This is a genomic window from Halomonas sp. ISL-56 (assembly GCF_018612805.1).
Classification (GTDB): Bacteria; Pseudomonadota; Gammaproteobacteria; order Pseudomonadales; family Halomonadaceae; genus Vreelandella.
Window position 1 is genome coordinate 208042 of record NZ_JAGGRO010000005.1, and the last position, 57671, is coordinate 265712.

General features: G+C 56.0%; 49 protein-coding genes and 1 tRNA gene (1 of these 50 running past the window's edge). 16 read left to right on the forward strand and 34 right to left on the reverse strand.

Annotated features, from left to right (window positions below):
• Nucleotides 1-40 precede the first annotated feature (40 nt).
• The 7 genes from J7J49_RS04575 to J7J49_RS04605 form a co-directional block, all read right to left on the reverse strand.
• Nucleotides 41-133 (reverse strand) — tRNA-Ser (locus tag J7J49_RS04575).
• Between the two features lie 133 nt (nucleotides 134-266).
• Nucleotides 267-455, reverse strand: coding sequence for a carbon storage regulator CsrA (gene csrA / locus J7J49_RS04580; RefSeq protein ID WP_035576792.1), 189 nt, complete (start codon nucleotides 453-455; stop codon nucleotides 267-269).
• Nucleotides 456-650: 195 nt separating this feature from the next.
• Nucleotides 651-1901, reverse strand: coding sequence for an aspartate kinase (locus J7J49_RS04585; RefSeq protein ID WP_064235830.1), 1251 nt, complete (start codon nucleotides 1899-1901; stop codon nucleotides 651-653).
• A gap of 99 nt (nucleotides 1902-2000) precedes the next feature.
• Entirely contained in the window at nucleotides 2001-4610 is a 2610-nt protein-coding gene (alaS, locus tag J7J49_RS04590; protein ID WP_215090547.1) for an alanine--tRNA ligase, read from the reverse strand.
• A gap of 236 nt (nucleotides 4611-4846) precedes the next feature.
• Entirely contained in the window at nucleotides 4847-5311 is a 465-nt protein-coding gene (locus J7J49_RS04595) for a regulatory protein RecX (protein ID WP_215090549.1), read from the reverse strand.
• Between the two features lie 54 nt (nucleotides 5312-5365).
• Nucleotides 5366-6439, reverse strand: coding sequence for a recombinase RecA (gene recA / locus J7J49_RS04600; RefSeq protein WP_071695442.1), 1074 nt, complete (start codon nucleotides 6437-6439; stop codon nucleotides 5366-5368).
• A 168-nt stretch (nucleotides 6440-6607) separates the two neighbouring features.
• The gene (locus J7J49_RS04605; protein WP_215090765.1) at nucleotides 6608-7147 is read right to left on the reverse strand and encodes a CinA family protein; all 540 of its coding nucleotides are present in this window, start codon (nucleotides 7145-7147) and stop codon (nucleotides 6608-6610) included.
• A 149-nt stretch (nucleotides 7148-7296) separates the two neighbouring features.
• On the opposite strand from J7J49_RS04605, the gene mutS reads away from it, so the two are divergent.
• Nucleotides 7297-9858 (forward strand): DNA mismatch repair protein MutS, encoded by a 2562-nt coding sequence (gene mutS, locus J7J49_RS04610; RefSeq protein ID WP_215090551.1) that lies wholly within the window; start codon nucleotides 7297-7299, stop codon nucleotides 9856-9858.
• Between the two features lie 302 nt (nucleotides 9859-10160).
• The gene (gene fdxA / locus J7J49_RS04615) at nucleotides 10161-10484 is read left to right on the forward strand and encodes a ferredoxin FdxA (protein WP_007111508.1); all 324 of its coding nucleotides are present in this window, start codon (nucleotides 10161-10163) and stop codon (nucleotides 10482-10484) included.
• A 505-nt stretch (nucleotides 10485-10989) separates the two neighbouring features.
• On the opposite strand, the gene eno is transcribed toward fdxA, so the two are convergent.
• The 12 genes from eno to pilM form a co-directional block, all read right to left on the reverse strand.
• A complete protein-coding gene (gene eno / locus J7J49_RS04620) occupies nucleotides 10990-12279 on the reverse strand; it encodes a phosphopyruvate hydratase (RefSeq protein ID WP_215090553.1) in 1290 nt (429 codons plus the stop codon).
• Between the two features lie 96 nt (nucleotides 12280-12375).
• Nucleotides 12376-13251, reverse strand: coding sequence for a 3-deoxy-8-phosphooctulonate synthase (gene kdsA, locus J7J49_RS04625; protein ID WP_215090555.1), 876 nt, complete (start codon nucleotides 13249-13251; stop codon nucleotides 12376-12378).
• Between the two features lie 12 nt (nucleotides 13252-13263).
• Complete coding sequence (pyrG, locus tag J7J49_RS04630) at nucleotides 13264-14919, reverse strand: CTP synthase (protein WP_215090557.1); 1656 nt, start codon at nucleotides 14917-14919, stop codon at nucleotides 13264-13266.
• Between the two features lie 314 nt (nucleotides 14920-15233).
• Complete coding sequence (locus J7J49_RS04635) at nucleotides 15234-16652, reverse strand: glutamate synthase small subunit GltD family protein (protein ID WP_215090559.1); 1419 nt, start codon at nucleotides 16650-16652, stop codon at nucleotides 15234-15236.
• A gap of 36 nt (nucleotides 16653-16688) precedes the next feature.
• On the reverse strand, nucleotides 16689-21131 hold the full coding sequence (gene gltB / locus J7J49_RS04640; protein ID WP_215090561.1) for a glutamate synthase large subunit: 4443 nt from the start codon (nucleotides 21129-21131) through the stop codon (nucleotides 16689-16691).
• Nucleotides 21132-21649: 518 nt separating this feature from the next.
• On the reverse strand, nucleotides 21650-22756 hold the full coding sequence (aroB, locus tag J7J49_RS04645; protein ID WP_215090563.1) for a 3-dehydroquinate synthase: 1107 nt from the start codon (nucleotides 22754-22756) through the stop codon (nucleotides 21650-21652).
• Complete coding sequence (aroK, locus tag J7J49_RS04650; RefSeq protein WP_215090565.1) at nucleotides 22753-23337, reverse strand: shikimate kinase AroK; 585 nt, start codon at nucleotides 23335-23337, stop codon at nucleotides 22753-22755. Before aroK ends, aroB begins: the two co-directional genes overlap by 4 nt.
• Nucleotides 23337-25397, reverse strand: coding sequence for a type IV pilus secretin PilQ (locus tag J7J49_RS04655; RefSeq protein WP_215090567.1), 2061 nt, complete (start codon nucleotides 25395-25397; stop codon nucleotides 23337-23339). The genes aroK and J7J49_RS04655 overlap by 1 nt, the downstream gene beginning before the upstream one ends.
• A gap of 14 nt (nucleotides 25398-25411) precedes the next feature.
• Nucleotides 25412-25975 carry a pilus assembly protein PilP gene (locus tag J7J49_RS04660; protein WP_215090569.1) on the reverse strand — a complete coding sequence of 188 codons (564 nt, stop codon included), beginning with the start codon at nucleotides 25973-25975 and terminating at the stop codon, nucleotides 25412-25414.
• Nucleotides 25972-26631, reverse strand: a complete 660-nt coding sequence (locus J7J49_RS04665) for a type IV pilus inner membrane component PilO (RefSeq protein ID WP_215090571.1) — start codon at nucleotides 26629-26631, stop codon at nucleotides 25972-25974. Before J7J49_RS04665 ends, J7J49_RS04660 begins: the two co-directional genes overlap by 4 nt.
• Nucleotides 26628-27200, reverse strand: coding sequence for a PilN domain-containing protein (locus J7J49_RS04670; protein WP_215090573.1), 573 nt, complete (start codon nucleotides 27198-27200; stop codon nucleotides 26628-26630). Before J7J49_RS04670 ends, J7J49_RS04665 begins: the two co-directional genes overlap by 4 nt.
• Before the next feature lie 122 nt (nucleotides 27201-27322).
• The gene (gene pilM, locus J7J49_RS04675) at nucleotides 27323-28384 is read right to left on the reverse strand and encodes a type IV pilus assembly protein PilM (RefSeq protein WP_215090575.1); all 1062 of its coding nucleotides are present in this window, start codon (nucleotides 28382-28384) and stop codon (nucleotides 27323-27325) included.
• 203 nt (nucleotides 28385-28587) lie between these two features.
• Here pilM and J7J49_RS04680 point away from each other — a divergent pair, with 203 nt between their 5' ends.
• A complete protein-coding gene (locus tag J7J49_RS04680) occupies nucleotides 28588-31113 on the forward strand; it encodes a penicillin-binding protein 1A (RefSeq protein ID WP_215090576.1) in 2526 nt (841 codons plus the stop codon).
• A gap of 116 nt (nucleotides 31114-31229) precedes the next feature.
• On the opposite strand, the gene J7J49_RS04685 is transcribed toward J7J49_RS04680, so the two are convergent.
• From J7J49_RS04685 to J7J49_RS04705, 5 genes are all read right to left on the reverse strand, one after another.
• Complete coding sequence (locus J7J49_RS04685; protein WP_251040947.1) at nucleotides 31230-31529, reverse strand: ArsR/SmtB family transcription factor; 300 nt, start codon at nucleotides 31527-31529, stop codon at nucleotides 31230-31232.
• Between the two features lie 121 nt (nucleotides 31530-31650).
• Nucleotides 31651-32784 (reverse strand): NADH:flavin oxidoreductase, encoded by a 1134-nt coding sequence (locus J7J49_RS04690; RefSeq protein WP_215090580.1) that lies wholly within the window; start codon nucleotides 32782-32784, stop codon nucleotides 31651-31653.
• A gap of 203 nt (nucleotides 32785-32987) precedes the next feature.
• On the reverse strand, nucleotides 32988-35006 hold the full coding sequence (locus J7J49_RS04695) for a TRAP transporter permease (RefSeq protein WP_215090582.1): 2019 nt from the start codon (nucleotides 35004-35006) through the stop codon (nucleotides 32988-32990).
• A 32-nt stretch (nucleotides 35007-35038) separates the two neighbouring features.
• On the reverse strand, nucleotides 35039-35551 hold the full coding sequence (locus J7J49_RS04700) for a DUF1850 domain-containing protein (protein WP_215090584.1): 513 nt from the start codon (nucleotides 35549-35551) through the stop codon (nucleotides 35039-35041).
• A 28-nt stretch (nucleotides 35552-35579) separates the two neighbouring features.
• Entirely contained in the window at nucleotides 35580-36551 is a 972-nt protein-coding gene (locus J7J49_RS04705) for a TAXI family TRAP transporter solute-binding subunit (protein WP_215090586.1), read from the reverse strand.
• 350 nt (nucleotides 36552-36901) lie between these two features.
• Here J7J49_RS04705 and csiR point away from each other — a divergent pair, with 350 nt between their 5' ends.
• From csiR to gabT, 6 genes are all read left to right on the forward strand, one after another.
• Entirely contained in the window at nucleotides 36902-37621 is a 720-nt protein-coding gene (gene csiR / locus J7J49_RS04710) for a DNA-binding transcriptional regulator CsiR (protein WP_215090588.1), read from the forward strand.
• A gap of 124 nt (nucleotides 37622-37745) precedes the next feature.
• Nucleotides 37746-38924 (forward strand): acyl-CoA dehydrogenase, encoded by a 1179-nt coding sequence (locus J7J49_RS04715; protein WP_215090590.1) that lies wholly within the window; start codon nucleotides 37746-37748, stop codon nucleotides 38922-38924.
• Between the two features lie 69 nt (nucleotides 38925-38993).
• On the forward strand, nucleotides 38994-40208 hold the full coding sequence (locus tag J7J49_RS04720) for a CaiB/BaiF CoA transferase family protein (protein ID WP_215090592.1): 1215 nt from the start codon (nucleotides 38994-38996) through the stop codon (nucleotides 40206-40208).
• Nucleotides 40209-40472: 264 nt separating this feature from the next.
• Nucleotides 40473-41282: an EAL domain-containing protein gene (locus J7J49_RS04725; protein ID WP_215090594.1), complete on the forward strand. Its 810-nt coding sequence runs from the start codon at nucleotides 40473-40475 to the stop codon at nucleotides 41280-41282.
• On the forward strand, nucleotides 41269-42207 hold the full coding sequence (locus tag J7J49_RS04730) for a sensor domain-containing diguanylate cyclase (protein ID WP_215090596.1): 939 nt from the start codon (nucleotides 41269-41271) through the stop codon (nucleotides 42205-42207). Before J7J49_RS04725 ends, J7J49_RS04730 begins: the two co-directional genes overlap by 14 nt.
• A 132-nt stretch (nucleotides 42208-42339) precedes the next feature.
• On the forward strand, nucleotides 42340-43617 hold the full coding sequence (gabT, locus tag J7J49_RS04735; protein ID WP_215090598.1) for a 4-aminobutyrate--2-oxoglutarate transaminase: 1278 nt from the start codon (nucleotides 42340-42342) through the stop codon (nucleotides 43615-43617).
• A gap of 62 nt (nucleotides 43618-43679) precedes the next feature.
• On the opposite strand, the gene J7J49_RS04740 is transcribed toward gabT, so the two are convergent.
• The 5 genes from J7J49_RS04740 to J7J49_RS04760 form a co-directional block, all read right to left on the reverse strand.
• Nucleotides 43680-43928: a YkoF family thiamine/hydroxymethylpyrimidine-binding protein gene (locus tag J7J49_RS04740; protein ID WP_215090600.1), complete on the reverse strand. Its 249-nt coding sequence runs from the start codon at nucleotides 43926-43928 to the stop codon at nucleotides 43680-43682.
• Between the two features lie 9 nt (nucleotides 43929-43937).
• Nucleotides 43938-44765, reverse strand: coding sequence for an alpha/beta fold hydrolase (locus tag J7J49_RS04745; protein ID WP_215090602.1), 828 nt, complete (start codon nucleotides 44763-44765; stop codon nucleotides 43938-43940).
• 128 nt (nucleotides 44766-44893) lie between these two features.
• Nucleotides 44894-45739, reverse strand: coding sequence for a DNA damage-inducible protein D (gene dinD, locus J7J49_RS04750; protein ID WP_215090604.1), 846 nt, complete (start codon nucleotides 45737-45739; stop codon nucleotides 44894-44896).
• Nucleotides 45740-45855: 116 nt separating this feature from the next.
• Entirely contained in the window at nucleotides 45856-46902 is a 1047-nt protein-coding gene (gene dinB / locus J7J49_RS04755; RefSeq protein ID WP_215090606.1) for a DNA polymerase IV, read from the reverse strand.
• Between the two features lie 44 nt (nucleotides 46903-46946).
• Complete coding sequence (locus tag J7J49_RS04760) at nucleotides 46947-48410, reverse strand: protein adenylyltransferase SelO (protein ID WP_215090608.1); 1464 nt, start codon at nucleotides 48408-48410, stop codon at nucleotides 46947-46949.
• Between the two features lie 82 nt (nucleotides 48411-48492).
• Here J7J49_RS04760 and J7J49_RS04765 point away from each other — a divergent pair, with 82 nt between their 5' ends.
• Entirely contained in the window at nucleotides 48493-49104 is a 612-nt protein-coding gene (locus tag J7J49_RS04765; RefSeq protein ID WP_215090610.1) for a DNA-3-methyladenine glycosylase, read from the forward strand.
• Between the two features lie 14 nt (nucleotides 49105-49118).
• Here J7J49_RS04765 and J7J49_RS04770 read toward each other — a convergent pair whose 3' ends face one another.
• Complete coding sequence (locus J7J49_RS04770; protein ID WP_215090611.1) at nucleotides 49119-49976, reverse strand: NAD-dependent protein deacetylase; 858 nt, start codon at nucleotides 49974-49976, stop codon at nucleotides 49119-49121.
• 106 nt (nucleotides 49977-50082) lie between these two features.
• Here J7J49_RS04770 and J7J49_RS04775 point away from each other — a divergent pair, with 106 nt between their 5' ends.
• Both J7J49_RS04775 and J7J49_RS04780 read left to right on the forward strand, forming a co-directional pair.
• Nucleotides 50083-51255 carry a UbiH/UbiF/VisC/COQ6 family ubiquinone biosynthesis hydroxylase gene (locus tag J7J49_RS04775; RefSeq protein WP_215090613.1) on the forward strand — a complete coding sequence of 391 codons (1173 nt, stop codon included), beginning with the start codon at nucleotides 50083-50085 and terminating at the stop codon, nucleotides 51253-51255.
• Nucleotides 51256-51330: 75 nt separating this feature from the next.
• Nucleotides 51331-52527 carry an E22 family MetX-like putative esterase gene (locus tag J7J49_RS04780; protein WP_215090615.1) on the forward strand — a complete coding sequence of 399 codons (1197 nt, stop codon included), beginning with the start codon at nucleotides 51331-51333 and terminating at the stop codon, nucleotides 52525-52527.
• Between the two features lie 94 nt (nucleotides 52528-52621).
• Here J7J49_RS04780 and J7J49_RS04785 read toward each other — a convergent pair whose 3' ends face one another.
• Together J7J49_RS04785 and J7J49_RS04790 are read right to left on the reverse strand one after the other, a co-directional pair.
• Nucleotides 52622-53371, reverse strand: a complete 750-nt coding sequence (locus J7J49_RS04785) for a sulfite exporter TauE/SafE family protein (protein ID WP_215090618.1) — start codon at nucleotides 53369-53371, stop codon at nucleotides 52622-52624.
• A 9-nt stretch (nucleotides 53372-53380) separates the two neighbouring features.
• Nucleotides 53381-54139: an ArsR/SmtB family transcription factor gene (locus J7J49_RS04790; protein ID WP_215090621.1), complete on the reverse strand. Its 759-nt coding sequence runs from the start codon at nucleotides 54137-54139 to the stop codon at nucleotides 53381-53383.
• A 113-nt stretch (nucleotides 54140-54252) separates the two neighbouring features.
• Between J7J49_RS04790 and J7J49_RS04795 the strand changes: the two genes are divergently transcribed.
• The 3 genes from J7J49_RS04795 (at nucleotide 54253) to J7J49_RS04805 (ending at nucleotide 55768) form a co-directional block, all read left to right on the forward strand.
• On the forward strand, nucleotides 54253-54600 hold the full coding sequence (locus J7J49_RS04795; RefSeq protein ID WP_215090630.1) for an NIPSNAP family protein: 348 nt from the start codon (nucleotides 54253-54255) through the stop codon (nucleotides 54598-54600).
• Between the two features lie 17 nt (nucleotides 54601-54617).
• A complete protein-coding gene (locus J7J49_RS04800) occupies nucleotides 54618-54944 on the forward strand; it encodes an antibiotic biosynthesis monooxygenase family protein (protein ID WP_353048338.1) in 327 nt (108 codons plus the stop codon).
• Nucleotides 54945-55246: 302 nt separating this feature from the next.
• On the forward strand, nucleotides 55247-55768 hold the full coding sequence (locus J7J49_RS04805; RefSeq protein WP_215090634.1) for an NADPH-dependent FMN reductase: 522 nt from the start codon (nucleotides 55247-55249) through the stop codon (nucleotides 55766-55768).
• Between the two features lie 176 nt (nucleotides 55769-55944).
• On the opposite strand, the gene J7J49_RS04810 is transcribed toward J7J49_RS04805, so the two are convergent.
• Complete coding sequence (locus J7J49_RS04810; RefSeq protein WP_215090636.1) at nucleotides 55945-56598, reverse strand: DsbA family oxidoreductase; 654 nt, start codon at nucleotides 56596-56598, stop codon at nucleotides 55945-55947.
• A gap of 97 nt (nucleotides 56599-56695) precedes the next feature.
• On the opposite strand from J7J49_RS04810, the gene J7J49_RS04815 reads away from it, so the two are divergent.
• Entirely contained in the window at nucleotides 56696-57118 is a 423-nt protein-coding gene (locus tag J7J49_RS04815; RefSeq protein ID WP_215090638.1) for a hypothetical protein, read from the forward strand.
• 44 nt (nucleotides 57119-57162) lie between these two features.
• Here the strand turns inward: J7J49_RS04815 and J7J49_RS04820 are convergent, their stop codons facing one another.
• A protein-coding gene (locus tag J7J49_RS04820; RefSeq protein ID WP_215090640.1) for a ribonuclease Z crosses the window boundary here: on the reverse strand, nucleotides 57163-57671 show its 3' portion. The gene runs 451 nt beyond the window's last position; 509 of the gene's 960 nt are visible here — the last part of the coding sequence; the start codon falls outside the window, past its right edge; it ends in the stop codon at nucleotides 57163-57165.

The window sequence follows — 57671 nt, forward strand, 5'->3', positions numbered from 1 at the left end:
ATCCAGCTGAGCTACGGGCGCATACCTTCTAACATGCAATTGGCGGAGAGAGAGGGATTCGAACCCTCGATAGGGCTATAAACCCTATACTCCCTTAGCAGGGGAGCGCCTTCAGCCACTCGGCCACCTCTCCTCAACGGCACGGCGCGAATATTACCGATTTAGCCTTCTTGTGTCTAGTCCCCTACGGTTTTTTTTCGCACCGGCCATACCTTACCTATTAACTTACGCTTTAAGCATCGTTTCATCATGCAAGCCCGCAAGTCTTATTCCACTTCGTTTTCACTGTCTCTTTCACGCTGGATACGCTGGTAAATCTCTTCACGGTGAACTGCCACATCTTTCGGCGCATTAACGCCAATTCGTACTTGATTGCCTTTCACACCTAGAACGGTGACGGTGATTTCATCACCGATCATCAGGGTTTCGCCAACACGGCGAGTTAGGATGAGCATGGCTGATCTCCTTTTCAGACGTTTTATGCAACGGGATATGTCAGCCGGAGGCAACACCATGCCATTATGCGGCATAGTGCTGCCTGTCACCAATGACGCCGGCTCCATGACACCTTACAACCTCCCGTTGAAAGAAAGCTCACCACCACACGGCAGCAAGTACCTCTTCAGCGTAGAAGGTTTAAGGCATAAATGTTATTCAGATTCGATATCTGCCTTATCTAAACCAAAAGCTTTGTGTAATGCGTTAACGGCAAGCTCCATATGTTTCTCATCAATAACCACCGAGATTTTAATCTCAGAAGTGGAGACCATACGAATATTGACGTTTTCGTCGGCTAGCACGCGGAACATTTTCGACGCCACACCGGCATGAGAACGCATACCAACACCGACCAAAGAGACTTTAGCAATATTGTCGTCGCCGCGCAGCTCACCGCCGCCCAAATCAGGAATCACCGTCTCTTCAAGCAGCTTCTTAGTGGCCTTGTAGTCACCCTTGGCAACGGTAAAAGTAAAGTCGGTATAATCACCGGCAGGCGCCACGTTTTGCACGATCATATCAACTTCGATATTGGCATCGGCAATAGGGCCTAGGATGCGCGATGCAACACCAGGCACATCCGGGGTATTGAGCAGGGTTAATTTCGCTTCATTCTTGGTAAAGGCGATACCGGAGATCAGTGGTTCTTCCATAGCGTCCTCGTCTTTGTCTGCTTCTGCAACAATTAGGGTACCGGGGCCGTCTTCAAAGCTCGACAGCACCCGCAGGGGCACGTTGTATTTACCGGCAAACTCTACCGCGCGGATCTGCAACACTTTAGAGCCAAGACTGGCCAGCTCCAGCATTTCTTCCACGGTAATGCTGGTTAAGCGCTGAGCTTTTGAGCATACGCGGGGGTCGGTGGTATATACCCCGTCGACATCGGTGTAAATCTGGCACTCATCGGCGCCTAGCGCAGCGGCCAGGGCCACACCAGTGGTATCAGAGCCACCGCGACCTAGCGTGGTGATATTGCCGTCTTCGTCGACCCCTTGGAATCCGGCCACAACCACTACTTGTCCGGCTTCAAGGTCAGCTTTCAGGTCGTCAGTTTCGATGCGCTGGATACGCGCCTTGGTATAAGCGCTATCGGTATGAATACCTACCTGGGCGCCGGTGTGCGAAGTCGCTGGCACGCCGATTTGCTGAAGCGCCATGGCGAGCAGTGAAATAGTCACCTGCTCACCGGTCGACAGCAGCATATCCATCTCGCGCGGTGCCGGATCTTCGTTAAGCGCCTGGGCCATATCGGTAAGGCGGTTGGTTTCGCCGCTCATGGCGGAGACCACGACCACTACCTGATGGCCTTGATCGCGGAAACCCTTAACCTTTTCCGCTACGGCCTTGATACGCTCGACAGAGCCCACCGAAGTGCCGCCGAACTTCTGTACGTATAGTGCCATATGCCGTTTTTCCTATGCGTTCGGGAATGGAGGGTGAAAGTGTCGTAAGTGTTAGATAAATAATAAGGCCGATAGCAATAATGCCACCGGCCCAGGGGTTTAGCTAAGAACGTTTTCCAACCATGCTGGCACGCTCTTCAACGCATCCGGCAAGGCGTCGGGTTGACTACCTCCGGCTTGGGCCATATCGGGGCGGCCTCCACCCTTTCCGCCTACTTGAGAGGCGACATGGTTAACCAGCTCACCGGCTTTCACTCGGCCAGTCAGATCCTGGGTTACCCCAGCGATCAAACTTACCTTGCCCGCCGCTTGGTCGGCAACGCCAAGGATAATCACCCCAGAGCTTAACTTGTTCTTAAGCTGGTCAAGGACGCCGCGTAGATCTTTGCCAGACACGCCATCCAATTGCGTCGCCAACAGCTTAACCCCATTGATCTCCTGCACCTGGCTGAGCATATCGCTACCCGCAGCACTGGCTAGCTTGGCTTTGAGCTGTTCAAGCTCTTTTTCCAGGCTACGGTTGCGCTCAACCAGTGACTCTACCCGCGCTTCGACCTGCTCTGGCTTAGTCTTCAAACGTTCGCCAAGTCGCTCAAGGCGGGCTTCCTGCTCGCGGAAGTAGCTCAGCGCATTTTCACCTGTGATCGCTTCGATACGGCGCACACCGGAAGCAATGCCTACTTCGCTCATTACATGACAGCAGCCAATATCGCCGCTACGTGCCACGTGGGTACCGCCACATAACTCGATAGAGAAGTCGTCGGCACCAATGGTCAGCACGCGCACGTTGTCGGCGTATTTGGCCTCAAACAGTGCTGCTGCGCCCTTGGCCTTGGCTTGATCCAGGCTCATTTGCTCGATCTTGGTCGGCGCGTTAGCCAAAATCTGCTCATTGACCAGCCGCTCGACTTCCGCCAGTTGCTCGGCGGTCATCGGCTCGAAGTGGCTAAAATCGAAGCGCAGGCGCTCGGCGTTAACCAGCGAGCCTTTCTGCTGCACGTGATCACCCAGCACCATACGCAGCGCTTTGTGCAGCAGATGAGTGGCCGAGTGGTTACGGATGGTGGCGGTGCGCAGGCTGGCGTCTACTTCGCCGCGCACGCTGGCACCGACTCTTAGCGAGCCTTCAACCATTATGCCCTGGTGAAGATGATGCCCACTCTGTTTCTGGGTATCGGTGACCTGGAAACGGCCGCCGTCGACATACAGGTAGCCAGTATCGCCCACCTGGCCGCCCGACTCGCCGTAAAACGGCGTGCGGTCTAGTAACACGACACCCTTCTGCCCCGCTTCCAAGGCGGCCAATTCGTTGCCTTCGCTGTCGACCAGCGCCGTTACCTTGGCCTGATCTTCCAGGCGGTCATAACCGGTAAAGGCCGTCTCACCCTCCAGCTCGATGGAGGCGCTGTAGTCGGCGCCGAACTGGCTGGCTGCCCGTGCGCGTTCGCGCTGGGCCTCTAACGCCTGCTTAAAGCCCTCTTCGTCCAGGGTAACGCCACGCTCACGACAGACGTCAGCGGTGAGATCGAACGGGAAGCCGTAGGTGTCGTAAAGTTTGAACACGGTTTCACCCGGCAGTACTTTACCGTCCAACTCAGCCAAAGCCGCATTCAATAGCCCCATACCGTGATCCAGGGTGCGCGCGAACTGCTCTTCTTCTTTCAGCAGCACCCGAGCAATTTGATCGCTCGCTTCACGCAGCTCCGGATAGGCATCACCCATCTCAGCGTCCAGCGCCTCAACCAGCTTATGGAAGAACGGCTCCACCGCACCCAGCTTGTGGCCATGACGAATCGCGCGGCGAATGATCCGGCGTAGCACATAGCCACGCCCTTCGTTGGAAGGCAGCACGCCATCGGCAATCAGGAAGGCACAGGAGCGGATATGGTCGGCAATTACGCGCAGTGAGGGTGTAGCGGTATCCGGGTGACCCGTGGCTTTTGCCGCGGCCTGGAGCAGGTTTTGGAACAGGTCAATTTCGTAGTTGGAGTGCACGCCCTGCATGACAGCGGCGACCCGCTCGAGGCCCATACCGGTATCGATTGAGGGCTTGGGTAGCGGATTGAGCGTGCCGGCAGCATCGCGATCAAACTGCATAAATACCAGGTTCCAGATTTCGATATAGCGGTCGCCATCCTCTTCCGGACTGCCCGGCGGGCCACCCCAGACCTCTGGGCCGTGATCAAAGAAGATTTCCGAACTGGGGCCACAGGGGCCGGTATCGCCCATTTGCCAGAAATTATCTTCATCCAGCTTGGAGAAGCGCTCAGGATCGATACCGATCTCATCTTTCCAGATCCGTTCGGCTTCATCATCGCTGATATGCACCGTTACCCACAGCTTATCTTTAGGCAGACCCAGCGTTTCGGTCAGAAATACCCAGGCAAAGCGAATAGCGTCGCGCTTAAAGTAGTCACCAAAGCTGAAGTTACCCAGCATCTCAAAGAAAGTGTGGTGACGCGCGGTATAGCCGACATTGTCCAAGTCGTTATGCTTTCCGCCCGCACGTACGCAGCGCTGCGCAGAAGTGGCGCGCACGTAAGGGCGCGGGTCGCGGCCTAAAAACACATCTTTAAACGGCACCATGCCGGCATTGGTAAACAGCAGCGTCGGGTCGTTGCCCGGCACTAAGGAGCTGGTGGGTACAATGGTATGCCCCTGCTCTTCGAAGAAGGTGAGAAAGGCCTGTCTAATCTCTGCGCTTTTCATAGGGTATCCGTAACAAGAAAGCGTGATGTCCCAGGGCGCTGTTGCCGCTACCCTCAGGGGTCGCAAAGCAGCCATTATAGCGCAGTTGTCAAACGACTAAAGCCGCACTTAGTGGCAGAAAGGCAAACAGCTAGCAACAGAAGCGCAACAACTACGTGAACAACCAGATAGACAAGCGTATTAGAGCGCTACTAGAAATGTAAGAGGGGAGCGTTTCACAGGCTGGAGAAAACCTATTAAAGACAGGAGAGCGCGTAGCGAATTTGCTCAAAATCAAAGCCGCGGTTGGCGAGAAAGCGCTCGCGACGAGCGCGCTCTTTAGGTGTCTCGCCGGGATTATCAAAGCGGCGCGCCAGGGTTTCCCGGGCTAATTCGAACCAGTCGACCTGTTCGCCCTTCTCTACCTCTTCAAAAGCGCTCTTAAGGGTTTCCTGGTCAACACCACGCTGGCGTAACTCGCCTTTAATGCGGATAACGCCCTGCCCGCGCAGAATGCGCGAGCGGACGAAACTGGCTGCAAAGCGAGCGTCAGACTGCAGCCCTTGCTCAACCAGCGCATCAAGACACTCATCAATAGCGTCGTCGTCGAAGGCTTTTTTCTTTAGCCGCTGGGCAAGCTCGGTGCGGGAGTATTCGCGCCGAGCGAGTAAGCCAATAGCAATATCACGGGGCGTGGCATCACGCTGGGAGGTGAATGCCATCAGCTTGCTTTAGACAAAATCAGCTTAGACAGAATCCGCTTGGCTAAAATCGTCTTAAAGCAGATCGTCATCACCCGCATCCAACTCTGCCGCTGCTTCGGCAGGCGCGTCGTCCTTTTCCTTTTTAGGATCGGGCTTGGCCAGGAGCTGCTCACGAATCTGCGTTTCGATTTCGAGCATGATGTCCGGGTGCTCTTCAAGGTAGAGCGCTGAGTTCGCCTTGCCCTGGCCGATTTTCTTACCTTTATAGCTGTACCAAGCACCGGCTTTGTCGACCAGGTTGCACTGCACACCCAAATCAATGACCTCACCGGCGTGGTAGATACCCTTGCCATAAAGAATCTGGAATTCAGCCTGACGGAACGGTGGCGCCACCTTATTTTTAACCACTTTTACGCGGGTTTCGTTACCAGTGACTTCATCGCCCACTTTCACCGAGCCGGTACGACGAATGTCTAGACGCACGCTGGCGTAGAATTTCAGCGCGTTACCGCCGGTAGTGGTTTCAGGGCTACCAAACATAACGCCGATCTTCATGCGGATCTGGTTGATGAAAATCACCAGGCAGTTAGCGTTTTTGATATTACCGGTGATTTTACGCAGCGCCTGAGACATCAAACGCGCCTGCAGGCCGACGTGAGAATCACCCATTTCGCCTTCGATTTCAGCGCGCGGGGTCAACGCAGCGACCGAGTCGATAACAATCACGTCGACACCGCCAGAGCGTACCAGCATGTCGGTAATTTCCAGCGCCTGCTCGCCGGTGTCCGGCTGGGAAACCAACAGGTCATCCAGGTTAACGCCCAGCTTTTCTGCGTAGCTGGGGTCGAGAGCGTGCTCGGCATCCACGAAGGCACACACTTTGCCCTGCTTTTGCGCCTGGGCAATCACCGAAAGGGTCAGGGTGGTTTTACCCGACGACTCTGGGCCAAAGATTTCGCACACCCGGCCAAACGGCAGGCCGCCGATGCCGAGGGCGATATCCAGACCCAATGAACCGGTGGAAACCGACGGCATGACGACACGCGGCGCGTCGCCGAGACGCATAACGGTGCCCTTGCCGAACTGACGATCGATTTGGGTGAGTGCAGCGTTTAGCGCTTTAGTGCGGTTGTCATCCTGAGCCATTCAGAGATTCCTCATAACAAGCTGTATAATTAGCCAGTAGTATGCCAAAGATTGGGCCGTAAACAAATCCTTGATCGCGCTTTCTCACATCTATTTTCTTAAGCGCTTTTTTTTCATAAGGATCTTTTGCTTATTTCATAAAGCTCTTCTGCTTATTTCATCAGATTTTTACGACTGGTTTGTCTTGCTCGTCTTCTCGCGCTCATTTAGCCGTGCCACCAGCCCTACCAAGGCTTGGCGTACGGCCTGCTCGCGCACCGACGGGCGGTCACCAGGAAAGTGAAAACACTCGGCCTCCTGAGCAGCAGCATCTCCCCAGGCCAGCCAAACCGTCCCCACGGGTTTCTCAGCGCTGCCGCCATCCGGCCCGGCCACACCGCTAACGGCAACGGCCAAGCCCGCGCCACTTTCACGGCAGGCGCCCGCCACCATGGCATTAACCACCGCTTCGCTTACCGCGCCATATTCGGCCAGTGTGGCTTCAGGCACCCCTAATAAGCGCGTTTTGGCGGCATTCGCATAGGTGACATAGCCAGTCGTAAAATAAGCAGAGCTACCCGCCACCCCGGTAATGGCGCTGGCAATACCGCCCCCGGTGCATGATTCAGCAGCCGTCACTTCCACATCCAACTGCTTACAAAGCCGCCCCAGCCGCTGAGCCAATAGGGTTAAATCAAGGTTTTTCAGGCTTGTTTCGCTGGGCACTATCGTCGCTCCTTCAAGTGAGTCGTCTGTTCAGCGTAGAATACTGCGTTTAGCTTTCCCAAAGAACTGGCTTAAAGAAACCGCTCAAAGAACTGGCTCAACGAACACGCCGTAAGCCGAAATGGCTTGCGCTACGCTCAATCAGGACGCCCATGTCACAGGCTATTCCCCCCAACACGCCAATGATCACCCAGTATTTAAAGATCAAACGCGAACACCCCGAGGTATTGCTGTTTTACCGCATGGGTGATTTTTACGAACTTTTTTTCGACGATGCCAAGCGCGCCGCCGCGCTGCTGGATATTACCCTTACCCAGCGTGGCCAGTCGGGGGGTAAGCCGATCCCCATGGCGGGCGTCCCCTACCACAGCGCTGAGGGCTATCTGGCCCGTCTAGTCGCTGGCGGCGAGTCAGTGGCTATTTGCGAACAGATTGGCGACCCCGCTACCAGCAAAGGCCCCGTTGATCGTCAGGTGGTGCGTATCGTCACCCCCGGCACGCTCCACGATGAAGCGCTGCTTGATGCCCGCCGCGACAACGTCTTGGTCTCCGTCTCCCCCGGAAGAGAGAGCTGGGGCCTTGCCTGGCTTGAGCTGTCCAGTGGTCGTTTCAACGTGCTGGAAGTTGAGAGCGAAGCCGAAATGCTCGCCGAGCTCACGCGCCTCTCCCCCGCTGAGTTGCTGGTGCCCGAAAGCCTGACGCTACCCGATGCCTGGTCACAAAAACGCAGCCTGCGCCGTCAGGGCGAGTGGCTGTTTGACCTGGAAAGCGCCACCCGCAGCTTATGCGACCAGTTTGAAGTGCAGGATTTACGCGGCTTTGGCTGTGCGCACTTAACCACCGCTTTGATTGCTGCCGGGGTGCTGATTGATTACGCCCGGGACACCCAGCGCTCACGCCTACCCCACGTGACCGCCATCAGTGTTGAGAACCGCGACGACGCGGTGGTGATTGACGCCGCCAGCCGCCGTAATTTGGAAATCGATATCAATCTTGGCGGCAGTAGTGATAACACCCTGGCCAGCGTGCTGGATACCTGTACCACCGCCATGGGCTCGCGACTACTAAAGCGCTGGCTTAATCGTCCGCTGCGCCAACGTGAAATAGTCCAAAACCGCCATGCGGGCGTCGCCTTGCTCAGCCTTGATGCCGCTTATATGGCACTACGCGAGACGCTAAGCGATGTAGGCGATGTGGAGCGCATTCTGGCCCGGGTAGCGCTGTATAGCGCTCGCCCCCGGGATTTGGCTCGCCTGCGCGATGCACTGGTAACGCTGCCTGAACTGGAGCAACAGCTCAGCGAGATAGAAAGCGGCAGCGCCTTGGATAACCTGCGCCCACATATTCGCCCCTACCCGGAAATGGCCGATATGCTCAGCCGCGCGCTGGAGGAGAATCCACCGGTGGTGATTCGCGACGGCGGTGTGATTGCCGACGGTTTTGATGCCGAACTCGATGAGCACCGCGGCATGGCCGAGAACGCCGGTGACTATCTTATTCAGCTCGAAATTCGCGAACGAGAACGTACCGGTTTAGCTAATCTCAAAGTCGGCTACAACCGCGTACACGGCTATTTCATTGAACTGCCGCGCTCACAAGCGCAGCAGGCACCCGCCGACTATATCCGCCGCCAAACGCTGAAAAACGCCGAGCGGTTTATTATTCCCGAACTCAAAGAGTTTGAAGATAAGGCGTTGTCCGCCAAGTCCAGAGCGCTCACCCGTGAAAAATGGCTTTACGATCGCCTGCTTGGCGACCTTAACAATAGCCTTCACGCGCTACAAAGCACCTCGCAAGCGCTAGCCGAGCTGGATGTGCTGTGTGCCTTCGCCGAACGCGCCGAAGCCCTGAGCTGGGTGCGTCCGACGCTGAGTGAAAACACCGGCATTCAAATTGAGGCGGGACGCCACCCGGTAGTCGAGCAGGTCAGCGAAACGCCGTTTGTGCCCAACGATGTAACCCTCAACCCTGACCGGCATATGCTGATCATTACCGGCCCTAACATGGGCGGTAAATCGACCTATATGCGTCAGACGGCGCTTATCGCTCTGCTGGCCCACTGCGGTAGCTTTGTGCCCGCCGATGCCGCCGAGATCGGCCCGCTGGATCGGATCTTTACCCGTATTGGCTCATCGGATGACTTGGCGGGCGGCCGCTCTACCTTTATGGTCGAAATGACCGAAACCGCTAATATTCTCCACAACGCTACCCAGCAAAGCCTCATTCTGATGGATGAAATTGGCCGTGGCACCAGCACCTTTGACGGTTTATCGCTGGCCTGGGCGAGTGCGGAACACTTGGCGAAAGGTCGCGCGCTAACCCTGTTTGCCACCCACTACTTTGAAATGACCGCCCTGCCTGAACAGATGGAAGGGGTGGCCAATATCCACCTAACAGCGACCGAGCATGGCGATAGCATCGTGTTTATGCACCGCATTGAGGCAGGCCCGGCAAGCCAAAGTTACGGCTTACAGGTGGCGCAGCTAGCAGGCGTGCCTAACCATGTAATTAAGCGTGCCCGCGAAAAGCTGGTGAGCCTGGAGCAGCGCGATGTAGATAACACGGCGCAGGCGCCACGAACCGCCCCACAGCAAAACGATCTATTCGCCGCCGCGCCGCATCCGGTGGTCGAGGCGTTGGAAAATGTTGATATGGACGGTTTAACACCGCGGGAAGCACTTGCACTGTTGTATCAGTGGCGAGACCTGATCTAATGGTGCTGATAACTTGGCAGGCCATAAGTGAGCGTTTAGTGCCAGTGCAGGTTGGAGCGAAGCTCTTTCGACAGGGCCGTCAAAAGTAGCCGCCCACGAACGGATTCACAGCGCCCTCGCGGAAACCTGTAGTGGCATTGCTACCCACAGAGATAGCTCAGGAATCATATGGCGCTTGCCGCAGGGTAAGCGCACCTCTAGAATGTCGCTCAAACTTTTAGCTTATAAAAAACGGCTGATTTATAACCATTCACGATTGACCATGGCTGGGCGTGCCCCGGCCCTGCAAGAGGGATAGCAAGATGACGTTTGTCGTTACCGAGAACTGCATCCAGTGCAAATACACCGACTGTGTGGAAGTCTGCCCGGTCGACTGTTTCTACGAGGGCCCGAACTTCCTGGTCATTCATCCTGACGAGTGTATCGACTGCGCGCTGTGCGAGCCCGAGTGCCCCGCCGAAGCGATATTCTCCGAGGATGAGCTGCCGGATGGGCAGGAGGCCTTTATCGAGATTAACGCAGAAATGGCCGAAGTATGGCCCAATATTGCCGAGCGTAAAGATCCGCTGCCGGACGCCGAAGAGTGGGACGGCAAACCTGGTAAGCTTGAGAAATTAGAGCGCTAAGGCTAATCACTAATCAGCGTTTCTCTTTAAAACCAGCGACCGCGCTGGTTTTTTTATGGCTTGCCAAACTTGCACTGGTAAATTTCAGGCAAAAAAAAGGCGGCCCGTAGGCCGCCCGCTCCAAGCACTTCCTCTGACCACTCCCTGGATCAACCTCCTCAGATGACATCCTTGCCGGGACTTACCTCACTGTATCACCCGGCGCATCTGACCTACATCCCGCTGCATCCTGACTGAAGCGTCCTTGCCTCCCCTTGTCCTGTACCTATTGTGTCAGATCACACCAGCTTCTCAACAAAGCCAAAATGCAAAAAGGCGAGTCGCAGCGACTCGCCTTTTTTCAAAAAAACATATTAAAAACAAACGATTAAATTTAAATTAGTGAAAAAATAGGCAATTTCTTACCCAAATCGAGCGATTTTCGTCGGCATTTGTAAGATATCTCTTACAAAATCTTGAGACATCTCTTACAAGACCCGCTAAAAAATCGCTCGAAATTGACGTTTTACTGCCCCTTAATGGCTTTCAGCCCAGGATAAGTCACATCACCCAGCTCCGCTTCAATCACCAGCAAACGGTTGTACTTGGCAACCCGATCAGAGCGGCACAGCGAACCCGTTTTGATCTGCCCGGCACAGGTGCCCACGGCCAAATCGGCAATGGTGGTGTCTTCGGTTTCACCAGAGCGGTGTGAAATAACCGCGGTAAAGCCCGCATCCTGGGCCATTTTGATGGCATCCAGCGTCTCGGAAAGCGAGCCGATCTGGTTGAACTTGATCAAAATAGAGTTACCGATCTGCTCATCGATACCACGCTTGAGAATCTTGGTATTAGTGACAAAAAGGTCATCGCCCACCAGCTGTACTTTATCGCCCAGCTTATCCGTCAGCGCTTTCCAGCCCGCCCAATCCGATTCATCCATGCCGTCTTCGATGGACACGATCGGATAATCGGCGCACAGGCCTGCCAGGTAATCAGTAAAGCCCTGGGCATCGTAGCTTTTGCCTTCACCGGAAAGGTTGTACTGGCCGTCTTTATAGAACTCAGACGAAGCACAATCCAGCGCCAGGGTAACGTCTTTACCCAAGGCGTAACCTGCATCAGCAACGGCCTGCTTAATCACCGCTAGCGCATCGGCGTTCGATGCCAGGTTAGGTGCAAAGCCGCCCTCGTCGCCAACGGAGGTGGAGAGGCCTTTCGCCGAGAGCACTTTCTTCAGCGAGTGGAAAATTTCCGCGCCCATACGCAGCCCTTCGCGGAAATTAGCCGCGCCCACCGGCTGCACCATAAACTCTTGGATATCGACATTGTTATCCGCGTGCTCGCCGCCGTTGATGATGTTCATCATCGGCACCGGCATGCTGTACTGGCCCGGCTGGCCGTAGAGCTCAGCAATATGGGCATACAGAGGCACGCCTTTAGCGTTAGCGGCAGCTTTAGCGGCTGCCAGAGAAACCGCTAGAATCGCATTAGCGCCCAGGTTCGCCTTGTTCTCGGTGCCGTCCAGTGCCAGCATGGCATCGTCCAGGCCGCGCTGGTCGCGTGCATCCATCCCTATCAACGCATCACGAATCTTGCCGTTGACCGCTTCGACTGCTTTCAGCACGCCTTTACCCAGATAGCGCGACTTATCGCCGTCACGCAGCTCTAATGCTTCCCGAGAGCCGGTTGAGGCACCGCTGGGGGCACAGGCTTCGCCGACAGCACCACTGGCAAGGCGTACGTGCGCTTGCACGGTCGGGTTTCCACGCGAATCCAGCACTTCCAACGCACTGATAGCAACAATTTTGGTCATGGCAGTATCCTTCCTGTTCGTTAGATAAAATTATTAATATAGCGACCTGATTAGCCAAACACAGCGTAGCGAAACACTGATCGGCCCAAAGAGTAACTAGCGAATCGTTAGCGGCTCAAACCCTTTAACCAGCGCATCCAGCTGGACTAGCTGGGTCAAAAACGGCTCTAGCTGATCCAGTGGCAGTGCACAGGGGCCATCGCACTTGGCGTTATCAGGATCAGGATGAGCCTCTAAAAATAGCCCTGCAAGGCCGACAGCCACACCCGCGCGGGCCAATTCGGCCACCTGGGCTCTGCGTCCGTCAGCGCTGTCGGCACGCCCACCAGGGCGCTGCAGCGCATGGGTGACATCAAAAACCACCGGGTAGCCGGTTTGCTTCATATCACCGAAACCGAGCATATCAACAATCAGGTTGTTGTAACCAAAGCTTGAGCCACGCTCACAAAGCATTAGCTGGTCGTTACCTGCCTCCTGAAACTTGCTGAGGATATGGCGCATTTCATGGGGCGCCAAAAACTGCGGCTTTTTGATATTGATGACCGCACCGGTTTTGGCCATGGCAACCACCAAATCGGTTTGGCGAGCCAAAAAAGCGGGCAATTGGATAATATCGGCGACTTCAGCGGCCGCTTCCGCCTGCCAGGGCTCGTGCACATCGGTGATAATGGGTACGTTGTGGCGGGCTTTTATATCGGCCAGGATCTGCAGGCCTTTCTCAAGTCCCGGGCCCCGGTAGGAGTTGATTGAGCTGCGGTTGGCTTTATCAAAGCTAGCCTTGAAAACGTAGGGCATGCCCAGCTTCTGGGTCACCGTCACGTAAGCTTGGGCGACTTCGTCGGCAAGCTCGGCAGACTCCAGCACGTTCATGCCGCCCAGCAGCATTAGTGGCAAGGAATTGCCGGCGGTTAAGCCGGCAACGTTAATATGACGCTCTTGTGATCTATCTTGAGATCGTTCTTGAGAAGCCATGCTTTTGCCCTCTTATTCTTGCGCATTCGCCTGGGCGCGACTGCGCGCTGTCTTGTGCTCCAACGCCGCATTCACAAAGCCCGAGAAAAGCGGATGACCGTCACGCGGAGTAGACGTGAACTCCGGGTGGAACTGGCAGGCTACATACCAAGGGTGGTCAGCAAGCTCAATGACCTCAACCAGCGACTGGTCGACACTCTTGCCGGAGATAACCAAACCCGCCTCTTCAAGCTCATCAATAAACTGGTTATTGACCTCAAAACGGTGGCGATGACGCTCAACAATCTCATCCGAACCGTAGGCTTCGCGCGCCTTGGTGCCCGATGCCAAATGGCACACCTGACCACCTAAACGCATGGTGCCACCTAAATCAGACGCCGCATCACGCAGCTCGACTTTGCCTTCTGGGCTTAGCCATTCGGTGATCAAACCGACTACCGGGTGCTGGGTATCGTGGGTGAACTCGGTAGAGTTGGCATCACTCCAGCCTGCCACGTTGCGGGCAAACTCAATCACCGCTACTTGCATACCCAGGCAAATACCCAGATATGGCACGTTATTTTCGCGCGCAAACTGAGCAGCGAGAATCTTGCCTTCTACGCCACGCTCGCCAAAGCCCCCGGGCACCAATATGGCGTCTTTACCCGCAAGTCGTTCAGTGCCGTGGTGCTCAATGTCTTCAGAATCAATATAGTCGACGTTGACCTTGATGCGGCCTTGGATGCCAGCGTGAATCAGTGCTTCATTAAGCGACTTATAGGCATCCAGTAGCTCCATGTATTTACCCACCATGGCGATGCTAACGGACTTGAGCGGGTTGAGCTTAGCGTCTAGTACCTTCACCCACTCGGAGAGATCGGCTTCAGGCGCTTCAAGGCGCAGCTTATCGCAAACGATCTCGTCTAAGCCGTGCTCGTGGAGCATCAGCGGGATGCGATAAATCGTATCGGCATCCTGAAGCGGTACCACCGCACGCTCTTCTACGTTGGTGAACAGCGCAATTTTGCGCCGCTCGCTCTCTTCCAGCTCCACTTCGCTGCGGCAAATCAGAATATCCGGCTGGATACCAATCGAACGCAGCTCTTTAACGCTGTGCTGGGTCGGTTTGGTTTTGGTCTCACCCGCCGTTTTAATGTAGGGCACCAGGGTCAGGTGCATAAACAGCGCGCGGTTGGCGCCCTGCTCACTACGGATTTGGCGGATTGATTCCAGGAACGGTAGCGATTCGATATCGCCGACCGTGCCGCCAATTTCCACCAGCGCCACGTCAAAGCCTTCACCGCCCGCGTAAACGCGCTCTTTAATCTCGTCGGTGATATGCGGAATGACCTGAACGGTGCCGCCTAGGTAGTCGCCACGGCGCTCTTTACGCAGTACGTTCTCGTAGACACGACCAGTCGTAAAGTTGTTGCGCTGGGTCATTTTGGTGCGAATAAAGCGCTCGTAATGCCCGAGATCAAGGTCGGTTTCGGCGCCATCTTCGGTGACGAACACCTCACCGTGCTGGAAGGGGCTCATGGTGCCCGGATCCACATTGATGTACGGGTCGAGCTTGAGCATGGTGACCTTAAGGCCACGGGCCTCTAAAATCGCCGCCAGCGAGGCGGAGGCGATGCCCTTGCCAAGAGAGGACACAACGCCGCCGGTCACGAAGATATATCGTGTCATGGATAACCTGTCGAATCATGATCAGAAGGCACGGCAGAAAGCCACGCCAGGATGGGTCGACAGACTAGCAGATTACGACCTAAGGCTCAATTTGAACTGAGCAGCCAAAATCTACTCACTGAATCACACTTGTGCCGCCGCCCCAGCGATAGGTCTCCGCGAGGGCGCTGTGAACCCCTCCCTGGGCGATACTTTTGTCATCTGACCGCCATGGACGGCGGAAATGCCGGAATTGTATGGAACGTTATTCCGGCCATGACAAAAGACCCTGGCTACGACCTATCCCTGGCGCTGTTCTATGCGTCAGACACGCGCTATACGCCCAGGTAATCCAGAATACCTTCCGCGGCCTGACGACCTTCATAAATCGCCGTAACCACCAAGTCAGAGCCGCGCACCATATCGCCGCCGGCAAAGATTTTTTCGTTGCTGGTTTGAAAGGCGTACTGGCCGTGCTCCGGCGCAGTGACCCGGTCGCGTTCGTCGACCTGAATGTTGGCGCTATCGAACCAGGGCGCGGGGCTGGCCTGGAAACCGAAGGCGATGACCACAGCGTCCGCCGCAATGATCTCTTCCGAGCCAGGGACTACTTCAGGACGCTGACGGCCGTTTTCGTCCGGCTCGCCCAAGCGCGTGCGCACAACCTTCACGCCCTCAACCTTGCCTTCACCCACGACCGCGACCGGCTGACGGTTGAACAAGAACTCAACACCCTCTTCACGGGCATTAGCGACTTCACGGCGCGACCCCGGCATATTGCCTTCATCACGACGGTAGGCACAGGTGACGCTGGTGGCGTTTTGACGAATCGAGGTACGGTTACAATCCATCGCCGTATCACCACCGCCCAGCACGACCACGCGCTTGCCTTCCATGGAGATATAGTCGCTAGGGTCTTTTTCAAAGCCCAGGCAACGGTTGACGTTGGCAATCAGAAAGTCGAGGGCCTTGTACACGCCGGGCAGGTCTTCACCGGGGAAGCCGCCTTCCATGTACTTATAAGTCCCCATACCCAGGAAGACCGCGTCGTACTCCTGCATCAGGGTCTCAAATTCGATATCGGTGCCGATTTCGGTGTTAAGACGGAACTCTACGCCCATCTCTTCAAATACCGCCCGACGGCGTTCCATCACGCTCTTTTCCAGCTTGAACTCGGGAATACCGAAAGTCAGCAGGCCGCCAATTTCTGGGTACTTGTCGAACACCACCGGCTTAACGCCGTTACGGGCCAGGATATCCGCACAGCCCAAGCCCGCCGGGCCTGCGCCGATAATGGCAACTTTTTTGTCCGTCCAGGTAACGTGGGACATATCCGGCCGCCAGCCCATGGCAAACGCCGTATCGGTGATGTACTTCTCCACCGAGCCAATGGTCACCGCACCAAAACCGTCATTGAGCGTACAGTCGCCTTCACACAGGCGATCCTGGGGGCACACGCGGCCACACACTTCGGGCAGCGAGTTGGTTTTGTGCGACAGTTCGGCGGCTTCAATAATGTTGCCTTCCACCACTAGCTGCAGCCAGTTGGGAATATAGTTGTGTACCGGGCACTTCCACTCGCAGTAAGGGTTACCGCAATGCAGACAGCGGTGCGCCTGGCTGGCCGCGTCAGATGGCTTGAACGGCTCGTAAATTTCCGCAAACTCTTTGGCACGGGCGCGGGCGTCTTTCTTTTGTGGGTCTTTACGACCCACATCAACAAACTGAAAATCGTTATTTAAACGGTTAGCCATGATCTCTCTCCTGTCAGCGTGAGGGGCATAAGCGGGTTATTGCGGCTGACGCCGAGACTGATCCAGCAAACTTCCTAAGCTGGCCGCTTTTGGCTTCACCAGCCAGAAGTGGCGGGCATAGTCGCTGAAGTCTTCCAAAATAGCCGCCCCACGCGCAGAACCCGTCGCGGCCACATAGGCTTCAATCATTTCACGCAGATGACGACGATACGCCTCCATCGCCTCGGTGTTAACGCGATGAATTTCGACCAGCTCGTGGTTGTACTTGTCCACAAAGGTGCGCTCTTCATCCAACACATAGGCAAACCCACCGGTCATCCCCGCGCCGAAGTTCACCCCAGTTTCGCCGAGCACACAGACCAAGCCGCCAGTCATATACTCGCAGCAGTGGTCGCCCGCGCCTTCAATCACCGCGGAAGCGCCGGAGTTACGCACGGCAAAGCGTTCACCCGCGGTACCAGCGGCGAATAGCGTACCGCCGGTGGCGCCGTATAGGCAGGTGTTGCCGATAATGGCGGTTTTATGGCTCTCAAACTGGCTAACCTTGGGCGGCACAATCACGATACTGCCGCCGTTCATGCCTTTGCCGACGTAGTCATTGGCATCACCTTCCAGGTAGAGGTTCAGGCCACGGGCGTTCCACACCCCAAAGCTCTGCCCCGCCACCCCGGTAAAGCGGGCAGTGATCGGCGCCGCTTCCAGACCTTCTTCGCCATAGCGCTTGGCGATGGCGCCGGACGTTAACGCGGCCACGCTGCGGTCGCAGTTGGTGATGGTGAAATCAAACTCACCGCCTGACTGATTTTCGATAGCGTCCTTCAATGCTGCCAGCACTTCTTGGTTCTTGGCACCAGGATCGTGAGGCACGTTACGGCTGACCTTACAGAACTGCGGCGCGTCTTTAGGCACAAAATCATTGGCCAGCAGCGGCGTTAAGTCGAGCTTACGCTGGGAAGCGGTATTGCCTTCCAGCACCTCCAGCAGGTCGGTACGCCCAATCAGATCAGTCAGCTTGCGCACTCCCAGCGCCGCCATCAGCTCGCGCACTTCTTCAGCGATAAAGCGGAAGTAGTTTTTGACCATATCCACGGTGCCGCGGAAATGCTCGCCGCGCAGGAAATCATCCTGAGTGGCAACACCGGTGGCGCAGTTGTTGAGGTGGCAGATGCGCAGGTACTTACAGCCCAGCGCCACCATCGGCGCGGTACCAAAACCGAAGCTTTCAGCACCCAAAATCGCCGCTTTAACAACGTCTAAGCCGGTTTTTAGGCCGCCGTCGGTCTGCAGACGAATCTTGTCGCGCAGGCCGTTGATACGCAGCGCCTGATGCACTTCCGGCAGCCCCAACTCCCAGGGCGAACCGGCGTGCTTAATGGAGGTCAGCGGGCTGGCCGCCGTGCCGCCGTCGTAGCCAGAGACGGTAATCAAGTCAGCGTAGGCCTTGGCCACGCCGGTGGCGATCGTGCCGATACCCGGCTCGGAAACCAGCTTCACCGATACCTGGGCTTCAGGGTTGACCTGCTTAAGGTCAAAAATCAGCTGAGCCAAGTCTTCGATAGAGTAGATATCGTGGTGCGGCGGCGGTGAAATCAGCGTCACGCCAGGCACCGCGTAGCGTAGCCGGGCGATCAGTTGGTTCACTTTACCGCCGGGCAATTGGCCGCCCTCGCCGGGTTTGGCGCCCTGAGCGACTTTGATCTGCAGCACTTCCGCATTGACCAGATAATGGGGCGTCACGCCAAAACGACCGGAGGCGATCTGCTTGATCTTCGAGCTACGAATGGTTCCGTAGCGCGACGGGTCTTCACCACCTTCGCCGGAGTTGGAGCGACCGCCCGCCTCGTTCATGGCCTGGGCCAGCGCTTCGTGAGCTTCTGGCGACAGCGCACCCAGCGACATACCCGCGCTGTCAAAACGCGGTAGCAGCTCTTCAACCGGCTCTACTTCCTCCAGCGCAATTGGCGTTTCCACCGGTTTGAGCTTGAGCAAATCACGAATCGTGGCCACCGGGCGCTCGTTAACCAGTTGGGCAAACTTCTTCCACTTGGTGTAGCTGCCTTCTTGAACTGCGGCCTGAAGCGACATCACCACATCGGGGTTGTAGGCGTGATACTCATAGCCATGCACATACTTGAACATGCCGCCCTGGGAAATCCCTTTGCGGGGAATCCAAGCATCTTTAGCCAGCAGCGCCTGCTGCATCTGCAGCTCCGCGAAGCCGGTGCCTTGGATGCGTGACGCCATGCCAACAAAGCACAGTTCCATCACTTCATCCGCTAGGCCCACTGCTTCGAACAGCATCGAGCCCCGGTAGGAAGCCAGCGTCGAGATGCCCATTTTAGACAGGATCTTGAACAAGCCTTTCTGCAGGCCTTTGCGATAGTTCTCGCGGCCATCTGCCGGGTTGCCGGTCAATTCGCCGGTGCGATGCATATCCGCCATGACCTGATAGGCGAGCCACGGATACACCGCCGTAGCACCCACACCAAACAGAACCGCCATTTGGTGCGCATCCCGAGCGTAGCCGGTTTCCACCACGATATTGGCATTGGGGCGTAGCGCCAAACGGCTCAAATGGGAGTGAACCGCACCCACCGCCAAGGCGGCTTGGATGGGAATCAGCCCTTTCGCCAGCTCAGCATCGGTGAGCACCAGGATCACTTTTCCGGCGCGCACTTGGGCCTCGGCCTCTTCACACAGCGCTTTGAGCGCCTGGTGCAGGCTCTGCTGTTCGGGGTCGTAGCCCAACGACAGCGTATAACTGGCAAACGCCGGATCGTCCTGACTCACCAGCGCGGTAAATTTGCGCGGTGACAATACCGGCGTGGTCAAAATCAAACGGTGAGCGTGCTCGGGCGTGGCTTTAAAAACATTCAGCTCCGCGCCACAGCAGGTTTCCAACGACATCACGATCGCTTCACGCAGCGGATCAATCGCCGGGTTAGTGACCTGGGCGAATTTTTGGCGGAAGTAGTCAGTCAGCAGACGAGGACGGCTCGACAGAACTGCCATCGGCGTATCGTCACCCATGGAGCCAACGGCTTCCTGGCCGCTCTCAGCCAACGGACGCAGCACCTGATCACGCTCTTCAAAGCTGACCTGGAACAGCTTCTGCTGAACGTTAAGCGAGTCGGTATCCATGGTTTGGAAACGCGCCAGCTCGGTGAGCGCCGACTCCAAATAGCTGGCTTCCTGCTTTAACCAACGCTTATAGGGGTAGGCAGACTTCAGCCGCTCATCAATATCGGTGGTGTGCAGCACTTCGCCGGTTTGGGTATCCACGGCGAGCATTTGCCCAGGGCCTACGCGGCCTTTAGCGACCACGTCTTCCGGCTTATAGCCGTAGGTGCCGATTTCCGATGCCAGGGTGATATAGCCGTTCTTGGTAATCACCCAGCGCGCTGGGCGCAGGCCGTTACGGTCAAGCATACATACCGCTTGACGGCCATCGGTCATGACTACGCCCGCGGGGCCGTCCCACGGCTCCATATGCATGGAGTTGTATTCGTAGAAAGCACGCAGCTCGGCGTCCATAGTTTCGACGTTCTGCCAGGCGGGCGGCACCATCATGCGCACCGCGCGGTGCAACTCCATCCCACCGGTGAGCAGCACTTCCAGCATGTTATCCATGCTGGAGGAGTCGGAACCGGTGGTGTTGACGATCTCGTCCAGCTCGGCGATATCCGGCAGGCGCTCGTTGACGAAATTCGCCTTACGCGAGTTCGCCCAGCCACGGTTGGCTTCAATGGTGTTGATCTCACCATTATGGGCCAACAGGCGGAACGGCTGCGCCAGCGGCCAGCGCGGTGCTGTATTGGTGGAGAAACGCTGGTGGAAAACACAAATGGCGGTTTCCAGGCGCGGGTCGTTCAAGTCCTGATAGAACGCCGGTAGGTCTTCCGGCATCATCAAGCCTTTATAGGAGATGACTTCTGACGACAGCGAGGCGACGTAGAAGTCCTCTTCGTCACGCAGCGCTTGTTCGGCGCGGCGCCGGGCCATAAAGAGGTCAACATCGAAGTGTTCGCCCTGGCCTGGTTGCACAAACAGCTGACGAATGCGCGGCAGGCAGTCGAGTGCCATTGGGCCACAAACGCTCGGGTCTGTAGGCACATCGCGCCAGCCGAGTACATTAAGCCCGCGCGCTTCAAGTTCGCGGGTCAGTGTGTCACGGGCATGCGCTTCACGGGCGTCATCGTTGGGTAGAAATACCACGCCTACGGCAAAGCGGTCGCCCAGTTCGGCACCAAACACCTCTTTAGCCAGTTCCTGCATAAAGGGTGTAGGCATTTTAAGTAGCAAACCACAGCCGTCGCCGGTCTTGCCGTCGGCAGCGATACCGCCCCGGTGGGTCATGCAGGTCAAAGATTCAATGGCAGTTTTCAGCAAGTCGTGGCTAGCCTGGCCTTCCATATGGGCAATCAGGCCAAAACCACAGTTATCGCGAAACTCGCCAGGCTGGTGAAGACCTCTATTCATGGGCGTGCCTCTACTAGTCAGCGTATTTTTTTAGCAGCGTTTTTATGGTATAAAGGGCGGTTTTGCTTTTTTTATAGTGCTAATAACCTGCCCAGAATAGGGTGCTTCCCACGTTCGCTGCCGCAACAAAATGGCCGGTCAGCATAGCGATTGGTGGCTACTTTGCGCAATCTCTTGGCACCTGCAGCGTTAGAGAAACTCTTTTCAAATCCTGTATTTGCATTCTCATTCAAGAAAAAAATGCATATACTTCAAACACTTGTAATTATATGAAACGCTATTTTAACGCTTTTTATTTTCCATTAAACTTTAGTCTAAATAGGGCTCACACACCCATGCCGATAGCGCATAAGGCATACGGATTATATAGAAACACTGTTCTACTACTTGGCTGAAAATAATGCTGCGCGCATGCAAAACAGCCCTCATTAGCGAGCCTGGTTTTACCAGGCTCGCTAATGAGGGCCGGCGGGCTCTCTTAACTAGATCACGCTTAACTGGATCGCGAAAGTCGTTGCTCAGCGGCGCGGGTAGTCATCCAGCAGCTTGCGCAGGACACCTAGCGGTGTTGCATCGCTGATGCAAGCATCGCCCAAGGCGTTAAGCAGCACTAGGCGCAGCCGAGTGCCGGTATTTTTTTTATCCAACCGCATTCGAGTTAAAAAGTCATCGCTGGTCATATTCGCCGGTGCCGCCAGCGGCAGCTCGGCGCTCTCAATTACCGCCAGGGTTCGTTCCAGCGCTGCGCCGGTGATCCAGCCCAGGCGTCGGGAAAGTGTTGCCGCCATAGCCATGCCAGCGCCCACGGCTTCGCCATGTAGCCAATTGCCGTAGCCCTGATGTGCCTCAATGGCGTGACCGAAGGTGTGACCCAGGTTAAGCAACGCACGTACGCCCTGTTCAGTCTCATCTTCGGCGACAATGTCAGCCTTGATTTGGCAACTGCGCGCTATAGCTTCTGCAACCACCCCAGTCTCCACGTTGAGCAGTGCGGCCATGTTGGCTTCCAACCAGCTTAAAAACGCCTCGTCGCGAATCAGACCGTACTTAATCACTTCGGCCATACCCGCAGAGAGCTCACGGCGGGGCAAACTCTTGAGCGTGTCGATATCCACCAACACAGCTTTGGGCTGCCAGAAGGCGCCGATCATGTTTTTACCCAGCGGGTGGTTAACGCCGGTTTTACCCCCTACCGATGAATCCACCTGGGAAAGCAGCGTGGTGGGCACCTGGATAAAGGCCACACCGCGTTGATAGGAAGCAGCGGCATAACCGACCATATCGCCAATCACCCCACCGCCCAAGGCGATCAAAGTGCAGCGACGGTTAAAACCGGCCTCCAGCAGCGCGTCCCAAATACGGCTGACCTGCTCGATGGTTTTATACTGCTCGCCATCGGGCAGTACCAGCGTGCGCACATCCAAGCGAGCCGGCAGGCGGGCGCAAAGTTTTTGCAGATAGAGCGGCGCGATAGTCTCATTGGTCACTACCAACACTTGTTGTCCGGCCAAGTATGGGGTCAGTGCATCGGCCTGGCCAATCAGCCCGGAGCCAATATGAATCGGGTAGCTGCGCTCGTTTAAAGCAACATGAAGAGTGTGTTGCGCGCTGGCTGTCAACGTCATTGCGATACCTTATGGTTAAGCGTTCCAGCCTTATGAGGCGGTGATGAGGGTTCAAGTGGATCCACCAGCCGATGCACCCGACGCAGGATTTCATTGACCACCGCCCTTGGGCTGCGCCGGTCGGTGCGCACGGCAATATCGGAGGTGGCGCGATAGAGCGGGTCGCGCTGGGCAAACATATCGTTAAGCACCTGTTCGCGATTGGCGCACTGCAATAGTGGCCGGTTACGATCTTTCGCTGTCCGTTTTAGCTGCTGGTCAACGGTGGTCAACAGGTACACCACCGTGCCTCGCTCGCGCAGAGCGCGGCGATTCTCTTCGCGCAGCACCGCGCCGCCGCCAGTGGCGACCACCACCGGTGAGAGCTGGGTTAACTCATCTATCATATGAATTTCCCGCAGCCGAAAGCCCTGCTCGCCCTCGACATCAAAAATCCACGGGATATCTGCCCCGCAGCGGTCTTGGATGGCGTGGTCACTGTCGTAAAACGGACGCGAAAGCTCAGCCGCCAACAGGCGGCCAATGGTGCTTTTGCCAGCCCCCATGGGGCCTATGAGAAATAAATTGGGTAAATCCTGCATCAGCGAACCGTTAAGCCATCGTCTAGGAGTCGTGGAGTAATAAAGACTAACAACTCTACCTTCTCATTGCTCTCTTCGGTATAGCGAAACAGTCTACCGAGCAAAGGAATATCACCCAAAAGCGGTGTTTTGGCGATTTGGCGAAGCTCTTCGGTGGTCAAAATTCCGCCTAATACCACCGTTTGGCCGTTATCTACCAGCACTTGGGTCTCAATCTGATTGGTATCAATCGGCGGTTCACCGCCAAACTCCGATTCTCGGAAACTGTCATTTTTAATCACCAGATCCATGATAATACGGTTATCCGGGGTAATCTGCGGGGTGACTTCCAACGAAAGCACGGCCTCTTTGAACTCGGTATCCGGATTATCGTTGCCATCGACACTCTGGAAGGCGCGTTCTTCACCCTGGCTAATTTTGGCGGTACGTTGATTGGCAGTAATAATCCTAGGCTGCGAAATGGTCTGGCTTTTCCCTTCGCTCTCCAGTGCGCGCAGCTCCAGATCCAGCAGGATATCGCCAGATAAATAGCCAAAACTAAAGCCAGTGCCCGGGCCAGTGGCAGCGCCTAAATCCACCGCCAAGCCACCCTGCGCCCTATTAATGCCACCTGGATTGATATCGCGCCGACTGAAGGCACCGCCACTTCCCTCTTGAAAGCCGCGGGTGCTCGACATACCCCAGTTAACCCCCAACTCACGGGAAGCGGTGTCTCGGGCGATAACAATGCGCGCCTCTATTTGCACTTGGCGGACGGCCACATCCAGGCGGTTTATGGTGCGCACAATATCGCGCACTTGGTCGGCAGTATCCTGCACCAGCAGCGTGTTGGTGCGGTTATCAATGCTGACACGACCACGCTCGGTGAGAAGCCCAAAGCCATCCTCATCGCCACCGCGCAACAGCTGGGCTAAATCTTCAGCCCGGGCATACTTGATCTCGATAAATTCGGTGACCAGTGGTGAGAGCGTTTCACGCTGGTTGCGCGCCTCTAGCTCCTGGCGTTCAAAATCAGCTAGCTCACTGGCAGGCGCCACCACAATCACATTGCCCTGCTCTCTGCTCGATAACTGCTGGCTTTGCAGAATCAGCGCCAGCGCCTGATCCCAGGGCACATCGTTTAAGTTGAGCGTTACACGCCCTGTTACGCTATCACTGGCGACTAAGTTTAGCCCAGTGAATTCGGCCAACGTGGCCAATACCGAGCGCACTTCAATATCTTGAAAGTTAAGGCTCAAACGATCGCCGCTGAAGTGCTCACCTGCCGCTTCAGAGGGTTGTGACTCTTTGTTGGCGGGCTGCACTTCCACCGTCAGCGTGCGGCCACTTTGCGAGGAGATCATCGCATAAGCGCCCTGGGTAGCGATCGCCAACTGAGTATCGCCTTGGCTGGCGCGGGGCGTGATCCGCGTGATGGGGGTCGCAAAGTCGGTGACGTCGTAGACCTGGTTAAGCGAGTCTGGAATCGCCATATCGCGCAGATTCACCATCACTTGATCGGGGCCGCCTTCCCGCACGTTGGCCTCGACGCCTTCGCGATCAAAGGTGACGATCAAGCGGCCGGCGCCGTCCGGGCCGCGACGAAAATCAATATTTTCAATCTGCGGCCCTTCGTCAGTTTCAAGCCCCGCTGAAGAGACGCTGGGGAAAGAGCTAGGCGAGCGGCTGGCATCTGGAACAAAGGTAATGCGTAGACGATCCCCCAGCACACGGGACGTGAATGCCTGGGGCTCGCTGAGATTGACCACCAAACGCGTACGGCCATTGCCCTCCAGCGCGGTAATTTGCTCAATACCGTGACGATTAACGTTAATGCGCCGATCAGCAAGCCCGCTCTGGGTTGCAGCCAAATCCAGCGACACCCGGGGTGGAGAGTCCAAGCGGTAGCTGCGCAGTTCGGGAACGCTGCCGGTAAAGCGCAGATCAAGGTGGATGCCACCGTTCTCGGCGGGCTGAATGTCAATATCGGTCAGCACCGAGGCAGCCGCCAAAGAGGGCAATAGTGAAAATAGTGCGGCCACGGCCATGTAGAAAGTCATTCGCCAAGCTGTAACTGCCATGAGCTATTATCCGCTTACTCGTTATTTTCATTGATAACTAGCGACACTTGCCGCTCCTGCCACCCTTCACGAGGGGTAAACACCCGCTCGGTAACGCGTATTTCCTGGGCGCTGATCTGAGCGATACGCCCATAGTCGCTGCCCATATAGTTGCCCTTTTTCACGCTCGTCACACTACCATCTGGTGAGGCAATCAATGCCACCTGGCGTCCTCCCATACGCAGGGTACCGACCAATCGCAGCTCGTGCAGCGAGAAGCGCTCCAGCGGCTCCGGGGCGCGCTGTAGGTCAGGTGCGAGGGCGCCCTCACCACGTTCAGCGCCACCCTGAATAATTGCGTCAGGGGGCAAAAAGGGGCTACGCCCGTCGCTATATAAATAGGCCAAATCCTGGCTTGCGGGCAGTGCGATGGCCATGACCGGCGGCTGGCCGCCTGGAGATTGGCGAATATCGGCCAGTGTCTCTTCAAGCTGCACCAGGTCCGCGTCTGCACAGCCTGTGAGTAACGCCGCTGAGGTCACAAACGTGAGAACCGACGGTATCTTTACCGCCAACAGTGGTATCTGTTTAGTCCTCATGGCCTATCCGCCCCCTCAGGGAGCGGTTGGTCGCCCTCCTCCACATAGCGGTAGGTGCGCGCGAGCAACGAAAGGCGCAGCGTGTCGCCACGACCATCAACGGGCGCCAAGGTAAAATCGTGCTGGGTCACCATGCGCGGCAGCGCGGCAATATCGGCACTAAAACGCGCCAATTGGTGATAGCCGCCGCGCACCTGTATATCCAGCGGCTGCTCGATATAGTGGGACTGGGTTTGCGTTGGACGCAGCCGTATCGTTTCAATGGTCAGGTGATTATCAACAGCGGCATCGATAATGCTATCAAACAGCGAGGGAATCTCTGCATCGGTGGGCAGCATGGTACGCAAACGCCCCAGTTGACCTTCCAGAATCGCCAACTGCTCGCGCATTTCCGGCAGGAAGGCCGCTTGCGAGGCTTTACTGCGGTATTCGCTCAGCAGCCTGACTTCTTGGCGCTGGGCGGCCATCAAAGCTTCGCGCTGTTCGCACACCACTAACCACATCATGACACTTAGTGCGGCTAGCAGCGCCAGACAGCAGCTCAACACCCTTAATAAACACGGCCAGCTGCCAGCCTCTTTGACGTCTAAATCCCGCCAGTCAGCATCGCGCAGGCGCTGCCACTCGATAGCCCACTGTTCGCGGTTAAGCGTCATGGAAGCGCCTCCTCTACGCCTTGTAGAAGCGCTGCAGTGGTCTGTTCCACATCAAAACGAAACACACGGCCTAAGCCGTTTTGATCACTCTCTACTGCCGAGAGCGCAGGCACGCCTAAACTCGGCAGCGCGGTAATACGGCGCAGTTGTTCGGAAACCTGACGCTCACCGTCCGCCACCGCGGTAACGCTCACGCGGTCACCATTTTTTGCTAAGCGTTGATAAATAACACCATTCGCCACACTCGCCGCCACGTCGTTAAATAGCTGTACGGCATCCGTTCGTTCTGACTGCAACGACTGGAATACTGCGATCTGCTCGCCTAAACGCTCGGCATCGCTGGCATAACGTGAAATGCCATCGATATCGGCATGAAGACGCTCAATATGGTCGCTGATAGTGGCATTACGCTGCTGCTGGGCTGCTAACTTAAGCTGGTAGAGCTGTGATATCAGCAGACCAACCACCACGCCAAGTACCAGCATGGAAGCTACCACAAGGTAGAATTTGCGCGTTCGCCGCTCACGCTGCGCTTCCCGCCAGGGCAGCAGATTAATGTTTATGCTCATTGGTTAAATCTCACTGACTAATTCTCACTGGCTAACTCTCACTGGCTAACTCTCACTGGCTAACTCTCACTGACTAACTCTCACTGACTAACTCTCACTGATTAACTCTCACTGGCTAACGCTCATTGACTCACCCTCATAGCCAAGCCACCCGCGGTGAGCATTGCCGGGGCATCGTTGGTCAAGGTTTGGAGGTTTAAGCGTTTATTAACTTGCATACACTGGAAGGGGTTGGCAATGGTCACCGACATGCCACTATCTTCAGCAATGCGCTCGGCAAGCCCGGGAATCACGCTCGAACCACCCGCCAGTACAATGTGTTTTACCTCTTGCTGGCGTCCGGCAGTGTAGTAGAGCTGCAGGGAACGCCCCACCTGCTGCACGACGGTTTCCAGAAAAGGGTTGAGCACCTGCTCATGGTAATCATCGGGTAGCCCACCGCGCTTTTTGGCAAAGCCCGCTTCCTCCATGCTTAAGTTGTAGCGGTCGCGAATGGCAACGGTGAGCTGACGACCGCCAAACATTGTGTCGCGGGTATAGACGATATGCCCGTCACGGACGACGTGGAAGACATTCATATTGGCGCCAATATCCACCAATCCGACGCAGTCAGTGGGGTCATTCTCTACGTTTAGCTGGCGACGCAATTCCGCTAGCGAACGCTCCATGGCAAAGGATTCCACGTCCACTGCCACGGGTTCTAAGCCCGCCCGCTCCAGCGTGTCGGTGAGCTGGATCACATCCTGCTGCCGGCAGGCAACCAGCACTACCTGCTGTTGCTCATCGTCAAAGGGCGCGTGGCCTAGGCACTTAAAATCAAACGCCACTTCATTGAACGGAAACGGAATATGGCGGTCTGACTCCGCCACGATACGCTCTTCGATCTCTTCTTCACTCAACCCGATGGGGAAGCTCAGCGTTTTGGTAATCGCCGCACTGGCGGGAACGGCCACCGCCGCTTTGCGGGTAGAGGGCTTGGCATGCTCCACCGCACGGCGAAGTACACTGGCGACATCATCAATATCACGGATACGCCGTTCCACGACCACACCTTCGCGCAGGGGGCGCACGGCATAGTTTTCTACTTGGTAATTATCGTGGCACTGTTTGAGCTCAAGCAGCTTGACGGTCGCCGAGGTAATATCGACGCCGATCAACCCTTTACCGGATTTCAGAAAGCGCATATTGGGGTTCGACTCCGCCTGATTGTCGACCGTTTATCAGATGCGTTTGAGGTTACATGATTTTTAGTTTCGTCTCACGCGAAGCAACTTAGCGCATATCAACACTGGTGGCCGCCGCCTCAGGTTCCTATAATGGCTGCCAATTGCATGATACGGCCGTTTAGATGCCGATCTTTTTATTCTTCCCAGGGTGCTCTCCGTACATGACGTTTCTTCGAACCCTTATTGTGTCGCTGTTTTCCCTCATAGTGTCGTTGGTCGGTGCAAGTGCGTTAGCCGTGATTGGTGCCGCCATTTACTTCGCCCCCGGGCTGCCCGACGTTCGCCAACTGCAGGATTTCGAACTCAGCACCCCGCTGCGAATTTTCACCCAAGACGGCAAATTGATTGGCGAGTTTGGTGAAGAGCGCCGCATGGCGATCAACTTTGATGAAATTCCCCAGGATATGATCAACGCCTTGACCGCCGCCGAGGATGCCAGCTATTTCGACCATGCCGGTGTCGACCCCCGTGGTTTGGCACGGGCGATGGTTCAACTGACGATGAGTGGCGATATTCAATCCGGCGGCTCGACGATCACCATGCAGGTCGCGCGTAACTATATGCTGACGCTGGATCAGACGTTTACACGTAAAATTCGTGAAATCCTGCTGGCGCTGCAAATGGAGCAGATACTCGATAAAGAGGAAATCTTCGAGCTTTACGTGAACAAGATTTTCCTGGGCAATCGTGCCTACGGTATCGCTGCTGCCGCCGAAACCTATTATGACAAACCGCTCGCCGAGCTTAGTCTGGCGCAAACCGCCATGATTGCCGGGCTACCCAAGGCCCCCTCTGCCTTTAATCCGCTGGCTAACTCCGAGCGGTCGCTGATTCGTCGCAACTGGATTCTATTCCGTATGCGCGAGCTAGGGCATATCGACGACGCCACCTATCAAGCGGCCGTTCAGGAACCCGTCACCGCCCGTCGTCACTACACCCAAGCCGAGGTCGATGCAGCCTATGTCTCCGAGATGGCGCGCCAGTATGCGGTGGAGCGCTTTGGCGATGAGGCTTACACCGGCGGCTATCGGGTTTACACCACCATTAATAGCGAACTGCAGCCCTTTGCCCGCCAAGCGCTGGCTAATGGACTAACGGCCTACGATCTACGCCATGGCTGGCGCGGGCCGGAACAGCGTGAGATAGCTGCCAGTCTCCTCGAAGCCCAGGAGCAAACCGCGACCCAAGGCCTCGAAGAGGAGCTTTCCGAGTCACCCGAGATTCGCCAGACCGCGCGTCAAGCCGCTCAACGCAGCCAGACAGAAGTCGAAGGCATCGATGGCGACGTTAGCAACTGGGTTCAGGTGCTTGAGCGAACACCCAACTATGGCCTGCTCCAGCCCGCCATCGTGGTAGCGAGCAGTGGCCGTGAAATGCAGGTACTGACCCGCGACGACGGTCTTCAAACCATTGGCTGGGAAGGCTTGAGCTGGGCACGCCCTTACCTGAGCCCGCGTAGCCGTGGCGCCGAGCCCAGTTCGGCGGAAGCCATTGCCGTACGCGGCGATATGGTGCGCATCATTGAGAATGAAGATGGCTCGCTACGCCTCTCTCAACAGCCAGACGCAGAAGGTTCGCTGGTCGCTCAAGATCCGCAAACTGGCGCTATCCTGGCTCTCCAAGGCGGCTTCGACTTTAACGCCAGTAAGTTCAACCGTGCGGTACAAGCGCGGCGCCAGTCAGGCTCAATCTTCAAACCGTTTATTTACTTAGCAGCTCTTGAAGATGGGGAGATGAACGCCGCCAGTGTGGTTAACGATTCGCCCGTGGTACTTGACGACGGCAGCAACTCGCTGTGGCGGCCGGTCAACTCTAGCCGCGATTTCCAGGGCCCTATGCGTTTACGTCCGGCCCTCGCCCGTTCGCGCAACCTGGTCACTATCCGCGTACTCCAGACCATGGGCCTGGATTACACGATTAACTTTTTGGAAGGCTTCGGTTTCTCTCCCGCCCAGCTTCCTCGTGGCTTATCGTTAGCGCTAGGCAGCGCGAGCTTAACGCCGATGGAGATGACCAACGCCTATGCGGTTCTCGCCAATGGCGGGTTCCAGGTGTCGCCTTGGTTTATTGAGCGGGTAACCCGTAACGATGATAACGAAGTGATCGATGAAGCCACTCCTTCGGTTGCCTGCCCTAGCTGTGCCGAAGGCCAGGAGACAGTGGAAATCGATGGCCGTGAATACCCGATCGCCAAACGGGTCGCCGACCCAGCGGCTGTGTATATCCTGCGCGATATGCTGCGTGACGTTATTACCTCGGGCACCGGCCGCGGCGCATTAAGCCTTAACCGGGATGATATCGTCGGCAAGACCGGCACCACCAACAGTCAGCGTGACGCTTGGTTTGCGGGCTTTAATAGCAACCTGGTGACCACGGTCTGGGTGGGTAAGGACAGCAACGAGACCATTGCCGAGTATGGCGCCAATGCCGCGCTGCCTATCTGGATAGCGTTTATGGGGGATGCCCTGGAAGGTACGCCTAGCGCCATACCCGATCGCCCAGCGACGATTGTCACCGCTCGCGTGGATCCGGACACAGGCCAACGCTTAGCGGACGGCCAATCTGGCGGGATTACCGAGCTGTTCCATCAGGATCACTTGCCTGATTATCAGCAGCGCCGTATCAGCCGCGAGCTGGAGGAAGCCAGTGGCTCCCAGGGGTCAGGCACCGCTGAGTCGATCTTCTAACTCAGGCCTCTCGTAGCCCACCAACTAAAAGGCCCGGCGATTATGCCGGGCCTTTTGCGTTTAACCTCCCCTACCTTTTTATAACCGCTCGCCCAATTTATAATCGCGCAGCCAATTTATAATCGCGCACCTAATGCTCGCAAAAATGTTTCGCCCACTTCGCGCTCATAGCGGTAGTAAGTCCACTGGCCAACGCGTGTCGAGGTAACCAGACCTGCGCGCGAGAGCGTCGAGAGATAAAGCGAGATGGTCGGCTGAGAAAGGCCAGTTTTTTCGCAAATATGACTGACACAGATACCGCCCTGGGGCGCGGTGTCCTTCTGCGCAGGGAAATGACGCTCCGGCTCTTTCAGCCAGGATAAGATGTCGAGGCGCACTGGATTGGCCAGTGCGCTTAAAACGGTATTTATATCCATGATCACAGCCGCTCGTTAATGGCCTGATCAGTATACGCGTTCACAGGCAGGCTGCCGAGACTGCCTGCCTAGGGTGCATCAACGCCGCATGGTTTAGCTAGATTTTTAACGCACGAGGACTTCAGCTTACGAGCGTATCGAGTGCGCTTCGATCAAAGTCCGTTAATGCCTCAAGATGCCCATCGCGTACCTTGTTGGCCCACTGCGGGTCAGATAGCAGCGCGCGGCCAATGGCGATCAGATCGAAATCGCCGTTTGAACGCCACGTGGCCAGCTCTTCTACATTGACGCGGCTTTTGGAAGTGGGGTCTTCCGTTCGAGTGAAATGTCCGGTGCGGAAAGTCTTATCCAGCCCCACACTGCCGACTGCAATCACTGGTTTGCCGGTCAGTTCGCGTGTCCAAGTCGCCAGGGTTTTACTACTGCCTTCAAAGCCTGCCTTCCAGATGCGTCGCGTGCTGGCGTGAAAGATATCTACCCCTTCCTGGGCCAGTGGCTTAAGAATATCGCCCAGCGCTTCGGGGGTTTCGGCGATGATGGCGTCGTAGTCAGAGAGCTTCCACTGAGAGAAGCGGAAAATAATCGGAAAGTCGGGCCCAACCGCTTCGCGTACAGTGCGCACGATCAAGCGTGGGAAGCGCAGGCGGTTTTCAGGACTGCCTCCATAGGCATCGGTGCGTTGATTGCTTTCGGGCCATAGGAACTGATCAATCAGATAGCCATGGGCACCATGCAGTTCAATACCGTCAAAGCCAATTCGCTGTGCATCGAGCGCAGCGCGGGCAAAGGAGGCTGCCACTTCCTGGATGTCGTCTTCGGTCATCGCCTGCACCACTTCGACGCCGTCTTCCACAACGCTCATCGGGCCAAAGCCGGGCGCGCTGGCATCTGGTTCGACGCCTGGGCGACGTTCACGACCCACGTGCCACAGCTGAGGTACTATCTTGCCACCGGCGGCGTGAACGCCTTCCACCACACGCTGCCAACCTTCCAACGCCTGCGTGCCATGGAAGGCCGGCACGCCTGGGTAGCCATTGGCTCCAGGGTGATCGATATAGGTGCCTTCGGTAATAATCAGCCCCACGCCGCCCGCAGCGCGGCTTTTATAGTAGGCCGCCACGTCGTCGCCCGGGACGCCACCAGGCGAATGATTTCGCGTCATGGGTGCCATTACGATACGGTTATTCAGTGTCATAGGCCCCATTGTGAAAGATTCAAAAAGGGGGGCAGCCAGCGCCTGTGCAGATGTTGTCATGTTCGCTCCTTTATATATAGAGATATATCAATATATATAAACATAGTGATGGCATAGATGACAAGACTTAGCCGCTCGCAGTGCGTCCCGAAGTGTTAAAAGTAAAAGGCCCGGAGATCGTCTCTCCGGGCCTTCTTGTTACTGGCTATCGACTGGTTAATGGCTATCGATTGGCTACGAGCTACCGATTGGTTGCCTCATGTTTAACCACTAACGGGCGTCGAATGCACTTCACGCTTGCTGGCCAGCCAGTTCGCAACAATAGCGACAATCATGACCGCCACACCGGCAATTTCAGTCATCAGGTTGGGATAGAACACACCAAAGATCGCAGCGGTTATCGCGATGCGCGGTAGCCACGACATTTTGGTAAACAGATAGCCCTCCAGCGCCGCGGCAAAGGCACCCAGCGCCAGAATGGCGATCACCCCGTTCCAGATCACCACCGGCACTGGGCCACCAATGATGATTTCGGGATTGAAGACCATAAACAGCGGAATTAAGTAGAGACCTTTAGCAAATTTCCACGCCTGGAAACTGGTTTCCATCGGTTTACTGCCGGCAATCGCCGCCCCGGCAAAGCCTGCCAGGGCGATGGGCGGCGTCACGTTAGAGTCCTGGGAGTACCAGAACACCACCAGGTGCGCGACCAGTAGCGGCACACCAAACTCAGCGGTAAGCGCAGGACCAACAAGTACGATAAGCACGATATAGCTGGCGGTAACCGGAAGCCCCATGCCCAGCACCAGGCTTGCCAACAGCACCATCACCAGCGCCAACACCAGGTTGCCGCCGGAGAAAGCCAGCATCATGGAAGAGAACTTAAGCCCCAAACCAGTCAACCCGACCACGCCAACAATAATCCCAGCCACCGCACAGGCCATGGAAACGGCTACCGCATTGCGAGCACCTAACTCCAAGCCTTCGATTAGCTTGGCAAAGCCTGCGCGCACCACGTCTTTAACGGCCGTCGCGGTCACCGGCTGCCCCTGCCTGGGCGCCACAAAGAAGAACCACAACACATAGCGCAATACCGCCACTGCCAAGATGGTGACTACTGCGTAGTAGCCAACCCGCATGGGCGACATGCTCATCGCCAACAGCCACACCAGCACGGCCAGCGGCAGCAGGAAGTGCCAGCCATCTTTCATAACTTGGCGCATCTGCGGCAACTCGTCTTTGGGCAGGCCCTGCATACCTTGCTTAAGTGCAATGATATGGACGAACAGATAGACCGTGGCGAAATACATAATCGCCGGCAGGATGCTGACTTTGACGATATCCAGGTACGGCGTATTGGTGTACTCAGCGATCAAGAACGCCCCGGCCCCCATCAGCGGCGGCATAATCTGCCCGCCAGTCGAGGCCGCGGCTTCGATACCGCCTGCCTGCTTGGCTTTATAGCCAAGTTTTTTCATCAACGGAATGGTAAAGGCGCCGGTGGTGACTACGTTGGCAATCGCGCTGCCGGAAATCGACCCCATGCCCGCCGACGCTAATACCGCCGCCTTGGCGGGGCCGCCGCGCTGGCGACCGGTCGCCGCATAGGCCATATCGATAAAGAACTTGCCCGCCCCAGTGCACTCCAAAAAGGCGCCGAACAGCACAAAAATAAAGATATAGGTGGCCGCGACACCTAGTGGCAGGCCAAAGATGCCCTCTTGCCCCAGATAAAGCTGACCAGCAACCCGGTCAATGGAGTAGCCGCGGTGCTCCAGAATGCCTGGCATCCACTCACCCAGCCACGGCAGTTCACCCCGCGGCCCGGCAAAGGCGTAAACAATCGCCAATAGGCCGATCACGGTCATGCCAAAACCCACCGCGCGGCGGCTGGCTTCCAGTACCGTCACCGTGGCAATACAGGCAACCAGAATATCGGTGTCATTCCAGAACCCTGCACGGCTAAAAATCTCATCCAGGTTGAGCACCAAGTAACCACCGGTGAGGATGGCACCGGCAAAAAACACCAGATCAAGCCCCCAGCCCAATACACCACGCTTACGGGTGGGGCCGAAGGCTGGAAACATTAAAAATGCCAGTATCATGATCAATGCGAGGTGGATGCTGCGCTGATAAAAAAGCCCTAATGGCTGAATACCGGCGGAATAGAGTTGGAACAGGGAAAGACCCACCGCCACAATGGTGATCGACCACAGCACCATGCGGGGTTGAATCACATTACCGCCCGGCACCACGCTCGACGGTTGCTTGGATTCGCTCATGAAGTCCTCGGAAGCGTTAACTAATGTCGTTTTTATTCACGCGGAGACGCGTGAGGAGCTGTTAGCTGAATGGTCACGCGTTGCCCAGCGGCATGCTCACTTAGGCTCACCGGCGCATGCTCACCGTCTGGCCAAACCACCCGGTGATTAACAGCGGGTGAACCTACTCTTAAAACATAGCGGTTATTGGCGACAGGCTCATTAATCGCATTAATCCAGTAGCCGCCCTCACCGTCGGAGACCTGTTCACCACGGCCAAAGATGTGCCCAAGCCCAGCGGCAAAATCGGGTTGATGGCTACGCTCCAGTTGCATGACGCCCTCTGTATTACGATAGCAGTCCAACACCGTAAAGTGCTCAACAGAGTGCCGCCACTTAATACACCAGCGACCGCCAGCAGGCACCGCTTTATCCACCAGGATGTCGCCCTGCTCGGTCACTACGGCTAAGCGCATAAACGCAGACGCCGAAGCGGGGGAAGCCCCCACTTCGGCGAACGGACAGCATGCAATGAGTAGCGCCACCAGTCGTTGCTGCCACTGCATGGCAATATCCTTCAATGCACTTTAACGATTACGGACGTAGACGATCTGGGATATCAGCACCGACTTCTTCAAAGTAGCGTATTGCACCCGGGTGCAGCGGTACGGGGGTTGATTCCATGGTGAACTTCACGGTGGTGTCGTTAGCTGCCGGGTGAACCGCAATCAGTTCATCGGTGTTTTCAAACAGCAGTTGGGTTAACTGGTAAGCCAGCTCTTCGTCCATCTCAGAGTTAACGACGAGAACGTTGGGAATACCTAGGGTCTGCACGGCTTCATCCATACCGTCATACATACCGGCGGCAAGCTCGTAGGGGGCGAAGACTTCCTCTTCCGCCTGAGCATTAGCCACTTCTTCATCAGATAAGCCGATCAGGCGAATATCGCGGGTTGCGGCCAGGTTGAGAATCGAACTGGTCGGCGGCCCTACGCTCCAGAAACCGGCGTCGATGTCGCCATCACGGATAGCGTCAGCGGTTTCGTTGAAGTTCAGACGCTGAGGAGTGAAGTCGTCATAGCTGATGCCATTGGCTTCCAGCAAAGCGCGAGCATTTAGCTCGGTGCCGCTACCGGGTGCACCCACAGAGACCCGTTTGCCTGCCAAGTCAGCAATCGTTTCAATATCCGACTCTGCCAGCGTGACCAGCTGTACCGCGTTGGGGTAAACCGAGGCAAGCGCGCGGATGTTTTCAACCTGACGACCTTCAAAGTCATCGGTGCCGTTGTAGGCTTGATAGACCGTATCGGCCAGTGCCAGGGCAAGATCCGCATCGCCGCGCATGATCAGGCCCATGTTTTCAACCGAGGCACCGGTGACTTCGGCGGTCGCCTGGGCGCCTTCGATATGATTGTTGATCATTTCGGCGAAACCACCACCGATTGGATAGTAAACGCCGCCCGTACCACCGGTGGCGATTGAGAGTTGTTGGGCGCTTGCTGGCAGCGCGACTGCGAGTAGTGATGCGGCAGCGGCTGTGGTGTATAGAGAGCGTAGAGTTCGCATGAGCGTTTCCTCCGTCCTGCTTGGACTTATAGGTATGGTTGACGATAAAGGAAGTGTTGAATCCTCCAGCTTCTGCTCGCCATCAACTGGCAACCAGAAGCGGTGGAAGAGAAGTTAGCACGGCTAATGCGTTAGATGCTAATAGGGCGTTATCAGCGCATCAGCCCCTTTGCGCGTTCAACAATGGCTGCATGACAGGTAAGGCCGAGCTAACCTCCTAGGCGGTATAAAATAACGAAACACCGCATAAATGTCTTACTCTATGCCAAATTGTTAATATTTACTGGTAATGACCGTTAATTTTCCCCACCCCACCTTTGTCATTGATTCAGGATAGGAGCCACACTCCGATGGAGCCCGGTTTTAAGCAGGAAAATAGTAGCGAGAAAGACGCACCGCGCCAGAACCTGGCCATCAGCGCTTACCGCCAGCTCAAGCATGACATTATTCGTGGCCGCTACGCCCCTGAACAGAAGCTGTTAATGAGCCACCTGAAAGAGCAGTACGGCGCCAGCACCGGGCCGCTGCGGGAGGCGCTCTCACAGCTGGTCGCTGACCGCCTGGTCATCGCCATTAGCCAGCGGGGTTACCGGGTAGCGCCAATGTCGCTGGCCGAACTTAACGATATTTATGACGCCCGGGCTCAGCTTGAAGGGTTGATTCTGCGCCTCGCCATAGAGCGCGGCGACGATGACTGGGAAGCCACGGTGCTGGCCACCGCCCATCGGTTAGCCAAAGTGACCGACGTCAACACCCCCGACGACCTGCTCGACCTCTGGGATCAGCGCCATAAAGCCTTTCATACCGCCATTGCCAGTGGCTGCAACTCCCCTCACCTGCTGCAAATGCGCAACACCCTGTTTGATCAGGTGGAGCGCTACCGCCACCTGTGGCTGCAGGAAACCGTGATGTCGCCCCAGGCGTTGGAGCTCAAGCGCCAGGAGCACGCTGCGTTAGTCGATGTCATTCTGGCGCGCGACACCGCCGAAGCCGACAGCTTAATGCGCGACCATCTGATGACCCCGGTGCCGATTATTACCCGCGTGTTGAAAGAGCGCGGTATCAATTAAGCGTTGCGGCGGGTAGATTAAATTCTGCGTTTTAAAAAAATGTAGATATTTTATAAAAACGGCGATACATTGACTGCACGCTACTTTGCCTCTATTCCTGCCCACGAACCTAGGAAACCACGCCATGACGCATTTCAACTGGGACGACCCGCTCCTTCTGGAACAACAGCTCACCGATGAAGAGCGCCAGATTCGCGATGCCGCCTACGACTACTGTCAGGAAAAACTTCAGCCCCGCGTGCTGACCGCCTTCCGTGAAGAGCGTTTTGACCGCGAGATCATGACTGAAATGGGTGAGCTTGGCCTACTGGGTGCCACCGTATCCCCCGAGTACGGCGGCGCAGGCGTTAACCACGTTGCTTACGGTTTGATTGCCCGCGAAGTAGAGCGCGTTGACTCCGGCTATCGTTCCGCCATGAGCGTGCAGTCTTCGCTGGTGATGTACCCCATCGAGACCTACGGCTCTGAAGAGCAGAAGCAGAAGTTCCTGCCCAAGCTTGCCAGCGGCGAGATGGTTGGCTGTTTTGGCTTGACCGAACCCGACCACGGCTCTGACCCCGGCAACATGATTACCCGGGCGGAAAAGGTCGACGGCGGCTACCGCCTGACCGGCGCCAAGATGTGGATCACCAACAGTCCAATTGCTGATATTGCGGTGGTATGGGCAAAGTCAGCGGCTCACGACAACCAAATCAAAGGCTTCATCGTCGAGCGCGGCACCGAAGGCTTCACCACCCCAAAAATCGAAGGCAAAGTTTCGCTGCGTGCCTCCATTACCGGTGAGATCGTGCTGGACAACGCCTTCGTCCCCGAAGAGAACCTGCTGCCCAACGTCAGTGGCTTGAAAGGCCCGTTCGGCTGCTTAAACAAAGCACGCTACGGCATCGCCTGGGGCGTGATGGGCACTGCAGAGTTCTGCTGGCACGCAGCACGCCAATACACGCTGGATCGCAAGCAGTTTGGCCGCCCGCTGGCGGCCAACCAGCTGATCCAGAAAAAACTTGCTGATATGCAGACCGAGATCACCCTGGGCTTACAGGCAGCGTTGCAGGTAGGTCGCCTAATGGATAGCGGCAACTGGGCCCCGGAAATGGTCTCGCTGATCAAGCGCAACAACTGCGGCAAAGCGCTGGATATCGCTCGTCAGTCCCGCGACATGCACGGTGGCAACGGCGTTTCCGACGAGTACGGCGTCATTCGCCATATGGTCAACCTGGAGTCGGTGAATACCTACGAGGGCACCCACGATGTGCATGCGTTGATTCTAGGTCGCGCGCAGACGGGCATTCAGGCGTTCTTTTAATAACTGACTTTTAATAACTAGTTTTAACCACTGCGCTTTGATCACTTACCACTTATTAAGGAAGCCTCTATGAGTGAGCTAACCAAACCACTGGCCGGGATTAAAGTACTCGATATCTCCCGGGTGCTGGCCGGGCCATGGTGTGGTCAGATGCTCGCGGATATGGGTGCGGATGTGATTAAGGTCGAGCGCCCCGGTAGCGGCGATGATACTCGCCACTGGGGCCCTCCTTGGCTGGCGGGTAGCGAAGAGTCGGCTTACTACCTGTGCGCTAACCGCGGCAAACGTTCGGTCACCGTCGATATGGCCAAGCCCGAAGGCCAAGCGGTGATTAAACAGCTCGTCGCCCAGTCCGACGTGCTGATCGAAAACTTCAAGGTCGGTGGCCTGAAGCGCTACGGCCTGGATTACGCCAGTTTGAAGGCGTTAAACCCCAAGCTGATTTACTGCTCAATCACCGGCTTTGGCCAGGAGAGCCCCTACGCCCACCGCGCCGGTTACGACTTTATGATCCAGGCCATGGGCGGGATCATGAGCCTGACCGGGAAGCCCGATGACGAACCTGGCGGCGGGCCGGTAAAGAGCGGCGTGGCGTTCACCGACATTTTCACCGGTTTGTATGCGGCCAATGCCGTACTGGCGGCACTATACCAGCGTCGTGATAGCGGCGTGGGCTGTCATATTGATATGGCACTAATGGATGTCCAGGTGGGCGTGCTCGCCAATCAGGCGCTCAACTACCTCACCTCCGGCAATGTGCCCCAGCGGCTGGGTAACGCCCACCCCAATATCGTGCCTTATCAGGCGTTTGCTACCCAGGATGGCCATATGATTATGGCTGTCGGCAACGACGAGCAGTTCAAACGCTTTTGCGCGGTGCTTTCGCTACCGGCGTTGGCGGAAGATCCTCGCTTTGCCACCAACGGCGCAAGAGTTAACAACCGCGCTCTGCTCGTACCGCAGTTGGAAGCGGCGTTGGCCCAGCGCAGCACGGATGAGTGGCTAGCCGCCTTTGAAGCGGTGGGCGTGCCCTGTGGGCCAATCAATACGCTGGATCGGGTGTTTGAAGACCCTCATGTGAAAGCCCGCGGACTCAAGCAGACACTGCCCCACGACCAAGCGGGCCACGTCGATCTTGTCGCCAACCCCATCCGTTTTAACGGCGCCCAAATAAGTGCCACCACGGCGCCTCCCCACTTAGGCCAGCATACTGAAAGCGTACTAGAAGAGCTCGGCATTACCCTCGAACAGCGCAGAGCACTGCGCAATGCCGGGATCATCTAGCAGCGCCAAGGATTACGTTTCCCCTCCTTAGCGCCTCACCCGGTGCTTTTTTTATGCCGTTAAGTGCCAGCCAGGGTTGCGAGTCAGCAGGCGAAGGGCAATTGGCTAGTGCTTCACAATGAATAGCTGTACAACACCTATACAAAACATACATAAGCATCTAAACTAATTACCGTTGAATGCTTCGATCTAGGCTTTAGGCATTATGCTTTCTAATGTTATGGCATTAACAGCAACACACGACCACCATGCCCAGGAGCTGCTATGAGCCAGTGCGCACGCGTTAATGGCAGTTGTAAGCGCTGTGAAGGCGACTTACCTTTTGAATTCACGATGGCCTTTCAGCCTATCGTGGATTTATCGCTGGCTCGCGTCGTCACCTACGAAGCGTTGGTACGCGGAGCACAAGGCGAATCCGCGTGGAGCGTTATTTCACAAGTCACGGATGATTTGCTTTACCGCTTTGACCAAGCCTGCCGGGTGAAAGCAATAGAGATGGCCAGCGCACTGGATATGCCAACCGACCTCTCGATCAATTTCTTGCCCAACGCCGTTTATGAACCGGAAGCGTGTATCCAGGCAACGTTAGACGTTTCCAGGCGCGTGGGTTGGCCCACCGATCGGCTAATTTTTGAGATCACCGAAACCGAGCGCGTCCGCGACCGGCAGCACCTGTGCAATATCATTGATGCATACCGCTCCATGGGCTTTAAAACGGCGCTTGACGACTTTGGCAATGGCTACGCTAATTTGGACTTACTCACCGATTTAACGCCGGACAAGCTCAAAATCGACCGTGAGCTCGTGATGAACTGCGATAGCGATTGTCGCCGCCAAGCGCTGTTAAACGCGATTATATTACTAGCGCAAGAACTGGGTACGACGCTGATTGCCGAAGGCGTAGAAACCCGTGCCGAAGCTCTATGGCTGGCCCGCGCCGGGATTGTTCGCCAGCAGGGTTTCTATTTTGCCAAACCCGCCATTAACTCCTTGGGCGCCGACATCACTGCTCTATTATTGGGCTTAAAAAGTGAAGCAGAAAGTAGTTCAGGAGCGGCGAATGAAAGAGATTAGCCCGGATAAGCTCTATCAGCTTTTTAACCGCTCAAAGCGCAATACCGAAAACGTTATCAAAGCGGCACCGATCGGGATCTGTATCACTACCCCTTCAGGCCACTTTGAAATGGTTAATCCCGCCTACTGTGAGTTTTATGGCTACCGGCCCGAAGAGCTTTTAGGGCAGCACTTTACCCAAGTTGTCCCCGAAGAGAACCGGGCGATCTTATCGGCCCTGCATGACGAATTCATGCGGGGCAGCGAGAACCAGGAACTGCGCCAAGAGTGGGATGTTGTCGTTAAAAGCGGCGAAATGCGCACCGTTATCGCCGAAGCTGCACGCATTGAAGCTGACGATGGCGAACCGCGCAAAGTCACTTTTGTTATCGACATTACCCAGCGCAAGCGGCTTGAAGAGCGGCTGAAGCAGGCCAACGAACGCCTGGATCATCTTGCCCACCACGATGAGCTAACCGAGCTGCTCAATCGCCGTGCGGGTTTGCAGCGCTTAGAGGAAGAGATCAAGCGCTGCGAGCGCTATGGCACCCCCTTCAGCATCGCCATGTATGACCTGGATAACTTCAAAGCGATTAACGACACCTATGGGCACAACTCGGGCGATAGCGTTCTAAAGCAGATCACCACCTTAGTGAGTGGCGTACTGCGCGACACCGATTTACACATCCGCTTGGGCGGTGAAGAATTTTTGATCATTATGCCGGGCGTGTACGCCGAAGAGGCCTATCAAGGTATGGAGCGTGTGCGCAAAAGCGTCGCACAACAAACCTTTAGCGAGCATCAATTAACAGTGACGCTGTCATCGGGGGTCGCCAGCTACGCTGAAGCTTCAGGAACACGGCTACTTGATCGTGCCGACAAAGCGATGTACCAAGCTAAACAGACGGGGCGTAACCGTGTTGTCATTGCCTCGTCATCCATGTAATCAAAGCTAATAAGCACTATGCTGGTCAGTACCGTGCTGATAAGTACCGTGCTGACAAGTGCTGTGCTGATAAGTACCGTACTGACAAGTACTATGCTAAAAGATCAATCCTCACCAATTAGGAAGTAAGCCATGAGCAGCAATGCCGAACTGAACGAGCTGAAACATAAATACGTCGCTGCCGGCGCCGCTAGCCCCGCAACGGCATTCGCCGACCACGCTGAAAACGCTGAAATCTGGGACGCGGACGGCAACCGCTTTATCGACTTCGCGGGCGGCATTGGCGTACTCAACGTAGGTCACCGTCACCCCAAAGTAGTCGCCGCGGTCAAAGCCCAGCTTGATAAGCTGATGCACACCTGCCAAACGGTCATGCCTTATGAAGGCTACGTGAAGGTCGCGGAAAAGCTCAGCCACATCGTTCCGGTTCGTGGCCATGCCAAAGTCATGCTGGCCAACTCCGGTGCGGAAGCGCTGGAAAACGCGGTCAAGATCGCCCGCGCCGCCACTGGCCGTTCAAACGTTATCTGTTTCGACGGCGGCTACCACGGCCGTACCTTCTTCACTATGGCCATGAACGGCAAGGTGGCGCCTTACCAAAGCGACTTCGGCCCCATGCCAGGCACTGTCTTCCGTGCGCCCTACCCGGTGCCTTACCACGGCGTTAGCGAAGACGAGGCCATTCGCGGCCTGAAAATGACCCTGAAAACCGATGCCAACCCGAAAGATACCGCGGCCATCGTGCTCGAGCCGGTACTGGGTGAAGGCGGTTTCTACCCAGCCTCTACCAGCTTCCTGACCAAGATCCGCGAGATCTGCGATGAGCACGGCATCCTGATGATCATCGATGAAGTGCAGTCGGGCTTTGGCCGCACCGGCAAAATGTTTGCCATCGAGCACAGCGGCGTTGAGCCGGACATTATGACCATGGCCAAGAGTATGGCCGACGGCATGCCGATCTCTGCCATTGTGGGCACCGACAAGGTAATGGACGCTTCAGGCCCTAACTCCCTAGGTGGCACCTACACCGGCAGCCCCACCGCCTGTGCGGCAGCGTTGGCGGTCATGGACGTATTTGAAGAAGAGAACATCCTGGAGAAGAGCCAGGCCCTGGGCGACAAGCTGGCCAAGCGCTTTAATGTGTGGGCCGACAAGTTTGATTGCATCGACCACGTGCGCAACATGGGTGCCATGGCAGCATTTGAGCTGGTGTCGAACAAGGCCGACCATACACCTAACCCTGAACTGGCCGCTGCGCTATGCAAGAAAGCCCGCGAAGAGGGCTTGATCCTGCTTTCTTGCGGTATGTACGGCAACACCATCCGCTTCTTGATGCCCGTCACTATTCAAGACGACGTGCTCAATGAAGGCCTGGATATTATTGAGTCCTGCCTGGATTCATTGGTGTAAGCGCCAAGCTAACTGACGTTAGTGTATAAACAAACACCGCCCAAATCGGGCGGTGTTTTTGTTTAACGAGGCCGTCGGTCGCCTTCCAGAAAGTTGGCCGTAAATACCGCTTTGCCGTGGGTCTCAAGCGACCACTTCATCACCTCGCTCAATGCCGCCATCACGGCATCGAACTCGCCAAATACCTGGGTGCTCATGCGATTCGGGTGTACCTCCAGCCCCGTCGCCTCAAGCCGTTTTACCACTTCTTTGACCACCGGCTTAAAGTCATCGGCCAGTGGGTAGTAGCTAAGCTGTACGGAAAGATACATAACGCCTCCTTACGCTGTGTTTGATGGCCTGCTGGCTGCGGATAAGCGCTGCCAAGCAGCCATAATAGCGGCACGGGTCTCATCCGGATGCTCCATGGGGAACATATGGGTGCCCGGAACCTCGCTCACCGTTAATCCTCTACGCTTCAAGCGTTTGATACGTGAAGCGGTCATCAGGTGGGACTCCCTGCCTGCCACCAGTTCAAGCGGTACGCCCAGCCGCTGGGGCAAGCGTGAAAGGTGATCGGGCAAATGGCGGAAAATTTCCACTTCGATACTTGGATCAAAGGTCAACTCCGCGCTGCCGTCATCCAATAAGCGCGTCCCCGCTTCAATGTAGTCGTTGAGCGCCTCCGGGGTAAAGCGACGAAACAGCCCCCGCCGCCCCAGCGAAGTCGCCATTGCCTCCCGGCTCGGCCACATTGTGCGCCGCCCCAAGGTTTTACCCGCTGGGGTGACGCGATCAACAAAGCCAAATCGCTTGGCGGCTTTCATCGCCCAGGCGTCAGTGCCCAGCATCAGCGGGGGATCGAGCATGATCACCCCACAGAAGCGCTCCGGCTGCTTATCAGCGGCCATGGCCATCAAGGCACCGCCCAGCGAATGTCCTACCCCCAGCAGCGGCGTATCGCTCTCGGGCAGATAGCTCAGCAGTTCATCCACCAGGTTGCCCCAATTGTGATTAACCGGATAATCAGGATGGTGACCCAGGCGATCCACAGGGTGCAGGTCAAAGGTTTCAGCCAGTGGGTTCAGCAGGCTGCGATAGCTTAACCCTGGAAAACCATTGGCATGGGCAAACACTAAACGGGGACGTGAAGCGGCATCGGCAGACATAGCGAGACTCGTGGGTGACCAAGCGGTAAATGAGCGATTCAAACTATCATACGTCTGTTTTAACGTGCGATTGAGTGAGCGTCAATGCGGCTATAGAGTGACGCTACTAAAATCCCTGTTCGTTTTGTTTACTGCTCCTCTAGCCCATCCGGATTTTTAATCGCCTTCTTTTCGGCTGATGTTAGACGACGCTCTACCTTTTTCACATCTTCAGCGGGTGGTAGGCTTTCTGGGCGAATACCACGATCCAGCAGCGTCTGGCGCACAGCTTGGTTATTGGTGACATGCTCTTGCGAAATCTGTGGCTCGCGACTCATCGCCTGTTCACGGGCGTTATGAATAGTGATTTCGGTGGCAAAGTCTTTTGCTTTAAGAATGATAGTGGGGGCAAAATCCGCCAGCGGACGATTCTCTGGCACATTCCAGTGTGCTTTCATCGCCTTCGTCCCTTTGCTGAACAGTGCCGCATCGCCTTTGCTACGGATCAGCGCAAAATTCTGATTACCACCAGTCTGTTCAAAAATAACATTCGAAAGCTCTTTTTCGGTAGCAGATAGCTTCTTACGCGCTGAAACCCTCTCTGCTTCTAGCAGGCGCTGCTCAATCATCTCGGCCTTGCGGGTTTGCATGGCAAAGTAGGTTTGCGCGAAAGCAATCTCCTGTTTTCTGGGATCACCGTTCTGGGCAATGAGATAGCAGGCGTAACGTGTCAACATAATATCACTGATCTCACGCTGACTTCCCGACCCAAGCTCTACCATTTTGTTGACATCAACAAAATGGTTGCTGACTTCGTGCCCAGAAATCTCGCAGGCTGTTTTTGCTTTTGTAATAACATGCAAAAAATTACGCCACTCGCCATAGCCTAGCAACTGTTGAAGATCACGTGCCAGCCAGAACTCCACGCCGTTTTCAGTCTGTTGGGCGTGACCTTCGAAGGTTTCTGTCATGGTGTGAATCATTTCATTGTTCATTGCCTCACCTCCCCCTTCTCATATCCTCATTGAAAATCATAAGATCAATAGTAGCGCCAGCAATGGCTTTCAACATGCCCGCCAGTCAGCGATGACGGTTAACTATCAGTGAATCATTAAAACAGCGACAGCTGATGTTCTTGACTGTTCTCCGCCAGACGGTAGCCCACCCCCAGCAGGCGCACGGGGCGTTCGCCCCTGGCCCAGCCAACATTCAGCAGGGTTTCAAACTGTTCGAGGTTGGGGGCGGGGTCGGCGTGTTCCACAGTCGTTTGCGTGAAGTCGTTAAATTTCACTTTTACGATCAACCCACGTACCGCCAGCGGCGGGTCAAGCCGTGCGTAGCGGCGCTCTAAATCTTCGATTAGCGCGGGGAGCTCTTGGCGGCAGGCGTCGAGGTTGGGTAAATCCTGGGCATAGGTCTGCTCGGTGCTAATCGATTTGCGCTCGCGGTGAGTTTTTACCGGGCGCTCGTCGCGTCCCCAGCTTAGCTCATGCAGCCGCCGTCCAAAGCGGCCAAAGTGTTCGACCAAGTCCGTCAGCGTGCGGGAGCGCAGATCGGCGCAGGTGTGGATATCCAGCCCCGCCAGTTTTTCAGCCGTGCGCGGGCCAACGCCATGGATTTTCTTTACCGGCAGTTGCTGCACAAAGCTATCGACTTTGTCCGGTGTGATGACGCACAGGCCGTCGGGCTTATTCCAGTCGCTGGCGATTTTGGCCAGAAACTTATTGGGCGCCACCCCCGCTGAAACGGTAATGCCTACTTCACGACTCACCCGCTCACGAATCGCTTCAGCCATTAACGTGGCACTGCCGTGATGCAGGGTGACGTCCGAGACATCCAGAAACGCTTCATCCAACGACAGCGGCTCGATCAGCTCGGTGACCTCGCGATATATCGCAAACACCTGGCGGGCAACCGTTTTATATTTGGCCATATCGCCGCGAATAACGGTGAGATGCGGGCAGCGCTTGAGCGCCTGGCCCATGGGCATAGCCGAGTGAATGCCAAACTCGCGGGCGGGATAATTACAGGTAGCGACCACCCCGCGCTGCTCGACACTGCCGCCAATGGCAATGGGGATATCCCGCAGCGCAGGGTTATCGCGCATCTCCACCGCGGCGTAAAAACAGTCACAGTCGCAGTGAATAATTTTGCGCACCGGCTACCCACCAAACTGTAAAAAAACACAGTCTAGCATAGGCGTTACGTTCCGCAGAAGGTTCTCAATACCTGTTGGTTTTCTGTGGCAGGCGCCGCTAAACGACGTGCTTCGACGGACTCATCGAATGGCTGGGTGATGACCGCTAACAAGGTATGGAACGGCACAAAATCCCCCTCGTAAGCGGCATCAATGACTTCCTGAACCCGGTGGTTGCGGGGAATAATTACCGGGTTGGCATGACGCATGGCGGTAAAGCGCTCGCCGTCTTGACTGGCCACCTGCACGGCCTGCCACTTATCCAGCCACGCGATTAGCTCATTGGGCTGCGTGGTCAGCGCCAGCAGCGCCTCACGGCTCTCATCATACGGCGAGGCAGCGTATTGGGTGAGCGCATCAAAGGTAGCCGTCATATCCATCCGCCCCTGATGCATATGGCTTTCCAGCGCTTCCATCAGCGACATTGCCTGATCGCTATCTGCTGCAAGGCCGAGTTTATCGGCATGCAGGCGGCGCTGTTCGGCGCTGAACAATGGCTCAAAGTGACGAATGGCATCGGTGGCCTGCTCCACCAACGCATCGCCCTCTTCCTTCATTAACGGCAGCAGCGTTTCAGCAAAGCGCGCCAGGTTCCACTGAGCTATCGCCGGTTGGTTGTCAAACGCATAGCGGCGGCCCTGATCAATGGAGCTATACACCTTCTGTGGATCAAACTGCTCCATAAAGGCGCAGGGGCCGTAATCGATGGTTTCACCGGCGATGCTGCAGTTATCGGTATTCATCACGCCGTGGATAAAGCCAATGCTCATCCAGCGGGCAATCAGCACCGCTTGGCGAGCCACGACCGCTTCCAACAGGGCTAAATAAGGATCTTCGGCGTTGGCGGCCTCTGGGTAGTGGCGCTCAATCACATGATCCGCCAGCGCTTTTAACACTGTTTCATCGCGGCGCGCGGCGGCGAATTGGAACGTACCTACGCGAATATGGCTGCTGGCCACGCGGGTAAACACTGCGCCGGGTTCGGGCAGTTGGCGCACCACCCGTTCGCCGCTAGTCACCGCTGCCAACGCGCGGGTAGTGGGAATTCCCATCGCTGCCATAAACTCACTAACCAAATATTCACGCAGCACCGGCCCGAGTGGCGAACGGCCATCGCCACCGCGGGAAAACGGCGTGCGACCGCTGCCTTTTAGCTGTACGTCGCGGCGTATACCCTGCTGGTCGATCACTTCACCCAGCAGCAGCGCCCGGCCGTCGCCCAACTGCGGCACAAAGTTGCCGAACTGATGACCTGCGTAACCCAGTGCGCCCGGCTTAGCATGCGGAATGGGCTGATTGCCGCTGAACCATTGTGCAAGCGTTGCTGAGTCAAGAATCTCTTTTGCGCCCAGCGCTTCAGCAAGCGAGGCATTAAAAGCAATCAGCTCAGGCTGGGCCACGGGCGTTGCTTGGGTAGCGACCCAAAGGGGCTCCGGCAGTGTGGAGTAGAGATGTTCAAATTGCAGCACGATAGGCTCCGCTTTTAGTGGCAATGACTATCTAATACCCTAGCATTCTACTCAACTAAACGCCGAGGCGATGTTACCAAACATGCCAAATGTTAAAGACAGCATGCTACCTCCCCTCTCACGAGATTTTTATAATCGCGACACCCTTGAGGTAGCTAGAGACATGCTCGGCTGCTGGTTGGTGCGCGAACATAACGGCGAGCAGATGGCGGCAAGGATTGTTGAGACAGAGGCCTATTGCGGCGCTGAAGACTCCGCTTGCCATGCCCACCGCCGCCGCTCTCCGCGAACAGAAGCAATGTTCGGGCCTGCGGGCCACGCCTATGTCTATCTCGTTTACGGCATGCACTGGCTATTGAACGTAGTCACCGAGCCAGAGGATTCGCCCTGCGCGGTGCTGATTCGTGCGGTTGAGCCCACCGCCAACGAAGCCGCCATGCGTGCCACCCGTCAAGCCGCGGGTAAACAACTCAGCAATGGCCCCGGCAAGCTCACGCGTGCTTTAACCATTGATAAAGCGCTGTATGGCCATGATATGACCCAGGCCGACAAGCTGTGGATTAGCGCAGCAACGCACGACGCCAAGATCGCCCGTGGCCCACGCGTGGGTATCGATTACGCCCAGCCAGAGCACCGCGACGCGCCATGGCGACTCTGGCTAGAAGATAATCCGTGGGTATCCAAAGCCCGCTAGCGCGGGAGAATTGGCTAAGCGCCCTTTAAGCTACGAACAGCCTGCTCAAGTACCGGCGTTAGCGGCGCCCGCCACTGGTGGGTCAATAGCGCATCCGCCCGAGTCACGCCGAGTGACAGCGACGCCAGCGGGATTCCCCGGTCATGGGCGGCGCGGCAAAAACGATAGCCGGAAAACACCATCAAAGAAGTACCCACTGCCAGCACTGCATTCGATTCGGCCAGCGCCACCTGGGCGGCTAGTCGACGTTCGGCGGGCACCACATCGCCGTAAAACACCACGTCGGGCTTTAAGATACCGCCGCAGCGCGGGCAGTCGAAAATGCGGAAGCTGCTGAAGTCAGTCTCTAAATCGGCATCGCCATCCGGGGCGTGACCGGCCTGTAAACCAGCAAAGGTGGGATTCATTTGCGCCATTTCAGCATGCATAGCGTGGCGCATCATTTGATAGTCGCACGCCATGCACTTCACCATATCCGCACGGCCATGCAGGTCGATCACCCGGCGGGAACCGGCGCGCTGATGTAAGCGGTCTACGTTTTGGGTCACCAACTGCTGGATATAGCCCTGTGACTCTAATGCCGCTAACGCTCGGTGTGCACCACTGGCCTGGGCTTCACGCATAGCGCTGAAACCGATCAGTGCACGTGCCCAGTAGCGCTGGCGAACGTGATGAGAGCTCATAAAATCGCCATGCTGCACCGGGGGTGGCCGCTTCCACTGGCCATCCGCATCGCGGTAGTCGGGTATGCCACTGTCGGTACTCACCCCGGCACCGGTAATCACCCACAGTTTGCGGTGCTGCTGGATAAAATCAGCCAGCTCCTCGCCCGCCTGGGCAACGCTTTCTGCTATTTCCACGGCCTGCGTCAATCGTTCACCTCTAGGCAATATTGCTCAAACTCAACGATACTGTAGTGCAACAAAGGGCCATGCAACGCGCCCTTCAACGGTTATTGTGCACCCAGGAGATACTCTTATGCAGCACGATCATGACATTATTATTGTCGGTGGCGGCATGGTGGGCGCTGCCCTGGCGGCTCGTGTGGGTCATGCAGGCTTCTCTGTCGGGCTGGTAGAGAAAGGCGGCGAGCCAAGCGAACCGTGCGGCGACTATGATCTGCGGATCTCGTCACTAAACGCGCGTTCACTTGCTTTTGTGAAGGCCAGCGGCACAGCGCTCCCTGAAGAGCGCAGTTGCCCGTTCCGGCATATCGATGTCGCCAACCAGGACGGCACCGGCCACGCGCTGTTCTCCGCCGCCGATAGCGGCATGGATGACTTCGGCATCTTTATCGAAAACCGTACTCTACAGTACGCCCTCTGGCAGCGCTTGGCGCAATTACCCAGCGTCACCTGTTACACCCACTGCGCGCCGCTGAGCACCATCGCGGCCACCTCTGCACGCCAGCTTGAACTGGATAACGGTCAGACACTGAGCGCGCCGCTGGTGGTTGGGGCTGATGGTGCCCGCTCGACCCTACGCGAGCTAGCCCAGATTCCAGTGGAGAGCTACGATTACCACCAGCGCGCCATGATCATTAACGTGGAAACAGAGCTGCCCCAGCAGGATGTCAGCTGGCAGGTTTTCACCCCCACCGGCCCAATTGCCATGCTGCCGCTACCCGGCCACCGCGCATCGCTGGTGTGGTATGACCACGAAGACGCTACCCGCGCCCGCGAGGCAATGGATAACGCGACGCTAAAAACCGCTATTGAGGGTGCCTTCCCCCGCCGCCTGGGAAATATCACCCGGGTGGTCGCGCGCGCCAGCTTCCCCATCAAACGCCAGCACGCCAAGCGCTATATCGGCAAGCGTTTAGCGCTAATAGGCGACGCAGCCCACGTAGTACACCCGCTGGCAGGCCAGGGGTTAAATATCGGCCTGCACGACGCCGACACCCTTGCTGAGATTATCATTCAAGGCCGCGACCCCGGCGACTACCTCAACCTACTCCGCTTTGAGTGCCAGCGCCGCACGGCTAACCAGGCGATGATTGCCGCCACCGACAGTTTTCATCACCTGTTTACCGGTGCCAAACCGCTGCGCCAGTTAGGCGATTTAAGCCTGCAGCTCGCCGAGCGCTTCCCGTTCGCCAAGCGCATGATGATGCAGCAAGCCAACGGGTTGAATCCGTTTAAAATGCGCTAGAAACGACTACGCTGAAGGGGCAGCTGCTCGATGCAGCCAATAACAAGCACAACTAGCCCTTTATAAGGAAAGCGTATGGCGCTCTCACAACGTTACTGTTTACTGACGGTGTCGGCATTTGCCGGGGCCACTCTGTTTGCCTCCTCATCGCTCATGGCCTGGGATGGCATCGTCGAAAAACAGACCTTTGAGATAGACAGCTTCACCACTCAAAACGGCGAGACAATTCCCAACGTGACGGTTGGTTGGGAAGCCTACGGCGAACTCAACGACGCCCGCGATAACGTTATTTTAATCACCCACTTTTTCTCCGGCACCAGCCACGCCGCAGGCCGCTATGAAGCAGAGGGCGAGCCGACCGGCTACTGGAACGCGACCATTGGGCCCGGCAAACCTCTCGATACCGATGAGTACTACATTATCTCCTCGGATACGCTGGTCAATCTCGGCGCCAACGATCCCAATGTCACCACTACTGGGCCTGCCTCGATCAACCCGGACACCGGCGAACCCTGGGGCATGGACTTCCCAGTGGTGACAATCCGTGACTTTGTCGAAGTGCAGCGCGAACTGTTAGAGAGCCAAGGCATTGAATCGCTGCACGCGGTGATGGGTGCCTCCATGGGCGCACTACAGGCCATCGAGTGGGCCAGCGCTTACCCTGACCGAGTAGAGCGGCTAATTTCTGTGATTGGCGGCGGCGTTGCCGACCCCTGGCTGCTGGCAACCCTCAGCGCCTGGGCAGCGCCGATTCGGCTAGATGCCAACTGGAACGAGGGAAACTATTACGACGGCGAACCACCCACCGACGGTTTAAAAGAAGCGCTTAAACTGGTCACGCTCAACGCCAACCACTGGCAGTGGGCCAACGAGACCTTCAACCGCGACTGGGCCGATGAAGAGCGCGACCCGGCTCAAGATATCAACGCCCGCTACGCCATCGAGCAAACCCTGGATGACGTTGCCGCTGCCCGAGCTGCCACATCCGACGCCAACCACCTGCTCTACTTAGTACGCGCCAACCAACTCTTTATGGCTGGCCACGGGGAGTCGTTAGAGGAAGGGCTAGCCGCTATCGAGGCTCCTACGCTGATGCTGTATAGCGAAAACGATCTTGTCTTCGCCCCGGGAGGCGTGCGCCGCACAGCAGAGCTAATTGAGGCGGACGGCACTGAAGTGACGCTTGAAACCCTGGAAGGCAATCGCGGCCACCTGGATGGTGTTTTATCCATTGATCAAGCCAGCGATACATTGCGGGAGTTTTTGCGTTAAGTGATCTTCAGCGCTGGCTTTAGGTTAAAGCCAGCGCCCAATTCTAAAATCGTCTTAATCACGCAGTGCGCACACTCTTGCTTGTGAAAGGCACTTAAAGCTTTTGAATAGCAGTAACAATAATGTAAGTACCCAACATCAGAAGGGAAATAAAGAATACCTTGCGGAACACCTGCTCGGATAAACGCGCTCTAATTCGCTGACCAATCATCATCCCAGCAAGCGCGGGCAGCACCGCTGCTGCTGAAATGGCACCATACTGGAGTGACAAGAAATTGGCTTGTTGCAATGCTGCCGCGAGCGCCACCGTGGAGACCATAAACAGCATCCCCATCGCTTGAATCAGCATGTTCTTCGGAAGGCCAATGGCCTGAAGAAACATCACGCCCGGCACCGCAAATGACCCCGTCATTCCGGTCAGCACCCCATTCGCAGAACCGATAAGCGGCCCAGCCCAGACCTCATGGCGGCTAGGTACAACCATCTTGATCCCAGCCAGGCTCACTACAGCATAAATAATCAGCAAACTGCCTAGAAGCGCCGTCAGATAGGTAAGATTGACGCGGGTCAGTGCCGCCGCACCAACCCAGACAGTCAGTGAGGCCATCGCGAGAAATGGCCAAAGTCTTACCAAGATGGCCCTTGCGTTTCCACCCACCATTGACTGCCAAAGATTCGTGACAAATGAGGGAATAAGCATCAGCGCCATGGCGGTTGGCAGATCCAGCGCGACGGTCAGCAGCGCCAGACTAACCGGCGGGAGGCCAAGGCCAATCACGCCCTTGACGCTTCCCGCGATCAGGAAGGTGCCCGCAACGGCTAACAGCGATGCGAAATCAACCATATCTGCCTCCTATACATTGCCACTAGCAATATATCGGATAGCTGCACCGGTGGCAGCAGATTGTTGAGTGCGGGTCGGTAGAGCACTCGGCATTGCGAACATTCCCCGCAGTGCTTTCTCACCGTTGGCACTGAACACGATGACCCGGGAATTCTTTGCTCGCTTTGCCCAGCCAAGCGCCTCTATACGGCTGAGTAGTGCGGCGCCTAGGGCTCCCGCCAGATGGTCTTTTCGCTCACTCCAATCGAGACATCCCCTACAAAATGAGCGCTTTGAAGACGCAACTTCATCTGTATCGATGCCTAATTGCTGAAACCACTCCTGTCCATGCTCTGTAAGCTGCAACCCTCCCGAGTGCAGTTGAAAAATACCGGTCTGAAGCATCTGCTCATACACCCACACACCCAATTCTCCCGCAAGATGGTCGTAACAGACACGAGCCTTACGCAGGGCGGGGTCAAGGGGCCCGGTAACAAGATTGACACCTTCACCTCTGACAGCGAGGCCCATCAGCGTCTCCAGGAGTTCAGCAACCTGCGGGCCTGCAAGCCTAAAATAGCGGTGGCGGCCCTGCTGCTCAACAGCCACAAGCGCTTCGTCTAGCAGCTTTCCCAGATGAAAACTCATGGTCTGTTTGGTAACGCCAGCCATATTGGCCAGTTCAGTTGCGGTCAGCGCACGACCGGACATTAAGGCGCAAAGCACCTCCGCCCGAGCGTTATCGGCGATAAGTGCGGCGACGCGCACGATGTTAGGGCTTTCACTCATCGTTCGATCCTCGTCGAACCACTCGGAGCGGTAATTCCTTATCTTTCATATTCGCCTTCCACGGTAGCCCTTCACATTAGCTTTCCACGTTAACCTTCCAAGGAGATAACCATATGAGTATAACCTGCGTCATCCGCTACGAGATCGATCCCTTCCAGCGCAGCACCTTCAAGAAGTACGCCGAGAACTGGGGGAAAATCATACCGCGCTGCGGCGGCCACCTCATCGGCTACTTCCTTCCTCATGAGGGCACAAACAATGTTGCCTGGGGCCTAATTGCATTTGAGAGCCTGGCTGCCTATGAAGCCTACCGAACGCGACTGAAGAGTGACGATGAAGGCCACGCGAACTTCACTATGGCTCAAGAGCGCAGGTTTATCCTCAAGGAAGAGCGCAGCTTCGTCGAAGTGGTGGACGGCACGCTGGGAATTGAACCCATCAACATGGGGGTTGCTTTATGATCGCCGTGATATTTGAGGTGCTTCCCAATACGAACCGAAAACAAGACTACCTGGACGCCGCTAACGCTTTGCGCCGACATCTGGAAGAGATCGACGGTTTTATATCGATAGAGCGCTTCGAGAGCCTTACGCATCCTGGAAAAATTCTTTCGCTCTCCTTCTGGCGGGATGAAGAAGCCATAAGACAGTGGCGAACACTCGAACCTCACCGATCTGCCCAGAAAGAGGGTCGGCAGACGATCTTTGCCGACTATCGGCTCCGCGTCGCCACCGTTATCCGAGACTACGGGATGAACGACCGGCGCGAGGTACCTGAGGATTCGCTTCCAGCACACCCATCGTAGAGCGGAGCGAGCTTTTCTTTTGCCGCCGATTGTCCAACGCTTTTACGTTCATCTTCCTAGAGCCCAATTTGTCCCAATCAACAAGAGTGACGCGGATATGATTCGGGAACTCTTCAAGCTCAAATCAAATGCCAATAAGTTTATTTTTCACACCCCTCTTGACCTCAACCTTAGTTGAGGTTTCAGAATAGCCCTACGTCAAAGCCAACTCAAGCTCATCGCTTCAGATAACATTTTTATTAAAAACGTGTAACTAAAACCAAACCAACACCCTTGAAAAAATCAACCCAGAGGATTTTAAAATGAAAGTACTTGCCTTCGGCGCTAGCAACAGCAAAAGCTCCATCAACAAAAAGCTGGCCTTTTATGCAGCACAACAAATCAACGATGCAGATATTTCGTTAATCGACCTTAACGACTTTGAAATGCCAACATTTAGTGAAGACAGAGAAAAGGAGTCTGGCATCCCTGAATTGGCGCGTGCTTTTTATAATGCTATCGGTGAGGCAGATTTCATTGTCATGTCATTCGCGGAACACAACGGATCCTATACGTCAGCCTATAAAAATCTATTTGACTGGACATCACGAATAGATATGAAAGTATTTCAAAATAAATCCGTTCTTATGCTCTCTACCTCCCCTGGCCAAAGTGGGGCACAAAGTGTCTTAGCTTCCGCACAAGCGTCAGCGCCCTATTTTTCAGCAACCGTTATAGGTGCGCTTTCCTTACCGAGCTTTTTCGACAACTTTGATTTAGAGCAGGGTGTCGTTACTAATCAGCCATTTAACCGAGACTTAATTGGCATGTTGAGTAACTTTTGATTTTATCTATTTTGGGAAAAACCGTTTACAGTTTGGCACCCTCAGGCGCTATTGATACTTATAGCGCCTGCCATCACCGGCTATAAAACCGGCATGAAGCGGAGATTGCGCACCCGCTGCGAGGCTGGGTTCTGAACAGCTAGCACTAACCTCACTTCAGATCAGCGCCTGTAGGGCTAGCGGTTGGCGTTTTCCTCGACCACCTGGCGAAGCGCATCGACCAACACGTCGGCAGGCTGAGCTCCAGAAATCAGGTAACGTCCATCGAGGATGAGTCCTGGCACGGCGTTTACCCCTGCCTCCACGAACCGCTGTTCCGCTGCTCGAACTTCTTCCGCATACTGATCCGACCGGGCGATGGCCTCGGCAGTATCGCCGTCCAGCCCCACCTTAATGGCCTTCTCGCGCAGAACCGCTGGGTCGGCAGGATTTTTCGCTTCACCGAAGTAGGCATCAAACAGGGCCAACTGCAGGGACGTTTCAAGGTTTTGCGTTCCGGCCCACGCAAGCACGCGATGGGCAGCGAAGGTATTGTTCGCCCGGCGCTCCAGGGCACCACGGAAATTTAGCCCAAGCTCCTCGGCCACCGCCATAATCTCGCGCTGGGACTGCGCCATGCTGGCAGCATCCTTGCCGTACTTGCGGCATAGGTGCTCCAAGATCGGCTCGCCCTCGGGCGGCATATCCGGGTTAAGCTCAAAGGGCTGCCAGACAAGCTCAACGTCGATTTCGCCATCCACTATCTCTAACGCTTGCTCCAGGCGACGATAGCCAATCGCGCACCACGGGCAGGCGACATCGGACACTAAGTCGATTCTTACCTTTTGCATTTTTTACCCCTTCGACATATCCCAAAATTCGATCAAACTAAAGAAAGCATGTTACGTGTATATAGTGCGTAACGGCAGTAGTGATAAGGACACAACCATGGAAAAAACAGCATTAGCGTTAAGTACCCTATTACTTATCAGCGGGTGTGCTCACGACAGCAATCCCTCATCAGCAGGCGCGGCCGACTCAGGTGCGTCAACCGAGCAAAGTGAGCCCCACCACCAGATAACCGATCAATGGGTTGGCCGTTGGACAGGCGTAGAAGGGTTATTTCTGGACATCAGCAAGCACGAGCCTGCAGGCCCCGGCCACTATCTGCTTGAAATGCAGTATGGCCTGGATGCCGATCAAAGTGGGACATTCGAAGGCCAAGCCACAGCCGAGGGCATTAGCTTTAGCCGCGAGGATGGTCAACACCTGCTTCGCGCTGGCGACGGCGAAGCCACCGGCATGAAGTGGCTATTGGAAAAGGAAGATTGCTTAATAGTCGCAACAGGTGAAGGCTATTGCCGCGACTGATCTGCGCGGCAAGCACTTAAGGAACGGCGGAATGAAATCGGCTATTAGCCCGCCAGTTCAGAAAAGCGGCCCGCTTTATCCAGAGTGTATTCGCTAAAATCCCGCGCCAGGTAAAGCGAGCCCGAATAGGCGTTCTCGGCTTCTTTGCGGATATCTTCGATGGAGGGCGACGCATGGGGGTTGAGCTGGTAGCGGGGGCTAAAGTGCGTCAGCACCAGATTGGGTAGCTGTACCGATTCGGCAAACACGGCGACCAGCTTGCCGTAGCTATGCCCGACATCACCGGCCTTCTGGGCCATCTCTTCGGTGTAGGTGGCTTCATGCACCAGCACCTGTGCCCCGTCGCACGCTGCCATCAACAAGTCCGGCTGGTCATTGTCCCCAGCGATCACTACTTTCCTGGGCTTGTTCTTGAAGATTAAGTAGTCACGGCTTTTGAACCGCTCACCCGCGAACTCAACATCAAATCCTTGCTTCAACTGCCCCCACAACGGCCCTCTCGGAATGCCCTTTTGGGTCAGCTTTTCAATGTTTAAATCAGCGTCGACCTTTC

Bases quoted from the DNA above. Each gene is read 5' to 3' on its own strand.
- J7J49_RS04595 (WP_215090549.1), bottom strand. From the start codon at position 5,311: ATGGCATTCACCTCCCAGCGTGATGCCACGCCCCGTGATATTGCTATT.
- J7J49_RS04720 (WP_215090592.1), top strand. From the start codon at position 38,994: ATGAGTGAGCTAACCAAACCACTGGCCGGGATTAAAGTACTCGATATC.
- alaS (WP_215090547.1), bottom strand. From the start codon at position 4,610: ATGAAAAGCGCAGAGATTAGACAGGCCTTTCTCACCTTCTTCGAAGAG.
- J7J49_RS04695 (WP_215090582.1), bottom strand. From the start codon at position 35,006: ATGAGCGAATCCAAGCAACCGTCGAGCGTGGTGCCGGGCGGTAATGTG.
- gabT (WP_215090598.1), top strand. From the start codon at position 42,340: ATGAGCAGCAATGCCGAACTGAACGAGCTGAAACATAAATACGTCGCT.
- pilM (WP_215090575.1), bottom strand. From the start codon at position 28,384: ATGCGCTTTCTGAAATCCGGTAAAGGGTTGATCGGCGTCGATATTACC.
- J7J49_RS04700 (WP_215090584.1), bottom strand. From the start codon at position 35,551: ATGCAGTGGCAGCAACGACTGGTGGCGCTACTCATTGCATGCTGTCCG.
- csiR (WP_215090588.1), top strand. From the start codon at position 36,902: ATGGAGCCCGGTTTTAAGCAGGAAAATAGTAGCGAGAAAGACGCACCG.
- recA (WP_071695442.1), bottom strand. From the start codon at position 6,439: ATGGCTCAGGATGACAACCGCACTAAAGCGCTAAACGCTGCACTCACC.
- J7J49_RS04765 (WP_215090610.1), top strand. From the start codon at position 48,493: ATGCCAAATGTTAAAGACAGCATGCTACCTCCCCTCTCACGAGATTTT.
- J7J49_RS04635 (WP_215090559.1), bottom strand. From the start codon at position 16,652: ATGGCTAACCGTTTAAATAACGATTTTCAGTTTGTTGATGTGGGTCGT.
- J7J49_RS04715 (WP_215090590.1), top strand. From the start codon at position 37,746: ATGACGCATTTCAACTGGGACGACCCGCTCCTTCTGGAACAACAGCTC.
- J7J49_RS04730 (WP_215090596.1), top strand. From the start codon at position 41,269: ATGAAAGAGATTAGCCCGGATAAGCTCTATCAGCTTTTTAACCGCTCA.
- J7J49_RS04680 (WP_215090576.1), top strand. From the start codon at position 28,588: ATGACGTTTCTTCGAACCCTTATTGTGTCGCTGTTTTCCCTCATAGTG.
- J7J49_RS04685 (WP_251040947.1), bottom strand. From the start codon at position 31,529: ATGGATATAAATACCGTTTTAAGCGCACTGGCCAATCCAGTGCGCCTC.
- J7J49_RS04745 (WP_215090602.1), bottom strand. From the start codon at position 44,765: ATGTCTGCCGATGCCGCTTCACGTCCCCGTTTAGTGTTTGCCCATGCC.
- J7J49_RS04655 (WP_215090567.1), bottom strand. From the start codon at position 25,397: ATGGCAGTTACAGCTTGGCGAATGACTTTCTACATGGCCGTGGCCGCA.
- J7J49_RS04665 (WP_215090571.1), bottom strand. From the start codon at position 26,631: ATGACGCTTAACCGCGAACAGTGGGCTATCGAGTGGCAGCGCCTGCGC.
- fdxA (WP_007111508.1), top strand. From the start codon at position 10,161: ATGACGTTTGTCGTTACCGAGAACTGCATCCAGTGCAAATACACCGAC.
- J7J49_RS04705 (WP_215090586.1), bottom strand. From the start codon at position 36,551: ATGCGAACTCTACGCTCTCTATACACCACAGCCGCTGCCGCATCACTA.
- gltB (WP_215090561.1), bottom strand. From the start codon at position 21,131: ATGAATAGAGGTCTTCACCAGCCTGGCGAGTTTCGCGATAACTGTGGT.
- dinD (WP_215090604.1), bottom strand. From the start codon at position 45,739: ATGAACAATGAAATGATTCACACCATGACAGAAACCTTCGAAGGTCAC.
- J7J49_RS04585 (WP_064235830.1), bottom strand. From the start codon at position 1,901: ATGGCACTATACGTACAGAAGTTCGGCGGCACTTCGGTGGGCTCTGTC.
- J7J49_RS04690 (WP_215090580.1), bottom strand. From the start codon at position 32,784: ATGACAACATCTGCACAGGCGCTGGCTGCCCCCCTTTTTGAATCTTTC.
- J7J49_RS04670 (WP_215090573.1), bottom strand. From the start codon at position 27,200: ATGAGCATAAACATTAATCTGCTGCCCTGGCGGGAAGCGCAGCGTGAG.
- J7J49_RS04810 (WP_215090636.1), bottom strand. From the start codon at position 56,598: ATGCAAAAGGTAAGAATCGACTTAGTGTCCGATGTCGCCTGCCCGTGG.
- J7J49_RS04815 (WP_215090638.1), top strand. From the start codon at position 56,696: ATGGAAAAAACAGCATTAGCGTTAAGTACCCTATTACTTATCAGCGGG.
- mutS (WP_215090551.1), top strand. From the start codon at position 7,297: ATGTCACAGGCTATTCCCCCCAACACGCCAATGATCACCCAGTATTTA.
- aroK (WP_215090565.1), bottom strand. From the start codon at position 23,337: ATGCAGGATTTACCCAATTTATTTCTCATAGGCCCCATGGGGGCTGGC.
- J7J49_RS04790 (WP_215090621.1), bottom strand. From the start codon at position 54,139: ATGAGTGAAAGCCCTAACATCGTGCGCGTCGCCGCACTTATCGCCGAT.
- eno (WP_215090553.1), bottom strand. From the start codon at position 12,279: ATGACCAAAATTGTTGCTATCAGTGCGTTGGAAGTGCTGGATTCGCGT.
- J7J49_RS04795 (WP_215090630.1), top strand. From the start codon at position 54,253: ATGAGTATAACCTGCGTCATCCGCTACGAGATCGATCCCTTCCAGCGC.
- kdsA (WP_215090555.1), bottom strand. From the start codon at position 13,251: ATGGCTTCTCAAGAACGATCTCAAGATAGATCACAAGAGCGTCATATT.
- J7J49_RS04775 (WP_215090613.1), top strand. From the start codon at position 50,083: ATGCAGCACGATCATGACATTATTATTGTCGGTGGCGGCATGGTGGGC.
- J7J49_RS04785 (WP_215090618.1), bottom strand. From the start codon at position 53,371: ATGGTTGATTTCGCATCGCTGTTAGCCGTTGCGGGCACCTTCCTGATC.
- J7J49_RS04725 (WP_215090594.1), top strand. From the start codon at position 40,473: ATGAGCCAGTGCGCACGCGTTAATGGCAGTTGTAAGCGCTGTGAAGGC.
- csrA (WP_035576792.1), bottom strand. From the start codon at position 455: ATGCTCATCCTAACTCGCCGTGTTGGCGAAACCCTGATGATCGGTGAT.
- pyrG (WP_215090557.1), bottom strand. From the start codon at position 14,919: ATGACACGATATATCTTCGTGACCGGCGGCGTTGTGTCCTCTCTTGGC.
- J7J49_RS04660 (WP_215090569.1), bottom strand. From the start codon at position 25,975: ATGAGGACTAAACAGATACCACTGTTGGCGGTAAAGATACCGTCGGTT.
- J7J49_RS04805 (WP_215090634.1), top strand. From the start codon at position 55,247: ATGAAAGTACTTGCCTTCGGCGCTAGCAACAGCAAAAGCTCCATCAAC.
- aroB (WP_215090563.1), bottom strand. From the start codon at position 22,756: ATGACGTTGACAGCCAGCGCGCAACACACTCTTCATGTTGCTTTAAAC.
- J7J49_RS04780 (WP_215090615.1), top strand. From the start codon at position 51,331: ATGGCGCTCTCACAACGTTACTGTTTACTGACGGTGTCGGCATTTGCC.
- J7J49_RS04740 (WP_215090600.1), bottom strand. From the start codon at position 43,928: ATGTATCTTTCCGTACAGCTTAGCTACTACCCACTGGCCGATGACTTT.